Consider the following 56,072-nt stretch of genomic DNA (forward strand, 5'->3'; position numbering starts at 1 on the left):
ACACCACCCCCACCTCGGGGGTGTTGCGCGCGGTCGGGGGGGGGGGGGGGGGGGGGGCGCGGGCGCGGCGGGCGCCCCCCCCCCCCCCCACGCCCCCCCCCCCCCCCCCCCCGCGACTCGTAGTAGCGGAGTGTCCGCGTCGTCGTACCGGCCCGTGCGGCCAGCTCCCCGATTCGCATGGGACGACCGTATTCCTTGACGCCGACGTCAACGCAAGGTCAGTTGCCCCGGACGGCGGACCGCCGGCGCACCGCCCAGAGGATGCCGCCGCCCGCTGCCACGGCCGCGGCCGCCATGCCGGCGAGCGGCAGGGTGGAGTCCGAACCGGTCTCCGCGAGGTTGCCGCCGGTCTGCGGGGTGGCGCCGCCGGTCGTCGAGCCGCCGCCCGTGTCGGTGGTGCCGCCCGTGCTGCTCGTGGAGCCGGTGGAGCCCGAGCCTCCGGTGGACGAGGAGCCGCCCGTACCGCCGGTGGAACCCGAGGAGCCGGAGGAGCCGGAGGTGTCCGAACCCTTGCCCGTGTCGATCACGATCTGCGCGGTGTCGTTGGCCGCGTTGCGGTCGAAGGGACGCTCCTGGCCGCTGAAGGAGACCTCACCCGTGGTGCGGCCCACCGCCTTGTCGATGCGCAGGACGAAGGGGTAGCTCTCGCCGCCGTCCACGTCGACCCAGGACTGCGAGGTGCCGCAGCGGTAGTGCGTCTTGGTGACCGCGTCGCAGAATCCGTGCGCCTTGACGACGGACGTGCCCTTCGGGATGCGGATGTCGACGGTGGCCACGCTCTGGTCGCGGACGCCCTGCACCCGGGCGGGGCCGGCGTTGGTGAACTTCACCGTGGCGGTGACCTTGTCGCCGGCCTCGCCCTTCAGCTCGGCGCCGGTCAGGCCGAAGTCGGCGGTGTTCGCCGCGGTGACGTCGGCCGATGCGGCCGGCTCGGGGTGGTTCTTCCGGTCGGCGTCGGTGGCCGGGCCCTTCTCGACCAGGGTGAGCGGGTCGCCGGTGCCCGGCACCGGCTCGGTGGAGCCGCTGTCGCCCGCGTCCGGGTCGGGCTCGGTGACGCCGATCGTCACCCGCAGGTCGTCGTTGAGGGCGGAGTCGAGCGCCTGGAGGGAGACGGGCTTCGCCGTCCCGTAGACCACGCCCGGCTTCAGCGGCTGGTCGATCCTGCAGGCGGCGACCTGCGAGTCGGGCATCTCGTCGTGGGAGGGGATCGTGTAGTAGCCGCAGTTCTTGTACGTCTCGTCCGCCTTCAGGCCGGGCGACACGGCGTACGTCACATAGGAGACGGGCACCTCCTCCGTCCCCTTGTTGAGGAAGGTCAGGGGGGTGGAGAACGCGCTGCCCGCCTGAACCCCCTTGATCGGTGCGATCGTTCCGACGCCGAGATCCGGCTCCGGTTCGGCGGCGAGCGACGGCGCGGCGCCCAGCGCCACCAGTGCGGTGGCGGCCAGGGCGGCGGTCCCGCCGCGGAGGGTCCGGCGGCGGGAAGGGGTGATGCGCATGGAAGTCCTTCGGTCGTGGGGCGCGTGGGGGCGGACTGCGGTCCTTCACCTCTCAAGACCCGTGCGGAGCAAGGAGGGTTGCACCGGTCGGCCGGACCGTGACGCGGTGGTGACGCGGGCGGCGAAGCGGGCGACGACGCAAGAACACCCGTACCGGGGGATACGGGTGTTCCTGCGTGGGGGGTGCCGCAGTGGCTGTGGGGTGTGGTGCCGGTCAGACCTTGGCGGGCTGCTCGGGGGCGGTGTCCCGCTGGTCGGGGACCTCGGCGGAGCCGTCGGATTCGCCGGCCGGTGCGTGGTCGTCCACGAGGGTCTTCTCGTCGAACGGGACGCGGCCGGCCAGCACCTCGTTCACCCGGTCCTTGTCGATCTCCTTGGTCCAGTGCCCGACCAGGACCGTGGCGACCGCGTTGCCCGCGAAGTTGGTCAGCGCGCGGGCCTCGCTCATGAAGCGGTCGATGCCGACGATCAGGCCGACGCCGTCGACGAGGTCGGGGCGGTGCGACTGGAGCCCGCCGGCCAGGGTCGCCAGGCCCGCGCCGGTCACGCCCGCCGCGCCCTTCGAGGCGATGACCATGAAGACCAGCAGCGAGACCTGCTCGCCCGCGCTCAGCGGGTCGCCCATCGCGTTGGCGATGAACAGCGAGGACATCGTGAGGTAGATCGCGGTGCCGTCGAGGTTGAAGGAGTAGCCGGTCGGCACGGTGATGCCGACGACGGGCTTGCTGACGCCCAGGTGCTCCATCTTGGCGATCAGCCGCGGCAGGGCCGACTCGGAGGAGGAGGTGGACAGGATGAGCAGGAACTCGCGGCCCAGGTACTTCAGCAGCGAGAACAGGTTCACCCCGGCGACCAGGCGCAGGATCGCGCCGAGCACCACGAAGACGAACAGCGCGCAGGTGACGTAGAACCCGATCATGATGATCGCCAGCGACTTCAGGGCGTCGAGGCCGGTCTCGCCGACCACCGCGGCGATCGCGCCGAACGCGCCGACCGGGGCGGCCCACATGATCATGGCGAGGATGCGGAAGACGAGGCGCTGGATGTGGGTGATGCCGCGGATGATCGGCTCACCGGTCTTGCCCATCGCCTGGAGCGCGAAGCCCGCGAGGAGCGCGACGAGCAGGGTCTGGAGGACCTCGCCCGCGGTGAAGGCGGAGACGATCGTGGTCGGGATGATGCCGAGCAGGAAGTCCACGGTGGACTCGCTGGCGCCCGCCGCCTGTGCCTCGCCCGCGGCCCGCGCCTGCTCGGTGATGTGGAGGGTGGAGCCGGGCTCCAGGACATTGCCGACCAGCAGGCCGATGGCAAGGGCCACGGTCGACATGACCAGGAAGTAGCCGAGCGCCAGCCCGCCGACCGCACCGACCTTGGCGGCCTTGCGCACCGAGCCGACGCCCAGCACGATCGTGCAAAAGATGATCGGCGAGATCATCATCTTGATCAGGTTCACGAAGCCGGCCCCGATGGGCTTCAGCTCGACGGCCACCCCGGGGGCGACGAATCCGACGAGGATGCCGAGCGCGACGGCACCGATGACGGCGATGTACAGATAGTGGGTTCGGTCCCGCTGTTTGGCTGCCACTGCCACGGCTGGCTCCTCGGCTCGGTCACGGCGCCCCCGTCCCTGGGGGCTCCGGTGACTATCCACCTCCCTGTGACCCCGGTCACCCTTGCGTTCATATCGTTCACAGTCGCTTTCCGGCCATCCGGAAGACACCCGGCCGGGCCAGGCAGACTGTGGGGTATGCGCCTCCCCCGTACCCTCCCTCGCAGCCTGGCGGGCCAGCTCTTCGCCATGCAGGTCGTGCTCATCGCCGCCGTGGTGGCCGGGTGCGCCGTGTTCGCGTACGCCTCGGGCAGCGCGCAGGCGGAGGAGACGGCCGCCCGGCAGGTGCGGGTGGCGGCCCTCGCGGTGGCCGATTCCCCCTCCGTACGGGAGGCCATCCGTACGGAGGACCCGTCCGCCGTGCTCCAGCCGTACGCGGAGCGGGTGCGCGAGGACACCGGGATCGCCTTCGTCACGATCATGGACACCGAGCGGGTGCGCTGGACGCATCCGGACACGGCGCAGATCGGGGACACCTTCCTCGGGAACACCGCGAAGGCCCTGCGCGGGCAGACCTTCACCGAGACGTACACCGGCACGCTGGGCCCCTCGATACGGGTGGTGACCCCGATCCGCGACGACGGGCGGATCGTCGGCCTGGTCAGCGCGGGCATCACCGTGGACCGGGTCTCCTCGCAGGTACGGGAGCAGCTCGGCGCCCTCGCGCTCGCGGCGGGCGGGGCGCTGGCCCTCGGCGGGATCGGTACGTACGTGGTCAACGCCCGGCTGCGGCGGCACACCCACGGGATGAACGCGGCCGAGCTGAGCCGGCTGCACGACTACCACCAGGCCACGCTGCACGCGGTGCGCGAGGGGCTGCTGATGCTGGACGGGCGGCGGCGGATCGCGCTGATCAACGACGCCGGGCGGGAGCTGCTGGGTCTGGGGCCGGACGCGGAGGCGGTCGGCCGTACGGTCGACGAGCTGGCCCTGCCCGCGCCGCTGACCGGGGCGCTGCTGGCGTCGGAGGCCCGGGTGGACGAGCTGCACCTGACGGCGGACCGGGTCGTCGTGGTCAACACCCGTCCGGTGGTGGGCGGTGAGCGGCGGGGCACGGTGGTGACCCTGCGGGACCACACCGAGCTGCAGGCGCTGACCGGTGAGCTGGACTCCGAGCGCGGTTTCACCCAGGCGTTGCGCTCGCAGGCCCACGAGGCGGCGAACCGGCTGCACACGGTGGTGTCGCTGATCGAGCTGGGCCGGGTGGAGGAGGCGGTGGACTTCGCGACGGCGGAGCTGGAGCTGGCCCAGGTGCTGACCGACCGGGTGGTGGGGGCGGTGGAGGAGCCGGTGCTCGCGGCGCTGCTGCTCGGCAAGGCGGCGCAGGCGAACGAGCGGGGTGTGGAGCTGGTGCTCGCGGAGGACAGCCTGATCGACGACGGGGCGCTGCCGGACTCGCTGGCCCAGCGCGATCTGGTGACGATCCTGGGCAATCTGATCGACAACGCGGTGGAAGCGGCTTCGGAGGGCCCGGACGGCACGGAGGCCGGCGCCGGGGACGGCTCCGGTGCGGTCCCCGCGCCCCGTGCGGCCGGGGGCCCGGCGGGGCGGGCCCGGGTCACGGTGACCGCGCTCGCGGACGAGCGGGAGCTGTTGCTGCGGGTCGCGGACACCGGCGCGGGCATCGGCCCGGAGGCGGCGGACGAGGTGTTCCGGCGCGGCTGGTCGACGCACGGGGCGGGGCGCGGGCTCGGCCTGGCGCTGGTCCGGCAGGCGGCGTACCGCAACGGGGGCACGGTGGAGCTGGACGCGGGTCCGGGCGGCGGCGCGCGGTTCACCGTACGGCTGCCGCTCGGGGACCGTACGGCGGCAGGGGTCCGGGCGAAGGAGGTCACGGCATGATCAGAGTCCTGGTGGTGGAGGACGATCCGGTGGCGGCCGACGCCCACCAGATGTACGTGGAGCGGGTCGAGGGCTTCACGGTGACGGCGGTGGCGCACACCCGGGCGGCGGCGGTGCGGGCGCTGGAGCGGACGCCGGTCGATCTGCTGCTGCTCGACCTCTATCTGCCCGACGGGCACGGGCTCGGGCTGCTGCGTTCACTGCGGGCCTCCGGCCACGGGGCGGACGTGATCGCGGTGACCTCGGCCCGGGATCTCGCGGTGGTGCGGGAGGGAGTGTCGCTCGGCGTCGTGCAGTACGTGCTGAAGCCGTTCACGTATCCCACGCTGCGGGACCGGCTGGTGCGGTACGCGGAGTTCCGGGGGGCCGCCGGGGAGGCCAGCGGGCAGGAGGAGGTGGACCGGGCGCTGGGCGCGCTGCGGGTCGCGCATCCGGCCGCGCTGCCCAAGGGCCTCAGCGGTCCGACGCTGGAAGCGGTGACCCGGGTGCTGAAGGAGTCGCCGGAGGGCGTGACGGCGGCCGCCGCCGGGGAGCGTCTGGGCATCTCGCGGATCACGGCCCGGCGCTACCTGGAACATCTGGTGACCGTCGGCAGCGCCGCGAGGCGTCCACATTATGGGCAGGTCGGCCGACCCGAACTGCACTACAGCTGGCTGGCGGCGGGGCGCTGACGCCACCCCGCCGGGGTTCGGCACAAGCGCTTGCCGGTCGTTTTCGCAGCTCTGCCGGGCCTCTTTGTGCGGGGAAAAGAAAGCGCTGGTGGGGCGGGGTTCCCGTACCGCCCGCCCGGTTCGTAGCTGGAGGTTCCTACGAAGCGTGATCTTTGGGGAACGTACCGTAGCCAGGGCGGAAATGGACTTCTACGGTGGGCCCGTGCACCCCTCCCCGCCATTCAACGCCCCCGCCGCGCGCCGTCTCCGCGAGGCACTGGGGATGGCTCCCGGCCATGTCGCCTACGGGCTCGCCGCCCAGTACGGACTCCGGATCAGCGCAGAGACCGTCATCGCCTGGGAACGCGGAATCGCGACCCCCGAGGAACGCGAACTGACCGCCCTCGCCGGCGTCCTCTGGTGCGCCCCCGGGGAGCTGCTGGCGGCGGCCGCCACCTTGCGCGAGCACCGGATGACCCGGGACATGACCGTGGACGACCTGGCCCGGCAGCTGGGGATGACGGGCGCCGCGTACCTGCGGATGGAGGAGTCGGGGCGCTGGCGGGGCAACGAGAAGCAGTCGGCGGCGCTGTGCCGGGCGCTGGATCTGTCGGCGGCGCAGTTCCTCACCGCGACGGGCCGCGACGAGGAGCTGGCGGAGTTGCTGAGCAGCGCGGTCACCACGCGCTGGCAGGCGTACGTCCGGCCGGTGGCCAAGCTGGTCCCGCTGGACCGGGCGCTGATCCAGGACGTGCTGGAACAACTGCACACCGATTACCAGGCGTTGATGGTCTCCACACTGAGCTGGAGCAGCACGGGCCAGGAACGCTCCGGGTCGACGGGCGACGCGGGCCGGGCGTTCCTGTCCCGGGTGGTGGAGCAGTTCTGGCGGACCGCCGGGGTGTGAACCCTGTGACCCCGCACAGGCCGCACGGGCCACGCGTGCGGCTCGTGCGGCCCGTGCGGTGGTGTGTCAGAAGACCGACTCGGCCTCGTACATCCGCTCGGTGGGCACCCGCTTCAGCTGGGTGACGGCGTCGGCGAGCGGGACCATGGCGATGTCGTTGCCGCGCAGGGCGGTCATCCGGCCGAAGTCGCCGCGGTGCACGGCCTCCACGGCGTTCCAGCCGAAGCGGGTGGCGAGCACCCGGTCGTACGCGGTCGGCGTGCCGCCGCGCTGGACATGGCCGAGAATGACCGGCCGGGCCTCCTTGCCGAGCCGGGTCTCCAGCTCGACGGCGAGACGGTTGCCGATGCCCTGGAAGCGCTCGTGGCCGTACTGGTCGATCGCGCCCTTGGCGTACGGCATGGAGCCCTCGGCCGGGTGCGCGCCCTCGGCGACGCAGATGACGGCGAACTTCTTGCCGCGCGCGAACCGCTCCTCGACCATCTTGACCAGGTCGTCGACCTCGAAGGGGCGCTCGGGCAGGCAGATGCCGTGGGCGCCGCCGGCCATCCCGGACTCCAGGGCGATCCAGCCCGCGTGCCGGCCCATGACCTCGACGACCATCACCCGCTGGTGGGACTCGGCGGTGGTCTTGAGACGGTCTATGGCCTCGGTCGCGACGCCCACCGCCGTGTCGAACCCGAAGGTCCGGTCGGTGGCGGAGATGTCGTTGTCGATGGTCTTCGGGACGCCGACGACCGGCATGCCCGCGTCGGAGAGCATGCGGGCCGCGGTGAGCGTGCCCTCGCCGCCGATCGGGATGAGCGCGTCGATGCCGTAACGGCGGGCCAGCTCCTCGCAGTTCTCGGCGGCCTCGCGCAGCCGGTCGCGCTCCAGCCGGGCCGAGCCGAGGATGGTGCCGCCGCGGGCGAGGATGCCGCTGACCGCGTTGAGGTCGAGGGGGCGGAAGTGGCCGTCGAGCAGCCCCTTGAAGCCGTCCTCGAAGCCGATGACCTCGTCGCCGTGGCCGACGACGGCCCGGTGGACGACCGACCGGATCACTGCGTTCAGGCCGGGGCAGTCGCCGCCCGCGGTGAGAATTCCGATGCGCATCGAGGTGTGTCTCCTGCTCGTTAGTAACCGCGCTTTCCGGGGAGCCGACCGAGGGCCTTTCGTTTGGATCAGGCCGGGCTCGCGGGCCCCGGCACGCGCATCTGCGGCGTTGTCGTCAATCACCAACGCTCCGCGTTGACTCAATCCTCCGCCTTGCAGCTGCACGCACCGGACCCCGCTCCCTGATCCGGCCTGATCCAAACGAAAGGCCCGAGGCGGCTCCCGTGCCCTGAACCTCCACGATTCTCCCACGCCTCGCACGGACCCGGCGCTTTCGGCCGGGCCGGGGCCTCCGGCGGGCGACGTAGCGGCCCCCGCAGGTATCGTCAAGAGGCAATGCAGGCCAATGGCCGCACCCCTCGGAAGGCCGGGGACAGCGCGGGGAGATCCCCCACGTCCTGGACGGACCGCGGGTCGCGGCACCGCACAACGACGGGAGACCACGCGTGGCGCGCAGCGTGTACGTGACCGGGATCGACCGGGGGGACGGCCGTCAGGTCGTCGAGCTGGGAGTCATGGAGCTTCTGACGCGTCAGGTGGACCGGGTCGGGGTCTTCCGCCCGCTGGTCCATGACGGACCCGACCGGCTCTACGAGCTGCTGCGGGCCCGCTACCGGCTCTCGCAGAGCCCGGCCACCGTCTACGGCCTGGACTACCACGAGGCCTCCACCGTGCAGGCGGAGAAGGGTACCGACGAGCTGGTCTCCCGGCTCGTCGAGCGCTTCCACCAGGTGGCCCGGGAGTACGAGGTGGTCCTCGTCCTGGGCAGCGACTTCGCCGCCACCCAGCTCCCCGACGAGCTGGCGCTGAACGCCCGGCTCGCCAACGAGTTCGGGGCGTCGGTGATCGCGGTGGTCGGCGGCAAGGGCCAGACGGCGGAGTCCGTCCGCGCCGAGACCCGTAACGCCTACCGCGCCTACGCCGGTCTCGGCTGCGACGTGCTGGCCATGGTGGTGAACCGGGTCGCCGCCGAGGACCGCGCGACGATAGCGGAGCGGCTCGCGGCCCGGCTGCCCGTACCCGTCTCCGTGCTGCCGGACGATCCGGCGCTCTCGGCCCCCACGGTCGCCCAGATCACCGCGGCGCTGGACGGCACGGTGCTGCTCGGCGACGACTCGGGGCTCGCGCGCGACGCGCTGGACTTCGTGTTCGGCGGGGCGATGCTGCCGAATCTGCTCAACGCGCTGACGCCCGGCTGTCTGGTCGTCACCCCCGGGGACCGGTCGGACCTGGTGGTGGGTTCGCTGGCCGCGCACAGCGCGGGCACCCCGCCCATCGCGGGTGTGCTGCTGACCCTGGACGAGCGCCCCGGCGAGGAGATACTCACGCTGGCCGCCCGGCTCGCACCGGGGACCCCGGTCGTGTCGGTGGCCGGCGGATCCTTCCCCACCGCTGCCGAACTCTTCACCCTCGAAGGGAAGTTGAACGCGGCGACCCCGCGCAAGGCGGAGACCGCGCTCGGCCTGTTCGAGCGCCATGTCGACACCGGCGCCCTCCTGGAGCGGATCTCGGTGGCCCGCAGCGGACGCGTCACACCGATGATGTTCGAGCACGAGCTGCTGGAGCAGGCCCGCTCCGACCGCAAGCGCGTGGTGCTGCCGGAGGGCACCGAGGAGCGGGTGCTGCGCGCCGCCGACGTCCTGCTGCGCCGGGACGTCTGCGACCTCACGCTGCTCGGCGATGTGGACGTGATCCGCAAGAAGGCCGCCGATCTCGGCATCGACCTCGCGGACACCCAGCTGATCGACCCGCACACCTCGGAGCTGCGAGGGGCCTTCGCCGAGCGGTACGCCGAACTGCGCGCGCACCGCGGGGTGACGGTGGAGCTGGCCGTCGACGTGGTGGCGGACGTGAACTACTTCGGCACCCTGATGGTGCAGGAGGGGCTGGCCGACGGGATGGTGTCCGGGTCGGTGCACTCCACCGCCGCGACCATCCGCCCGGCCTTCGAGATCATCAAGACCAAGCCGGACGCCTCGATCGTCTCGTCGGTCTTCTTCATGTGCCTGGCCGACAAGGTCCTCGTGTACGGCGACTGCGCGGTCAACCCGGACCCGAACGCGGAGCAGCTCGCGGACATCGCGGTGCAGTCGGCGGTGACGGCGGCCCGCTTCGGCGTGGAGCCCCGGATCGCGATGCTGTCGTACTCCACGGGGACCTCCGGTTCCGGCGCGGACGTCGACAAGGTGCGCGAGGCCACCGAGCGGGTGCGGGCGGAGCGGCCGGAGCTGCGGGTGGAGGGGCCGATCCAGTACGACGCGGCGGTCGAGCCGTCCGTCGCGGCGACGAAGCTGCCGGGGTCGGAGGTGGCCGGGCAGGCCACCGTGCTGATCTTCCCGGACCTGAACACCGGCAACAACACCTACAAGGCCGTGCAGCGTTCGGCGGGCGCGGTGGCGGTCGGCCCGGTGCTCCAGGGTCTGCGCAAGCCGGTCAACGACCTGTCGCGCGGCGCGCTCGTCCAGGACATCGTCAACACCGTGGCGATCACGGCGATCCAGGCGCAGGGCGAGGAGCGCCCCGTATGAGCACCCCCACTCCCCCGGCCACTCCCTCCGGAAACGAAAGCACGGCAGCCCCTGTGGAACCGCACCGCGTCCTCGTCCTCAACTCCGGCTCCTCGTCGGTGAAGTACCAGCTCCTCGACATGCGTGACCGCTCCCGGCTCGCCTCGGGCCTGGTCGAGCGGATCGGCGAGGAGACCTCGCGCCTCGTGCACACGCCGCTGACCGGCGGTGGCGCGGAGCCCCGTGAACGTACGGGCCGGATCGCCGACCACACGGCGGCGCTGGAGGCGGCGGCCGAGGAGCTGGCGGCGGACGGCCTCGGCCTCGACTCCCCCGAGCTCGCCGCGATCGGGCACCGGGTGGTGCACGGCGGGCTGAGGTTCAGCGCGCCGACCGTGATCACCGACGAGGTGCTGAAGGAGATCGAGCGCCTCGTCCCGGTCGCCCCGCTGCACAACCCGGCGAACATCACCGGCATCGTCACGGCACAGGCGCTGCGGCCCGATCTGCCGCAGGTGGCGGTCTTCGACACGGCGTTCCACACGACGATGCCGGAGGCGGCCGCGCGGTACGCGATCGACGTGGAGACCGCCGACGCGCACCGGATCCGCCGCTACGGCTTCCACGGCACCTCGCACGCGTACGTCTCGCGGAAGACGGCCGAGCTGCTGGGGAAGACACCCGAGGAGGTGAACATCATCGTGCTGCACCTCGGCAACGGGGCGTCGGCCTCGGCGGTCGCGGGCGGGCGGTGCGTGGACACCTCGATGGGGCTGACGCCCTTGGAGGGGCTCGTGATGGGTACGCGCTCCGGGGACATCGATCCGGCGGTCACCTTCCATCTGAAGCGGGTGGCGGGCATGTCGGCCGACGACATCGACGTCCTGCTGAACAAGAAGAGCGGGCTGGTCGGCCTGTGCGGCGACAACGACATGCGGGTGATCCGCCGTCGGATCGACGAGGGCGACGAGCGGGCCGCGCTGGCCTTCGACATCTACATCCACCGGCTGAAGAAGTACATCGGCGCCTATACGGCGGTGCTCGGCCGGGTGGACGCGGTGGCGTTCACGGCGGGGGTCGGGGAGAACGCGGCTCCGGTGCGGGAAGCTGCCATCGCGGGCCTGGAGGAGCTGGGCATGGCGGTGGACGCCTCGCTCAACGCCGTACGGTCCGGAGAGCCGCGGCTGATCTCGCCGGAGTACGCCCGGGTGGCGGTCGCCGTGGTACCGACGGACGAGGAGCTGGAGATCGCCGACCAGACGTTCGCGCTCGTGGAACGGCCGTAGTCCACGGTTCGGACAGGTCGACAACTGAGCACCCCCGCGCCCCTTTGTATCTTCCACCAGACGGAATATTCCGCAGCGAAACAAACCGATAGGATCCGCCTCATGCGCCGTTCCAAAATCGTCTGCACCCTCGGTCCCGCCGTCGACTCCCATGAGCAGCTCGTCGCTCTGATCGAGGCCGGCATGAGCGTGGCCCGTTTCAACTTCAGTCACGGTACCCACGAGGAACACCAGGGCCGTTACGACCGTGTCCGCAAGGCGGCCGCCGAGACCGGCCGCGCGGTCGGCGTCCTCGCCGACCTCCAGGGCCCCAAGATCCGGCTCGCGAAGTTCGCCGAGGGCCCGGTCGAGCTGGTCCGCGGGGACGAGTTCACCATCACCTCCGAGGACGTCCCCGGCGACAAGTCGATCTGCGGCACGACCTACAAGGGTCTGCCCGGCGACGTCACCAAGGGCGACCCGATCCTGATCAACGACGGCAACGTCGAGCTGAAGGTCGTGGCGGTCGAGGGCCCCCGGGTGAAGACCATCGTCATCGAGGGCGGTGTCATCTCCGACCACAAGGGCATCAACCTGCCCGGCGCGGCGGTCAACGTCCCGGCCCTGTCCGGGAAGGACGTCGAGGACCTGCGCTTCGCGCTGCGGATGGGCTGCGACCTGGTCGCCCTCTCCTTCGTCCGGGACGCCGACGACGTCAAGGACGTCCACAAGGTGATGGACGAGGAGGGCCGCCGGGTCCCCGTCATCGCCAAGGTGGAGAAGCCGCAGGCCGTCGAGCACATGGAGGGCGTCGTCGCGGCGTTCGACGGTGTGATGGTGGCCCGTGGCGACCTGGCCGTGGAGTATCCGCTGGAGAAGGTCCCGATGGTGCAGAAGCGCCTGGTGGAGCTGTGCCGGCGCAACGCCAAGCCGGTGATCGTGGCGACCCAGATGATGGAGTCGATGATCACCAACTCCCGCCCGACCCGCGCCGAGGCGTCCGACGTCGCCAACGCGATCCTGGACGGTGCGGACGCGGTCATGCTGTCCGCCGAGTCCTCGGTGGGCGCGTACCCGATCGAGACGGTCAAGACGATGGCGAAGATCGTCGTCGCCGCGGAGGAGGAGCTGCTCTCCAAGGGCCTCCAGCCGCTGGTCCCCGGCAAGAAGCCCCGTACGCAGGGCGGTTCGGTGGCCCGCGCGGCCTGCGAGATCGCGGACTTCCTGAACGGCAAGGCGCTGGTCGCCTTCACCAAGTCGGGCGACACCGCCCGCCGTCTCTCCCGCTACCGCACGGCCCAGCCGATCCTGGCCTTCACCACGGACGAGGCCACCCGCAACCAGCTCGCCCTGAGCTGGGGCGTCGAGGCGTTCGTCGTCCCGCACGTGGACAACACCGACGCCATGGTCGACCTGGTCGACGCGGAGCTGCTGAAGCTGAACCGCTACAACGACGGCGACACGATGGTCATCACGGCCGGCTCGCCCCCCGGCATCCCCGGCACCACCAACATGGTCCGGGTGCACCACCTGGGCGGCGAGCAGGGCTAGTCCCGCACGCCGCACCGCATGACCGTGGGCCGTACTCCTGTTGAGGAGTACGGCCCACGGTGCTGTGCGGCTCCCGGACGGGTTCGGGGGGGCGGGCGGCTGTCAGCCGTTGCCGCCGTCGAGGTAGTTCTTCAGTCCCGGAACGGTGAGCGTGCCGCCGAACTGGCCGGCCTGGGTCACCTTCACCTTGGTGAAGAAGGCGAACGGGACGTTCAGCGGCGGCGGGGTCTCCGGGCTGAAGGTGATCGGGATGAGGCCGAAGAGGTTGCCCTTCAGCTCCTCCGTGTACATCGTCACCTCGCCGTTGCGGATCGTCGACGTGGATCCGGGCCGCGACTTCACATGACCGGTCGTGCCCGCCGGACCGACGGTCAGCTGGTGCAGGTCCTTGATGTCGATGGAGCTGGCGGTGAACTTCAGCACCTTCTTGATGCTGCCGTCCGCCTTCTTCACCTCGACGATGCCGTGGTAGTCCAGGCCCGTCAGCGTGAGCAGCGTCGACTCCAGGATCCACGGGTCGGACGGGAGCAGCGGCATGCCGGGCTCCAGTTCGGCCGCGGCGAGCGCGTCCGGGTCGGGCTCGGGGCACGGGAAGCGCGGCTTGGCGCCGTCCGGGATGTCCTCGTCCTTCTTGGGGTCGAGTCCCTTGACGTCCTCGTCGAGCTCCTCGACGCTCTTGCCGGCCTTCTCGGCCGCCTCGCGGATGGCGTCGGCCGTCTTGTCGGACGTCTCCTTCGCCTTGTCCGCCGCGCTCCCGGCCGGGTCCTTCGCCGGGTCCTTCGCCGAGTCCTTCGGGGGGGCGGACGGCTTGGGGGCCTCGGTCGTGGGGCTCGGGGACGGGCTCGCCGGCTTCTCGGCCTTGTCCTCGCCCTTGTCCTCGTCCTTGCCCTTGTCAGGCCCGTCGAAGAGGTCCTTCAGCGCGTCGCCGAGGCCCAGCGGGTCGAGCGGGTTCTTCGACTTCGTGGGCGTCGGGGTCGCGGAGGGCTCCTCGGCGGGCTTCTCCCCGGCGGACCGCGCCGACTTGTCCTCGGCGTCGGGCTTCGCACCGGCCGGGTCCTGGGCCGCGCCGGAGGCGGAACCGCTCGCCGAGGGCTTCGGGGTCGCGGCGTCGTCCTTGCCGCCGCCCTCGCCCTTGTCCTTCTCGTCCTTCGCCGTGGCCGACGGGGACGGGGTCGCCTCGGGCGACTCGGACTCGCTCGGCTCGTCGGACCGGGTGACGCACGGTCCCGGCGCGAACGGTATGTCGCCGTCGTCGGCCATGGCCAGCTTGGGCGTCAGCCCCATGCCCACGAAGACCGCCGTCGGCATCGCCGCGAGCGCCAGCGCCTTCTTGCCGCTGGGCAGGTGGAGCTTGGTCAGCAGCGACTTCCTGGGGGCCGCGTGACGGGGGCCCTTGCGCTCGCGGAGATCGTCGCCGGGGTAGGCGTTCATCTGCTGTCCGTCGTCACCCCGCACGATGCCTCCCGGCGTCGGCGTCGGCATCGGCTGCCGGGCCTGACCCGGCGCCCTGCTGCTGGGGCACGGCCGCGGCGTAGACCTCGTCCTCGGACGGCTCCTCGTCCGCGTGCTCGGCGACCGGGGCCTCCTCGGCGCCCTTCGGATCGCCCGGGGCCCAGGAAATGGACAGGGCTCCGCCGACGAGGGCGAGGAGGAATCCGACGACGAAGCCGCCGATGTTGGCGACGGGTATGGAGATCAGCGCGAGCAGGATGGCGGCGACACCGGCGAAGACCCGCACGATGCTGTGGTACCACATCGTCAGGCCGAGCGTGATCAGCAGGACCCCGATGATCAGGGATCCGGCGCCGGCCGTGGTGGACATCGCCAGCGTCATATTGCCGAGCGACATGGTGGCGTACGGGAAGTAGGCGATGGGAACGCCACCGGCCATGGTGAACAGTCCGGCCCAGAACGGACGGTTACCCCGCCAGGCGCGGAAGCGTCGCCGAAGGACGCGGATGTAGTGCTCGTTCTGCCCTGTGGACTCGGGGCTCATGGAAAACAGCTCCCTGGAACCGGTACTGCCGTGAGAAGGGGAGGGTGGGTGGCCGGAAAGCCCTGAGGGGACGTTCCGGCCACCCTGGCCGGAGTGCTAGAAGCACTCCTTGACGCCCGTGTGCAGCCTCAGCTTCAGGTCACTGAGCTTGAAGGTGCCGGCGGTGGTCGCCCACGCCGTCTGCTCCACGTTGGTCAGAATGGCCCGGTCGGCCCGCTGTGCGAAGCCCGCCTCGTTGGCCTGGGTACCAGGCTGGATGCCTATCCCGTTCGGCCTGTCCTTCTTCTTCAGCGAACCGGCCGCGACACCGATGTCGATGTTCTCGAAGTCGGCGTCGGCGTCCAGCTGTGCGACGTCCAGGTAGAGGTTGGTGGCCTTGACCGGCTTATCCGGGTTGGTACCCGCCCTCAGCTGAAGACTGACGCTCTTGCCGATGAAGGGGACCTTCGGCGTGACCACCGACTGGCACATGTTGGTGATCGTGGCGCTGCTGAAGCCCGACACCGCGACCGCGTGGTGCGCGTCCTTGCCTTCGAGGTCCTTACCGCTCGCGACACTGCCGTACTGGACGAAGTCGTGGCCGTCCAGCTTGTCGGTGCTGACCTTGAAGCTCTGCCCGGACACACTGAACGACGCCGCCAGCGCGCCCTGTGCGAGGCCGACGCCCACCGCCGCCGTGGCGACGACGCTCGGCACCATGACCAGAGCGAACCGCTTCCATCTCGTCCCACCGCGAACCTGGGAACTCATACTTGCTCCTTCTTCTCGGACGTACATCTCCGGCCGGGCATCGTGCCCGTCCTGGGATGGGAGAAGTGCTACGTCCTCGGGAAGGAGAGCGCCCGTATCGGAGACGTGTCCCGCATCCGATCCACCGGCGTTCACCCCCGAGCGACAACCACTGGCCGCGCTTTCCGCACGGCCGGCCGGACAGGCCCCGCCCGTGAGCGGGAACCCCCCTGTCCGCGGTCGGCGCCACTGCCGCCGACCACTCGGTGGGGACCCAACAGTCCCTCAGGCACCGGCTGGAGGCCGGGCTGGAGGTATTGGACCGAGCGTGGCCGATCGTGGTGCATTCACGCCCGCGACACAAGGGGGATCGTTACTGGCTAGTAACGGCCCGATAACCACAGCACGACAGGGCGGCATCACGCGGCGACGCAGGGTGGCACGAAAGGGACATCGGAATGGCGGGAAACTTCACGGAAACGGGACAGAATCACCAGCCCGCCTTACTGCGAGTAACAGCTCGCATCTTTGTCAAGATTTGGTAAAGCGAGGGCTTCTCGCTCCACTCTTTGGCGTCAGAACGGCAAAACGGCCGCGCCGCCCGGGAGGCAGTGCGGCCGTCTTGTCACATCGGAACAATCGGGCTCGTCCGGAGCGGACGGCGGGCCGGTGTCAGAACAGGACGCGGGCCAGCGAGGTGCGCGCGGCGGTGACCCTGGGGTCCTCCGGGCCGATCACCTCGAACAGCTCGAGCAGCCGCAGCCGGGCGGCGTCGCGGTCGTCGCCCGCGGTGCGGCGGACCGCCTCGACGAGCCGGCCGAAGGCGTCCTCGACATGGCCGCCGACCAGGTCCAGATCGGCGGCGGCGAGCTGGGCGTTCACATCGCCCGGGCTGTCCGCGGCTTCCTTGCGGACCGCCTGCGGGTCCAGGTTCTGCACCCGGCCGAGCAGCTCCGCCTGGGCCAGGCCGAGCTTGGCCTCCGGGTTGCCCGGGTCGTCCGCGAGGACGTTCTTGTACGCCTGGACCGCGCCGCCGAAGTCATTGGCGTCGAGTGCCGAAGCGGCGGCCTCCAGCATGGCGTCGTACGGGCCGGCCGGCACCTCGGCCGGGACCGCGTCCGCCGGGGCGGCGTCGGGGTCGACGACGATCCCGGTCAGCCCGAAGCGCTCCTCGCCGACCTGGATCAGCTGGTCCAGCGTCTCGCGGATCTGGGCCTCGGGGGCCGCGCCCTGGAAGAGCGGGAGGGCCTGCCCGGCGACGACGGCGAAAACGGCCGGAATGCCCTGGATGCCGAACTGCTGCATCAGCATCTGGTTGGCGTCGACATCGACCTTGGCCAGCAGGAAGCGGCCGTTGTACTCGACGGCCAGGCGCTCCAGCAGAGGGCCCAGCTGCTTGCACGGCTCGCACCACTCGGCCCAGAAGTCGATGACGACGGGGACCTCGGCGGAGCGCTGGAGGACATCGCGCTCGAAACCGGCTTCATCGACGTCGATCACCAGGGCGGTGGGCGCGACGGCGCCGGCGCCCCCGGTACGGGAGGCCTCCGCACGGGCCTGCTCGGCCTTGGCCTTGGCCTCACCGGCCGCCTTGACGGCGGCGAGGTCGACAACGCCGCTCATGGACATGTTCCTAGGCTGCATACGTACATCCTCCCCCCTGAGCGCACTGTTCCGAAAAGCGAGTGCGAGATCCGGACCGGTCCGAGGCCCCCACCGGCGTGCGGGGGCCGACGGAAACCGGGGCGGAACCGACCGGACCCCTGAAGGCCCGGCGAGGCCCGGAGGACCTCGGTGGAACGGTGACGGAACTGGTGGGCCCCTGAAAGACCCGGGTGGACCTTCCGGATCCCCATCCGGCCGGTCCGTGCGGCCCCGGGTCCCCACCCGGCGCCTGGGGCTCGGTGAAGAGCCCCGGTGGCTGTCGCTCGTTCGTTCCGTGGCGTACGGGGGCGGCTGACCGCCTTCCTTACGCTACGACCCGTAGCGTAACTGCCGATCGCCCCGCCGGGACAGGTGATCCCGGTGATCTGTCTCACGGGCACCGGGGCACAACGGTTCTCCCTACCGGCCGGTATGGTCGCCGCATCATGAGCGACAGCGACCCCAAAGCCACCCGAACAGGACGTCCGCGGAGCACCGCGGCCGACGCCGCGATCCTCGAAGCGACGCGGGCGTCCCTGGTCGATCTCGGCTGGTCGAAACTGACGATGGGCGATGTCGCGACCCGGGCCGGGGTCGCCAAGACGACCCTCTACCGGCGCTGGGCGGGCAAGAACGAGTTGGTCGTGGACGCGGTCGCCGTCCTCTTCGACGAGCTGGAACTGCCGGACCGGGGCAGTCTGGCCGCCGATGTGCAGGGCGTCGTGCTCCAGTTCGCCACCCTGCTGGAACGGCCGGAGGCCCGGACCGCGCTGATGGCGGTGGTAGCCGAGTCCACCCGCGACGACTCGCTGCGCCACCGGATCCGCTCGGCCATCGTGGACCGGCAGAAACGGCTGGTGCTGCTGGGCCGGGAACGCGCCCAGGCCCGCGGCGAGCTGCGGTACGAGGACGACGCCTCGACGGCCGCCCGCAACGCGGACCTGATCTTCGACGTGATCGCCGGAGCGGTGGTGCACCGCACGCTCGTGAGCGCGGAGCCGGTGGACGCCGCGTGGGCGAGCGGCTTCACCTCGCTGCTGCTGCTGGGGCTGGCCGGCGCCCAGGCGGCGTAGACGGTGTAGTCGGCGTGGACGGTGCAGTCGGCGCTGAAGGACCGCTCAGACCTGGTAGCGCCCCGGTGCGAAGAGGTGCAGGTGGTCCGCCACCCAGGCCGAGGTCCGCTCCAGGCCTTCCTCCAGGGTGACTTCGGGCTCCCAGCCCGCCCAGGTGCGGGCCCGGGTGTTGTCCGAGAGCAGCCGGTGCACCTCGCTGCCGGAGGGCCGCAGCCGCGCCGGGTCCACGACGATCTCGGCGTCCCGGCCGGAGGCGGTGATGAGCGCCTTCGCGAGGTCCCCGACCGAGATCTCCCGGCCGGTGCCGAGGTTGACGCTCTCCCCCAGGGCGCGGTCGCAGCCGGCCAGTGCCAGGAACCCGGCCGCGGTGTCGGTGACGTACGTGAAGTCGCGGGTCGGGGTCAGCGAGCCGAGCCGGATCTCCCGGGCCCCGGAGTGCAGTTGGGCCAGGATCGTGGGGATCACGGCACGGGCCGACTGGCGGGGCCCGTAGGTGTTGAACGGCCGCACCACCGTCACCGGCAGCTCGAAGGCGTGCCAGTGGGACAGCGCCATCATGTCCGCGCCGATCTTCGAGGCGGAGTACGGCGACTGCGGCTGGAGCGGGTGGTCCTCGCCGATCGGGGCGGTCAACGCGGACCCGTAGACCTCGCTGGTGGAGGTGTGCAGCAGCCGGCGGACGGAGTGGCGGCGGCAGGCCTCGGCGATGTTCTCGGTGCCGACGACGTTCGTACGGACGTACGCGCCCGGGGAGTCGTAGCTGTAGGGGATGCCGATGAGGGCGGCGAGGTGGAAGACCGTGTCGCAGCCCTCGACCGCGTCCATCACCCGGCCCGCGTCGCCGACGTCCCCGGCGATCATCTCGACGGGGCCGTGCGGGTCGTCGAGGTAGCGGGCGAGGTGGCCCTTGTCGGCGTACGGCTTGTAGTGGACGAACGCCCGGACGCGGGCGCCGCGTTCGACGAGCAGGTCGACGAGGGTGGAGCCGATGAAGCCCTCGGCCCCGGTGACGAGGACGGTGCGGCCGGTCCAGTCGACGGCGGTGGTGTCGATGGCGGTGGTGTCGGTCATGGGGTGAACTCCCTGGTGTCGGTGGGTTGTCCGGCGAGGCGGATGACCGTCTCGGCCAGCAGGTCGGCGGCGCGGGCGTGGTTGCCCGGGTCGGCGGCGCGCCCCATCACGGCGAGCCGGGCCGGGTCGGCCAGCAGCGGGTCGATCAGTTCGGCGAGGCGGTCGGCGGTGGTCTCGGCGTCGGGGACGAGGTGGGCGGCGCCGGCGTCGGAGAGGACCCGGGCGTTGTGGGTCTGGTGGTCGCCGGGGGCGTGCGGGTACGGCACGAGGACGGCGGGCACCCCGGTCGTGGCGAGTTCCGCGATCGTGGCCGAGCCCGCCCGGCAGACCACCAGGTCGGCGACCGCGTAGGCGAGGTCCATCCGGTCGAGGTAGGGCACCGCCTGGGCGACGGGCCCCACGCCCTCCTCGATGAGCTTCCGCCGGGTCTCCGCGAGCGCGGCCGGGCCCGTCTTGACCAGGAGGTGGACGTCCCCGCGCCCCCGCCAGCGGGCGGCGAGGCCCACGGCGGCGGCGGTGAGGCGGGCCGCGCCGAGGCTGCCGCCGTTGAAGAGGACGACCCGCGCCCCGTCGGGTATCCCGAAGGCGCGGCGGGCCTCCGCGCGCAGGGCGGGCCGGTCCAGGGCGGCCAGGGACGCGGCGATCGGCATGCCGACGGTCTGCGCCCGCTCGCCGCCCGACAGATGGGCGCGGCTGCCGTCGAAGGCGACGGTGAGGTTGCCGGTGAGCCGGGCGGCGAACTGGTTGGCCCGGCCGGGAACGGCGTTGGACTCGTGGATCACGCTGGGCAGTCCGGCCATGCGCGCGCCGACGATCGCCGGGGCGCTCGGGTAGCCGCCCATGCCGACGACGATCTGGGCCCGCTGCGTACGCAGGACCGAGCGGGCCTGGGCGCCGGAGCGGAGCAGCGCGGCCGGGAGCAGGAAACGCTTCGCGCCGAGCGCGGGGTCGAAGGGGATCATGTCGACGGTGTGCAGCCGGTAGCCGGCCGCCGGGATCAGGGTCGTCTCCAGTCCGCGTTCGGTGCCGATGAAGGAGATGACCGCGTCCGGGTCGGCGCGGCGCAGGGCCTCGGCGAGGGCGAGACCGGGGTAGATATGGCCGCCGGTGCCGCCCGCACCGATCACGACGGAGAGTGGTGTGCGCATGGCCGCCACTCTCGGGAAGCGGCTTAAGAGGGTTCTAAGAGTCCGGTTTGGCAGTCTTCAGGCTATGAACAGGATTCTGGTGGCCGAGGACGATCCGGATGTGCGGGCCGCCGTCGAGGACGGGCTGAGCGTCGAGGGGTACGAGGTCCGGGGCGTCGGCGACGGTCTGGCCGCGCTGTCGGCGGTGGCAGCCTGGGAGCCGGACGCGCTGGTCCTGGACGTGATGATGCCGGTGCTGGACGGGCTCGCGGTCTGCCGGAGGCTGCGGGCGATGGAGGACCGGACGCCGGTGCTGGTGCTGACCGCGCTGTCGTCGGTGAGCGAGCGGGTGGACGGTCTGGAGGCGGGGGCCGACGACTATCTGGTGAAGCCGTTCGCACTGGACGAACTGGTGGCACGCGTACGGGCGTTGCTGCGGCGGGCCGCACCGCCGACGCCGGGCGGGGATCTCGCCTTCGCGGATCTGACGCTGGATCCGGTGACGCGGACCGGGCGGCGCGGCGGCCGCCCGGTGGAGTTCTCCCGCACCGAGGCCGCCCTGCTGGAGCTGCTGCTGCGCCACCCCGGTCAGGTGCTGCCGCGCGAGGTGATCCTGGAGCGGGTCTGGGGCGAGGACTTCGGGCCCGACTCCAACTCGCTGGCGGTGTACGTGGGTTATCTGCGGCGGAAACTGGAGGCGGGCGGCGAGCCGAGGCTCGTCCACACCGTGCACGGGCTCGGCTACCGGCTGGACGTGGCGTGAGCGGGGTGCGGAGGCTGGGCGCCCGGTGGCGGCGCAGGCGGCCGCTGCGGACCCGGCTCGCGCTGGCGGCCTCGGCGGCGGTGGCGCTGGTCGCGGTCGGGGTGTGCGCGGCGGCGTTCTTCGTCATCCGCTACGAGCTGCTGCACCAACTGGACCTCTCCCTCACCCAGTCGGCGACCCGGGTGATCCAGGAGAACCGGGGCGAGGGCCCGCAGATCGTGGCCGGCGAGTGCCGCTTCCTCTCCGCGCCCGCCTGCGCCCAGATCGTGCCCGCCGACCCGGCGGCGGACCCGGAGGCCGCCTATCTGCTGCCCGTCGCCGCCCCCGTACGCGAGGTGGCGGCGGGGACGCGGGCCCCGTACTACAGCAACGTCACCCGCTTCGGGCAGCCGCTGCGGATGCTGACGACCCGGTTCGGGGACGGGCGGGCGCTCCAGGTGGCGTTGCGCGCGGACCCGGTGGAGAAGGGCGTGCGGCAGGCGGCCGTGCTGCTCGCGGCGGTCGGCGGGGCGGGCGTCCTGCTGGCGGGGCTGCTCGGGTACGCCGTCTCGCGCACGGGCCTGGCCCCGGTGGCCCGGCTGACCTCGACCGCCGAGCGGATCGCGGCGACCCGGGATCCACGCCACCGGATCGAGCTGCCGCCGGGTCCACCGGGGCGGCAGGACGAGGTGACGCGGCTGGCGGCCAGCTTCAACACGATGCTCGGGGAGCTGGAGCAGTCGGTGAGCTCGCAGCGCCGGCTGGTCGCGGACGCCTCGCACGAGCTGCGGACCCCGCTGACCGCGCTGCGCACCAACGCGGAGCTGCTGGCCCGCGGGGACCGGCTGACGCCCGCGCAGCGCGAGCGGGCGTCGGGGGCGCTGGGGCGCGGGATCCGGGAGGTGACCGGGCTGGTGAACGACCTGATCGAGCTGGCCCGGGACGAGGAGCCGCTGCCGCTGCTGGAGGAGGTGCGGATCGCGGAGGTGGCGGAGCGGACGGTGGCCATGGCCCGGACGCACTGGCCGGAGACCCGTTTTCTGCTGGAGGCGGGGGCGGGCGCGGCGGGGGCGGTCCGGCCCGGTGTTCCGGCGCGGCTGGCCCGGCTGCTGACGAACCTGCTGGACAACGCGGCCAAGTTCAGCCCGCCGGGCACTCCGGTGGAGGTGGCGCTGAACGCCTATGGGGACGGTCTCGACGTGACGGTCCGGGACCACGGGCCGGGGATCCCGGCCGAGGACCTCCCGTACGTCTTCGACCGCTTCTACCGCGCCGAGGCGGCGCGCGCCCTGCCCGGCTCGGGGCTCGGCCTGGCGATGGCCCGGCAGATCGCCCGCGCGCACGGTGCGGAGCTGACGGCGGGGGCGGCGCCGGGCGGCGGGGCGCTGTTCACGCTGACGTTCGGGGAGGGCCCGCCGAGCGGCGGGCCCTCCCGTTCACCTGCCCGGGATCAGAAGCCCGGCGGCTCCGTGTAGGTGCCCCACTCCTCGCGCAGCACCCCGCAGATCTCGCCGAGCGTGGCCTCGGCCCGTACCGCGTCCAGCATCGGCGCGATCATGTTGGAGCCGTCGCGGGCGGAGGCGAGCATCGCGTCCAGGGCGGCGGTCACCTTGGCGTCGTCGCGGGCGGCCTTGCGGTCGGCGAGCTGGCTGACCTGGTCGCGCTCGACCTCGTGGCTGACCCGGAGGATCTCCAGGTCGCCGGTGACCGAGCCGTGGTGGACGTTGACGCCGACGACCCGCTTGTCGCCCTTCTCCAGGGACCGCTGGTACTGGAACGCGGACTCGGCGATCTCGCCGGTGAACCAGCCGTCCTCGATGCCGCGCAGGATGCCGGAGGTGATCGGCCCGATGGGGTGCTTCCCGTCGGGGTGGGCCCGGGTGCCGCGCTCCCTGATCTGGTCGAAGATCTTCTCGGCCTCGGCCTCGATCCGGTCGGTGAGCTGCTCGACGTACCAGGAGCCGCCCAGCGGGTCGGCCACATTGGCGACGCCTGTCTCCTCCATCAGCACCTGCTGGGTGCGCAGGGCGATCTCGGCGGCCTGCTCGGAGGGGAGCGCGAGGGTCTCGTCGAGGGCGTTGGTGTGCAGCGAGTTCGTCCCGCCGAGGACGGCGGAGAGCGCCTCGACGGCCGTCCGTACGACGTTGTTGTACGGCTGCTGCGCGGTGAGCGAGACCCCGGCGGTCTGGGTGTGGAAGCGGAGCCACTGCGCCTTGTCGGTCTTGGCGCCGTACGTCTCCTTCATCCAGCGGGCCCAGATGCGGCGGGCGGCGCGGAACTTGGCGATCTCCTCGAAGAAGTCCAGGTGCGCGTCGAAGAAGAAGGAGAGCCCGGAGGCGAAGGCGTCGACGTCCAGGCCGCGCGAGAGGCCGAGCTCCACATAGCCGAAGCCGTCCGCGAGGGTGTACGCCAGCTCCTGCGCGGCCGTCGCCCCGGCCTCGCGGATGTGGTAGCCGGAGACGGAGAGCGGCTTGTAGGCGGGGATGTCGCGGGCGCAGTGCTCCATCAGGTCGCCGATGAGGCGCAGGTGGGGCTCGGGCTGGAAGAGCCACTCCTTCTGCGCGATGTACTCCTTGAAGATGTCGGTCTGGAGCGTGCCGTTGAGCACGCCCGGGTCGACGCCCTGGCGCTCGGCGGCGACCAGGTACATGCAGAAGACGGGCACGGCCGGGCCGCTGATCGTCATGGAGGTGGTGACGTCGCCGAGGGGGATGTCCCCGAAGAGGATCTCCATGTCGGCGGCGGAGTCGATGGCGACGCCGCAGTGGCCGACCTCGCCGAGCGCGCGCGGGTCGTCGGAGTCGCGGCCCATCAGCGTCGGCATGTCGAAGGCGACGCTGAGTCCGCCGCCGCCCGCCGCGAGGATCATCTTGTAGCGCTCGTTGGTCTGCTGGGCGTTGCCGAAGCCGGCGAACTGGCGGATCGTCCACGTGCGGCCCCGGTAGCCGGTGGGGTGCAGTCCACGGGTGAAGGGATACTCCCCGGGCCAGCCGATCCGCTCGAATCCCTCGTACGTGTCGCCGGGGCGTGGCCCGTACGCGGGCTCCACCGGGTCCCCGGAGAGCGTGGTGAAGTCCGCGTCACGCTTGCGGGCCTTGTCGTAACGGGCCTGCCAGCGGAGGCGGCCTTCCTCGATCGCGTCAGCGTCCATACCTCGAATTTACTAGGACGTCCTAGTAAATGTCGATGGCAAACCGCCCGGCGCTTTTCGCGCGGGGCGGTCGGGTCAGGCCTGGACGGGCGCCTGGGCGGGCTTGGTGACCAGCGCCTGGGCCTCGCGGCTGACCTTCGGCTCGACGAAGAACGAGGCGAAGGGGATGCAACCGGCGGCCAGCACCCACAGGAGCTTGCCGAAGGGCCACTTCGCCTTGGAGCCGAGATCGAACGCGAAGACGACGTAGACGATGAACAGCACGCCGTGGACCTGGGAGATCAGCATGGTGTCGCCGGTCTCGAAGCCGTACTTCGCAATGATCGCCGCGGTGAAGACGAGCAGCCAGACCGCGGTGACGTAAGCCATCACCCGGTAGCGGGTGAGCACGTTCTGTTTCATGGACACGAGCGTAACGGGACGACCGGGGCGATCTTCGCGCACCCCCCGGCGCGTGCTCACCCCTCGTCGAAGTCCTGGGCCGCCACCCGCAGCGGCCGCAGCATGGCGAAGATCTCGGCGCACTCCTCGGAGTCGTACACCCCGAGCCCGAAGTCGACCGCGACCAGGTCCCGGGTGGCCGCCTCGACGACCTCGCGACCCTTGTCGGTGATGGACGCGAGCGTTCCGCGGCCGTCGTTCGGGTTGGGCCGCTTGCCGACCAGACCGGACTTGACCAGCCGGTCCACGGTGTTGGTGACCGAGGTCGGATGCACCATCAGCCGCTCCCCGATCTTGGACATCGGCAGCTCACCGGCCTTGGAGAAGGTGAGCAGCACCAGCGCCTCGTACCGGGCGAAGGTCAGCCCGTACGGCTTGACGACGGCGTCGACCTCGGCGAGCAGGATCTGCTGGGCCCGCATGATCGAGGTGATCGCCCCCATCGAGGGCACGGGTCCCCAGCGCTGCTGCCAGAGCTCGTCGGCGCGGGCGATGGGATCGAAGGGAAGGCTCAGCGGCTTCGGCACGGCATCGACCCTACCGACTGGTCATATGCCGGTCAGCCCCGTCTCGTCCTTCGGTATCGGACATCCGTCCGGGGGCTGTCCTGCGGACCTCGGCCACGAGCAGGAGCGAGCAGACGGTGCCGATGATTCCGGATCCGGTGACCACCTGGTGGACCGGGAAGAACTCGGCCGCGAGCCCCGCCAGCGCCATCCCGAGGCCCTGGATGGTCATCAGCCCGGCGGTGAGCAGCGTCATGGCCCGGCCGCGCAGCTCCTGGGGCACGGCGTCGACGAACCACTGGTCGAGCCCGATGACGTACGCGGCGCCCGCACCGGCCAGGGCGAGGGCCGCCAGGGCGAGCGGCAGCCCGGGTTCGACCGCGTACACGAGGAGCGGGAGCAGCCCGACGGCGACGACCGGCAGCACGATCCGGGAGCGGTTACGGGGGCTGAGCGCGGACCCCACGAACAGCTCGGCCCCGATGTGCCCGACGGCCATCGCGCAGAGCAGCAGCCCGAGCGCGGCGGGCGAGGCCCCGATCGCGTCGGCGTACGGGGCGGCGAGCGCCTCCGGGGCCACCACGAACATCGAGGGCAGCCAGAACAGCAGCATCAGCGCCCGGATCCGGCGGTCGCCCAGCACCAGGCGGGCCCCGGCGAGCGACTCCTTGAGGAGGGTCCCGCCGCCGTCGCCGGTGGCGGCGCGGGCGGGGCGGTCGCGGGTGCCGAAGCGGAGCAGGGCGGCCGAGCAGAGGAAGGTCACCACGGTGACGGTGATCGCGCCGCGCGGGGACAGCACGGTGAGCAGCACCCCTCCGGCGCCGAACCCGATGAGCATCGCGCTCTGCGAGACGATCCGCAGCAGCGAACGGCCCAGCACATAGAGATCGCCCTCGCCGAGGATGTCGGTGAGCGCCGCCATCCGCGTCCCGGTGAAGACGGGCGCGATCGCGGCGACCAGACAGCGCAGGGCGAGGAGCCCGGCGACCGGGGTGGCGGGCACCAGCATCACGGCGACGCAGGCGGCGCAGAGCAGGTCGCAGACGACCAGGACGCGACGGGCCGGGTAGCGGTCGGCGACGCCCGCGAACAGCGTCCCGCCGATCATGTACGGGAGCAGGCCGAGCGCGAAGGTCAGGGCGCTGAGCAGCGGGGAGCCGGTGAGGTCGTAGACGAGCACCGTGAGCGCGAGCTCACTGACGACGACGCCGAGCAGCGAGAGCAGATGCGCGGCGAAGACGGCCCGGAACTCGGGCACGGCGAACACCGCGCGGTAGCCGCCCGGCAGGGTGGTGGAAGCAGCCTGGGACATGGGGAGAGCCTGGGGCCGGACGCGGCCGATCCGTAGACTTTCGGACCAGGACGAATGTTCCGGGTCCCCGAAGCGAGGACGGGGCGAGGACGAGGCGAGGAGAAGGCGTGCCCTTCCAGCTGCACTTCGACGGGAGCGATCTGCTGCGCTGCCGGTTCGCGCTCTCGCCGCTGGTCGAGACCCAGGAGGCCGTCCGCACCCTGGCCCGTCGCCACCGGCACGGCTACCACCTGCCCTGGCTCCGGCGCATCCGTGCGGCGGCCGACTCCCTCGACCTCGAACCGCTCTGGCTGCTGATGCCGGACGGCGGCCACAACCCGGACTTCATCTGCCCGCCGCCGATCGGCCCGTTCGCCACCTTCGAGGAGGAGATCGCGGGCGTCCGGGCGGTCGATCCCGAGGTGGCGCGGGCGGACATGGCCCTGGCGCTGGCGGAACGGCCCGGCGCCCGGGACTCCGCGACGGGCCGACGCCTCCTGGCCGATCCGGAACGGGCCGTGCACGAGCTCGCCGATCTGCTGGAGCGGGCCTGGCAGGCGCTGATCGAGCCGTACTGGCCCCGGCTGCGGGCCCTGCTGGAGGCGGACATCGCCTACCACTCCCGGCGGCTGGCGGACAGCGGTCTGGGCGGGCTCCTGGGCGAGGTGAGCACCCAGCTGAGCTGGAACGGTTCGACGCTGACCGTGAAGGGGACGCGGGGCGACCACGAGCAGGTGCTGGGCGGCCAGGGCCTGGTGCTGATACCGAGCGTCTTCGTCTGGCCCGAGGTGGTGGGCGGCCACCTGGAGCCGTGGCAGCCCGGGCTGATCTACCCGGCGCGCGGCATCGGCGGGCTGTGGAGCGAGGCCGGGGAGCGGACGCCGGAGACGCTCGCCCGGCTGCTGGGCCGGGTCCGGGCCGACGTGCTGTGCGCACTGGACGAACCGGCCGGCACGAGCGCCCTGGCGCACCGGCTGGGCCTGGCCGCCTCGTCCGTGTCGGCCCATCTGTCCGTGCTGCGCGGGGCGGGGCTGCTGACCTCACGGCGCTACGGGCACCAGGTGCTGTACGAGCGCACACCGCTGGGGATCGCGCTGACCGCCTCGGAGTGAGGGCGCGCCCGCGGGCATCCGGCGTACGAACGCGTCACGGACGGTGTCGCATCACCACTCCCCGTAACCGTTATGTCACGATTGCTCACGTTTCCCGTGTCCGTGAGCCACCGCCGTCCGAGGGGTCTGGATGTCCGGCCGCAGAATCGTCCCCCGCGCTCTCCCCCGTACCGTCCCCGTCCTGGCCGCCCTCACGCTGGCCACCGCCCTCACCGTGGGCTGTTCGACGCCGGAGCCACGCGTCACCCGGACCGCCGAGGAGACGGACGAACTCGTCCGGGGAGAACCCGCCCCGAGCGCGGCCTCCCCCTACTGGGTCGACCCGAACAGCGACGCGGCCCGCCAGGTGCGCACCTGGGAGAAGCAGGGGCGCGACGCGGAAGCGAAGATGCTCCGGCGGATCTCCGGCCGGCCGGTGGCCGACTGGCCCGCGTGGGACGACCCGGCCCCGGGGATCCGGGCCGCCGCGAAGTCCGCCGCCCGCACGAAGAAGACCATCCTGCTCGTGGCGTACAACATCCCGCACCGCGACTGCGGGCTCTACTCCGCGGGCGGCGCGAAGGACGCGGACGCCTACCGGTCCTGGATCGGGGAGTTCGCCGACGCCATCGGGGACGCGCCCGCGACCGTGATCCTGGAACCGGACGCCCTCCCCCACATCACGGACGGCTGCACCCCGCCCGAGCACCACGCCGAGCGCTACCAGCTCCTCTCCGAGGCGGTGGACACGCTCAAGGCCCGGCCGAACACCAAGGTCTACCTGGACGCGGGCAACCCGGACTGGATCGACGAGCCGTCCAAGATGGCGCAGCCGCTGCGGCAGGCCGGCATCGACCGGGCCGACGGCTTCTCGCTGAACGTCTCCAACTTCCAGTCGAACGCGAGCGTGAAGACGTACGCCGGCCGGCTCTCCGACGCGGTGGGCGGCGCGCACTTCGTGATCGACACCAGCCGCAACGGCAACGGCCCCCTGTCCGGGGGCCGTGAGGAGGCCTGGTGCAATCCGCCGGGCCGGGGACTCGGCACGCCCCCGACCACCGACACCGGCGACGACCGGCTCGACGCCTATCTGTGGATCAAGCGGCCGGGCGAATCCGACGGCACCTGCCGGGGCGGCCCGCAGGCCGGCGACTGGTGGCCGGAGTACGCGCTCGGCCTGGCCAGGCGCGCCGCCTCCTGAGACACCGGCACGCCTTCCCCGCCCTCAGGCGACCTTGACCCACTTCGCCTCGGAGGGGATGCCGTCGGTGTCCGTGACGAAGAGCATGTACCAGCCGGGCGGCACCAGCGTGGGGTCGTCCGGCACGGTCACGCTCAGCTTGCCGCCGGCCTTCTTCAGACCCAGCTCGATGGAGCGCTGCTCCACATCCGTGGTGTGGGTGACGGAGCTCGGCCGCATCAGCCGGGCGGTGGCGATCCGGTCCGCGTCGGCGCTCTCGTACGTGACCGTCGCACCGCGCTCGGTGTCCTCGGGGCCCTTCCCGATCACCGGGCGCTTGTCCTTGCCGCGGTGCAGCGCGGGCGGGGTGTAGACCTCCATGCGCTGCTCGAACTTGCCGAGCTTGGTGTTGTCCTTGTCGCCGTAGAGCGAGTCGGAGCCGAAGGTCGCCACCCGCCCGTCGGGCAGCAGCAGCGCCTCGGAGTGGTAGTTGCGCCCCACCGTCGGCTCGGCCGCCTCCTTGAAGCTGTTGGTCTTCGGGTCGTAGGACTGCGCCTTGAGGATGTTGCTGGCCCCGCGGCCCCGGTAGTCCTCGGATCCGCCGCTGGTGAACACGGTGTCGTCGGGCATGATCACGCTGTTCAGGTAGCGGGTGCCCTGCGGCAGATCGGGGCCCGGCTCGAAGGCGGGGCTGGCCTTCTTGAGGTCGATGACCGCCGTGCGGGCCGTGGACTTCTTGGACTCGCCGACGCCGCCGCCCCCGAGCACCATCACCTTCTGGTCCTGCACGGGCGGCAGCATCAGTGAGGCCGCCGTCTCCAGCTCGTCGGTGTCGGTCAGCCCGGGCACCTTGGTGAAGGTGTTCTTCTTGATGTCCCAGATCCCCGGCTCGCGCCCCTTGTCCGCCGGGCCGTAACCGGCGTTGGCGCCCGGGTAGAAGAGCTTGCCGCCCTTGGTCAGGAAGAGCGCCGGGTAGGTCGGGAAGTAGTGGAAGGGGCCCTTGCCCCACTTCTTGGTCTTCGGGTCGTAGATCTCGTTGTCGCCCGGGAGGATCGCGCCGACGTCGTCGAGACCGGAGACAGCGAGCACCTTGCCGTCCTCCAGGCCGACGAGCGTCGGATACCAGCGGGCCTCCTTCATCGGGTCGACCTTGATGTACTTCTCCGCCGTCGGGTCGAACTCGTAGGCGGCGCGGATCCCCTGGAAGTCCTGCTTGTCCATGGTGATCTTCTCGGCGAGGCCGTAGGAGTTGTCGGCCTCCTTGCCCTTGAGCCCGACGATCTCGTACTGGGCGGCGTCCGTCGCCACCGCGTCGGGGCCGTCGTCCACCGCCTCGACGAACACCCGCTGCTCGGCGGCGGTCACCTTCGTCTTCCACGGCTTCATCTGGCCGCTCTTGAAGTAGTCGACCTCGAACTCACGCTTGGCCTTGGGGACGGTGACGTCGAACTTGGCCCGGTACTCGACGCCGGAGGGCGAGCGGAAGACCGTGCCCTTCTTCAGCTTCAGCGGCTTGTCCGGGTTCTCGTTCTTGACCCGCATCCCGCCGCCGGCCCGCTGCACCTTGTCGTCCAGGACCTCGTAGCGGGCGGTGCCGCCGGCGATGAGGAGCCGGCCGTCGGGGAGCTGGGCGTGGCCGCCGCAGAAGAAGTCCTCCGGGGTGGGGATCTTCTGGAAGGTGTTCTCGGCCGGGTCCCACAGCACGGTGTCGAAGGTGCCCGCGTCGAAGTTCTTCTCGTCGTTGCCGGAGCCCGCGACGATCAGCACCTTCCCGGTGTGCAGGAGCGCCGCGTGGATCGCGTTCGTGCGGTACTCCTTCGGGATGTTCACCCGCTCCCAGGAGCCGTACTCCGCCTTGTACGCCGGCTGGTCGATCTTGTACGCGTGGTACCTGTCCTCGGCGAAGGACAGGGCCGCGGGAGCGTTCAGCCCGGCGAGCAGCACCACCGCGCCGCCGCCCAGGAGCGTCTTCCTCATCTTCTTCGACGGCCGGTAGCCCATGGATCAGTTCCCTCCTGCGGTGGTGGTGGCGGTGGTGCCCGCCGTCGCCGTGGTGGTCGCCGACGGGGCGGGGGCGGTGGTGGTGACGTACGCCGGTTCGGGCGGCGCGGGCGCCAGGACGGGGACGGCGCGTGCGGCCTCGGCACGCTTGTCCTGCCGGACGGTCCAGGCCCACACGACGACCGGCGAGAGGGATATCGCCAGGCCGAGCGTCGCCCAGGTCCGCATCGCGACATGGGTGTGGTCCAGGTAGACGGACGCGGCGAGCGAGGACAGCAGGACCACCGCCCAGGAGAGATGGATACGGAAGGTGAGCAGCCGGTCCGGGGAGGCCTGGCCGCCCTTGGGCGTGACGACGAACCGGCCGTCGGTGCGCAGCACGGCCGAGCCCAGCGACTTCAGGTAGATCGGGGCGGAGAGCGCGGACATGGCCATCCCGGCGAGCCCGCCGGAGCCCTCGGGCTCGTGCGGGGAGACGTTGTGCCGGCGGTTCCAGAGGTAGAGCCCGATCTGGAGGGCGGCGGCGTCGCTGTAGAGCATCAGCCAGATGGAGGCGGCGACCTGGGTGCCGGACGCCCCGAACCAGAGGAACAGCACACAGCTGCCCACGCCGAGCAGCCAGTTGACGGCGGTCATCGGGTAGTAGACGAGCATCAGCGTGTAGCTGAGGAGCCGGCCGGGGGGCACCCGGAACAGCGCCTTGCCGTACTGCTTGAACAGCGTCTCGTACGTTCCCCGGGACCAGCGCAGCTGCTGGGTGAAGAAGTCCGTCCAGGAGGCGGGCCCCTCGCCCACGGCGAGCACGTCGGGGGTGTAGACGGAACGCCAGTAGTGCCCGGTGCGCGGGTTGCGGCGGCGGTGGATCTCGAAGCCGGTGGCCATGTCCTCGGTGATCGAGTCGTACAGGCCGCCGACCTGCCGCAGCGCGGCGATGCGGACGACGTTGTTGGTGCCGACGAACATCGGGGCGCCGTAGAAGTTGCCCGCGCGCTGGATCAGGGCGTGGAAGAGGAACTGCTGGGACTCGGCGGCCTTGGTGACGGCCGAGTCGTAGTTCCCGTAGACCTGCGGCCCGACGACGAAGGCGACGTCCGGGTCGCGGAAGTAGCCCATCATCCGCTCCAGGAAGTTGGGCATCGGCACGTGGTCGGTGTCGACGGAGGCGAAGAAGTCGTAGTCGCCGCCGTGCAGGGCGATCCAGGCGTTGTAGTTGCCGTGCTTCGTCTTCGCCTTGTGGACGCCCTTGTCGCGGTTCCACTCGGGGACCCCGCGCCGGGTGAAGTGGTGGACGCCCAGTTCGGCGCAGAGCATCCGGGCCCCGGGGTCGTCGCCCTCGTCGAGCAGCCAGACGTCCAGCGGACCGGTGTGCTGCAGCCGCACGGCGCCCTTGAGGGTGGCGCGGACCATGGAGAGCGGTTCCTTGCCGGGGACGTACGTGGTCAGGAAGGCGACCCGGGTGCCGGGCTCGGCCGTCACCGGGACGGGGTCCCGCGCGACGAGCGTGGCGTGCGCGATGGAGACCACGTTGACCAGCATGAACAGCTCGATCAGGGCGATCGACACCAGCATCACGGTGTCGGCCACGACCAGCCAGCGCTCCCCGTTCTCCCGCTCGGTCCAGTGCGAGGGCCAGACCAGGTACAGCAGCAGGATGCCCGTGAGCACCGGGGCGAGCGTCATCAGCAGGACGGCTCTTATTCGGTGCTTCTCCGTCGAGAGCAGGCTCTTGTACCGCACCCGGTATCCCGTCGGATCCGGCTCCGTGAGCGGACCCGCGAGCCGGCTGTAGGTGTCGTAGTCGTAGCCCTCCGACCGCACCGTGCCTCCCACTGTCGAACGGGTTGATATCCCCACAGAAGGGGACAGCTAACGGTGTGTCGACTTGGCAGGTCCGAGTGAGCGGTTTTCAGTCCGGGACCGGAAGAGCCCCCGGCCGTGTGGCGCCGGGGGCTTTTCGGGTGAACGCGGGGGGACGCGGGGCGTCCCGCGCGGACGGTGCGTCAGGAGGCGAGGTGACGCTCCACGGTCTCGACCTTGGAGGTCAGACCGTCGGTGACACCGGGCCGGATGTCGGCCTTCAGCACCAGCGAGACGCGACCGGCGCGGGCCTCGACGGCGGCCACGGCGCGCTTGACGACGTCCATGACCTCGTCCCACTCGCCCTCGATGGAGGTGAACATGGCGTCGGTGCGGTTGGGGAGCCCGGACTCCCGCACGACGCGCACGGCGTCGGCGACGTACTCCCCGACGTCCTCACCGACACCGAGCGGGGAGACGGAGAACGCGACGATCATGCGCTGACCGTGCCCTCGCGGCGGGCGCGGGCGGCGATGACGCCGTCGGCCTCGTACTGCTTGAGGAGCTTGTCGCCGTAGAGCCCGCCGAAGGGGATCAGGGACAGGACGAAGAAGAGGGCGACCCGCTTGAGCGGCCACTTGGCCTTCATCCAGACGTCGAGCAGGAACACGGCGTAGATCACGAAGAGCACGCCGTGGATCATGCCGAGCGGCATCATCAGGAAGTCGATGTCCGAGACCCGGCTGAGGACCGAGCCGAAGAGGATCAGGGCGGGGAAGGACAGCGCCTCGGGAATCGAGATGAGGCGCAGCCGGTGCAGGGCGGAAGCGGTCTTGATGTCCACAGGGGCACCTTCGGTGGGAGGGTCGCGAGGGCTTGTGAACCCAGGCACAAGCCGCCCCCATTGTGGCATCGCGCCGGTCCGTCCCCGGCGGCGGGTTCCACCCCGGCCGGTGGCGGGCGTATCGCCGCATACCAGGGCCGGTCCGGGTACGCATCAGGGGAGCATCAGGGGCGTAACGGTTCGGGACGCTCTGGCCGTGGCGCCGGGCGGAGGGCTACCGTCGTCGCGTGGCGATGTTCCGACTCCAAGGCAGCAAGACGCTCGCCGTCGATCTGGCCGGCGATTCCGTCAAGGCGAAGAACGGGTCGATGGTCGCGTACGACGGCCGGATGACCTTCAAGAAGATGACCGGCGGCGGTGAGGGGATCCGCGGCATGGTGACCCGTCGGCTGACCGGCGAGCAGATGGCCGTGATGGAGGTGTCCGGGCAGGGCACCTGCTACTTCGCCGACCGGGCGAGCGAGATCAACCTGGTCGCGCTGCACGGCGACAAGCTGTACGTGGAGGCGAGCAATCTGCTGGCCACCGACGCCGGGCTGCGCACGGGCACAACGTTCACCGGGCTGCGCGGCGGGGCGAGCGGCAACGGCCTGTTCACCACCACGGTGGAGGGCACCGGGCAGGCGGCGATCATGTCGGACGGCACGGCGGTGCTGCTGCGGGTGTCGCCGCAGTATCCGCTGATGGTCGACCCCGGCGCGTACATCGCCCACCAGGGCCGGCTCCAGCAGAGCTTCCAGTCGGGCGTGAACTTCCGGACGCTAATGGGCGAGGGCTCCGGCGAGGCGTTCCAGATCCGCTTCGAGGGCGAAGGACTGGTCTACGTGCAGCCGAGCGAGCGCAACACCGTCGGGGGCGATGTCTGATGCCGTTCCGCGAGATCAACTCCAAGATGGTCGAGGCCACCCTGACCCCGGGCCAGAAGCTGTTCAGCCAGCGCGGCGCGATGCTGGCGTACCGGGGCGAGGTGTCCTTCACCCCGAACATCCAGGGCGGCCAGGGCGGTGTCGCGTCGATGATCGGCCGCCGGGTGGCGGGCGAGTCGACCCCGCTGATGACGGTCGAGGGCTCGGGCACGGTGATGTTCGGCCACGGCGGCCACCACATCCAGGTGATCAACCTGTCCGGCGACACCCTGTACGTGGAGGCCGACCGGCTGCTCGCGTTCGACGGGACGCTCCAGCAGGGCACGATGTTCATGGGCTCGCAGGGCGGGGTGATGGGCATGGTGCGCGGCCAGGTGACCGGCCAGGGCCTGTTCACCACCACCCTCAAGGGGCACGGCGCGGTCGCGGTGATGGCGCACGGCGGGGTGATCGAACTGCCGATCAGCCCGGGCCGGGACATCCATGTCGACCCGCAGGCGTACGTCGCCCACCACGGCGAGGTCCGCAACAAGCTGTCCACGGCGGTCGGCTGGCGGGACATGGTGGGGCGGGGCTCCGGCGAGGCGTTCCAGCTGGAGCTGAGCGGCAGTGGTGCGGTGTACGTCCAGGCATCCGAGGAGAAGCTGTGAGCACGCCCGTGGTCTTCGACCCGATGACGCTGCCGTCGGACGACAACGTCAACTCCTACACCTTCTGCGTGGAGCTCAAGGGGAGCCAGTGGTTCCTGCAGAAGGGCAAGATGATCGCCTACTACGGGCAGATCGATTTCGACGGCATCGGGCACGGCCGGTTCGAGCGGCTGGTGCGTTCCAGCTTCCATTCGCCGCTGCACGCGAGCGACTGGGTGGTGGCCGAGGGCAGCGGGAAGATGCTGCTGGCGGACCGGGCGTTCGATGTGAACTCCTTCGACCTGGACGACGGCAACCTCACCATCCGGTCCGGGAACCTGCTGGCGTACCAGCCGTCCCTGGCGCTGAAGCAGTCGATCGTGCCGGGGTTCGTGACGCTGATCGGCACGGGGAAGTTCGTGGCCGCGTCGAACGGTGCGGTGGTTTTCATGGAGCCGCCGCTGCGGGTGGATCCGCAGGCGCTGGTGGGCTGGGCCGACTGCCCCTCCCCGTGCCACCACTACGATCACGGCTATATGACGGGGGTGATGGGCGGGATCCGGTCGCTCACGGGGATCGGCGGGGCGTCGGGCGAGGAGCACCAGTTCGAGTTCGTCGGGGCGGGCACGGTGCTGCTCCAGTCGAGCGAGGCGCTGATGACGGAGCAGGCGACGGGCGCGGTGCCGAACGCGCCGGGAGTTCCGGGCGGCCAGGGCCGCCCCGGATCCGGCCACCGCACGTCCGGCCAGGTGGGGGACCTCCAGCGTCGCTTCGGGTTGTGAGCGGTAGTCTGCGGAGTGTGACGTCGAACGTCTGCGCCCAGCCGTCGGTGCTTGCCGACGGGCCTGTCGGCACTCCGGTGAGCCGGGGGTGCCGGTCGTCACACTCCCCGATTTCGTCCGGCTTTCAACTTCTTAGGTAGAATCCATATATGGAGACCGAGACGGCCACCCGCTGGCTGAGCGACACGGAGCAGTGCGCCTGGCGCACCCACCTGGACGTCAGCAGGCTGCTGATGCACCAACTGGAGAAGGACCTCCAGCCGTTCGGCCTGACCATGAACGACTACGAGATCCTGGTCAACCTCTCCGAGTCGGACGACCAGCGGATGCGGATGAGCGACCTCGCCGCCGCCACCCTCCAGTCCAAGAGCCGGCTCTCGCACCAGATCACCCGCATGGAGACCGCCGGACTGGTCCGCCGCACCCACTGCGAATCGGACCGGCGCGGACTGTTCGCGGTCCTCACCGAGCACGGCGCGGAGACCATGCGGAAGGTCGCCCCGCACCACGTCGCCTCGGTGCGGCAGCACTTCATGGACCTGCTGTCCCCCGAGGCGCTCACCGATCTGCACGCGGCGCTGACGCCGATCGCGGAACACCTGCGCGGCAAGCGCGGCAAGCTGTAGGAGCCCTCGTCCGGATCAGGCCGGGCGGGGCAGCCACAGCCGGAAGGCCGCACCGCCCTCGGCCGCCCGGTGCACCGTCAGCGTCCCGCCGTGGCGGGAGGCGACGTCCCGGGCGATGGCCAGGCCCAGGCCGGCGCCGCCGTCGTCCCGGCTGCGGGCGTCGTCGAGCCGGACGAACCGTTCGAAGATCCGCTCCCGCTCCTCCTCGGGAACACCGGCCCCGTCGTCCCGGACCTCCACCCGCACGCCGCGCCCGTCGGCCGCCACCGACACGGCGACGCTCCCCTCGGCGTGCCGCTGGGCGTTGTCCAGCAGGTTGCCGACCACCCGGGACAGCTGCCCGCGCGACCCGTTCACCTCGAACGCACCGCCCTCCGGGGCCTCCACCGCCACCGGGATCCGGTCCCCGGTGCGCTGCGACACCTCCTCCCGGACCAGCGCGCCCAGCTCCACCGTGGCACTCCCGGGCTTCTCCCCCGCGTCCAGCCGGGCCAGCAGCAGCAGGTCCGCCGCCAGCACCTGAAGCCGTACGGTGTCGGCGACCGCGCCCGGGAGGTCCAGCAGCTCCGGGTGGGCCTCGGCCACCTCCAGCTGAGTGCGGAGCGAGGCGATCGGGGAACGCAGCTCGTGCGAGGCGTCCGCGACGAACCGCCGCTGCCGCTCCACGGACGCCTCCAGGACGGTGAGCGTCTCGTTCGTCGTCCGGGCCAGCGCCGCGATCTCGTCCCGCGAACCGGGCTCCGGCACCCGGCGGGCCAGGTCCTCGGACGCGGTGATCGCCGCCATCTCACGGCGGATGCCCTCGACCGGCCGCAGCGCCCGCCGGGTCACCAGCCAGGTCACCCCGGCGACGACCACCAGGAGCACCGGCAGCCCGGTGAGCATGGCCCCGCGCACCGTGTTCACCGCCTCCTGCTCGGCGGCGAGCGGGGCGCCCGCGTACACGGTGAGGGTGACGCCGTCGGGGGTGGTCGCCTCGACGGCGGCGAAGCGGTAGTCGGCGGTGGTGCGGTCCACGGTGGCGGTGCCGTCGGAGAAGTCCGGGTCGTCGGAGGAGACTTCGCCCCGGCGGGGACGGCCGCTGTCGTCGTCCTCGTCGCTGTCGTCGTCATCGTCGTCGTCGCCGGGCGACGGGGTGGCCCCCGCCGAGGCCGAGGGCACCGGGGTGACCCCGCTCGCGCCGGTGCCGGTGACGGCCCGCAGGTCCTGGGAGACGAGGACGACCCGGTCCTCCTCGTCGGTCACCTGGACCGGGTGGTCCTCCTCGTCGTCCAGCTCCACGTCCTCGTACGGCGTGCCCGTGGCGAGCTGTCCGGCCGCCTCGCGGGCCGCGACCTCGGCCTGGAGGTCCGCCTGGTCGATCAGGTTGGCCCGCAGGACCAGGAGCACGGCAAGCCCGGCCCCGACGAGGGCGACGGCGACGACCAGCGTGGCCCCGATGGCGGCCCTGGCCCGTACGGACCTCATCCCGCCTCCAGCCGGTAGCCGGCGCCGCGCACCGTACGGATCGAGGCGGCGCCCAACTTGCGGCGCAGGGTGGAGATGTAGACCTCGACGATGTTCGGGTCGCCGTCGTAGGCGAAGTCCCAGACGTGCTCCAGGATCTCCGCCTTGCTGACCACCTGGCCCGCACGCAGGGCGAGTTGCTCCAGCACCGCGAACTCCTTGGCGGTGAGGGCGTATTCGTCCTCGCCCCGGTGGACCCGCCGGGCGGCGGTGTCGATGCGCAGGGTCCCGACGGTCAGCACGGGCGCGGCGCTGCCGGATCCGCGTCGGCGCAGCAGGGCACGGACCCGGGCGACGAGGACGACATAGCTGAACGGCTTGGTGAGGTAGTCGTCGGCGCCGGTGTCCAGGCCCTCGGCCTCGTCGTACTCGCCGTCCTTGGCGGTCAGCATGAGGATCGGCACCTCGTGTCCGGCGGCGCGCAGGTTCGAGCAGACGCGGTAGCCGTTCATGCCGGGCAGCATGATGTCGAGGATCACCAGGTCGTAGGTGCCCTCGCTCGCCCGGTGCAGCCCTTCGAGCCCGTCGTGCACGACATCCACGGCGAAGCCCTCGGCGGTGAGTCCCCTGGCCAGGGACACCGCGAGACGCTTCTCGTCCTCCACGATCAACAGGCGCATGCGCACAGCCTCGCAAACTCCACCTGAAGAAGGCTTCAGGTGGCTTCAGGTTGCGTTCAGCATCGCCCCGGCAGTGTGGAACCCGTCAACCAGCACAGAACAGCACAGCAGCTCTCGGGGAGGAACCCTCATGAAGCGCAACGTCACCATCGCGGCGATCACCGCGGCCGTTCTCATCGGCGGCACCACCGCCGCCACCGTCGCCTTCGCGGACAGCGGCGACGGCGACGGCGACCGTACGCCCACCAGGAGCGCGAGCTCCGTGAGCCTCGCCGACGACGACCGGGACGACCGCACGGACGACCGGGCCCCGGCCGCCGCGCAGACCACCCGGATCGCCCTCGACCAGGCCGTCGCCGCCGCCCTGAAGAGCGTCCCGGGCACGGTCACCGAGGCCGAGCTGGACGATGACGACGACGACCACGACGGCCGGACGGTCTGGGAGCTGGACGTGCGCGGCTCCGACAAGAAGTGGCACGACGTGACGGTGGACGCCACCACCGGCAAGGTGCTCAAGACCCGCGACGACGACAACGACGACCGCGACCGCCACGCGCCCCGCTCCGCGACCGTCACCCTGAACCAGGCGGCGGCCTCGGCCCTGAAGACCGCGCCCGGCACGATCACGTCGATCGACCTGGACGACGATGACGATGACGACGACAACGGCGGCCGGGGCGACGTCCTGCGGTGGGACGTCGACATCACGGGCAAGGACGGCAAGCAGCACGAGCTGCGCGTCGACGCGAAGACCGGCAAGGTCACTGTGGACCGCGACGACGACGGCGACGACGACCGGGATGGCCGCGCGGACGACCGGAACGATGACCGGGACGACCGGGACGGCGACCGCGATGACCGGGACGGCGACGACGACTGACACAGGCCCGTACCCGGCCCCGTACTGACGAAGGCCCCCGGAGCGGCACACACGCCGCCCGGGGGCCTTCAGCACACGCCGCTCAGGCGCTCTCCGTCAGCCCCGCCACCAGCTCGTCCGCCGCCGCGTACGGGTCCAGGCTGCCGGCCACGATGCGCTCCGCCAGGGCGTGCAGGCGGCGGTCGCCGCGGAGGTCGGCGATCTTCTCGCGGAGCGCGGTGACGGCGATCGCCTCGACCTCGTGGGCCGCGCGGGCGGTGCGACGCTCGGCGAGGACTCCGCGCTCCTCCATCCAGGCCCGGTGCTTCTCCAGTGCCTCGACGACCTCGTCCGTGCCCTGGCCCCGGGCGGCGACCGTCTTCACGATCGGGGGGCGCCAGTCGCCGGGGCCCCGGGACTCCCCCAGGCTCAGCATGTGGTTCAGCTCGCGGGCCGTGGCGTCCGCGCCGTCCCGGTCCGCCTTGTTGACCACATAGACGTCGCCGATCTCCAGGATCCCGGCCTTGGCCGCCTGGATGCCGTCGCCCATGCCCGGGGCGAGCAGCACGACGGAGGTGTCGGCCTGGGAGGCGATCTCCACCTCGGACTGGCCGACGCCGACCGTCTCGACGAGGACCACGTCGCAGCCGGCCGCGTCCAGCACCCGGATGGCCTGCGGCGCGGACCAGGCGAGGCCGCCGAGGTGGCCCCGGGTCGCCATGGAGCGGATGTAGACGCCCGGGTCGGAGACGTGGTCCGCCATCCGGATCCGGTCGCCGAGCAGCGCCCCGCCGGAGAACGGCGAGGAGGGGTCGACGGCGAGGACGCCGACCCGCTTGCCCGCCCGGCGGTAGGCGGAGACCAGGGCCGAGGTGGAGGTGGACTTGCCGACGCCCGGCGAGCCCGTCAGCCCGATGACGTAGGCGTGGCCGGCCAGCGGCGCCAGCGCGGCCATCACCTCCCGCAGCTGCGGGGACGCCCCCTCCACCAGCGAGATCAGCCGGGCCACCGCACGCGGCCTGCCTGCTCGCGCCTGTTCGACCAGCGTGGGGACGTCCACGTCCACGTTCACCGCTCCGTATCTCTTGCCTGGATCCGTATCCGTACGGGTGTTACTTGCCCGGGACGCGGATGATCAACGCGTCGCCCTGACCGCCGCCGCCGCACAGCGCCGCCGCGCCGGTGCCGCCGCCGCGCCGCTTCAGCTCCAGGGCCAGATGCAGGACGACCCGGGCGCCGGACATCCCGATGGGGTGGCCGAGCGCGATGGCGCCGCCGTTGACGTTGACCTTGTCCGAGGTGACGCCCAGGTCCTTCATGGACTGGACGGCTACGGCGGCGAACGCCTCGTTGATCTCGATCAGGTCGAGGTCCTCGACAGCCAGGCCGTCCTTCTTCAGGGCGTGCTTGATGGCGTTGGAAGGCTGCGACTGGAGCGAGTTGTCGGGGCCCGCGACGTTTCCGTGGGCGCCGATCTCGGCGATCCAGTCGAGGCCCAGCTCCTCGGCCCTGGCCTTGCTCATCACGACGACCGCGGCGGCGCCGTCGGAGATCTGCGAGGAGGTGCCGGCGGTGATCGTGCCGTCCTTGGCGAAGGCGGGGCGCAGCTTGCCGAGGGTCTCCACGGTCGTCTCGGCGCGGATGCCCTCGTCCTTGGCGAAGAGGACCGGGTCGCCCTTGCGCTGCGGGATCTCGACCGGGGTGATCTCCGCCTCGAACAGGCCGTTCTTCTGGGCGGCGGCGGCCCGCTGGTGGGACAGCGCGCCGATCTCGTCCTGGGCGGCACGGTCCAGCCCGAGACGGCCGTTGTGCTTCTCGGTGGACTCTCCCATCGGGATGTTCTCGTAGGCGTCGGTGAGACCGTCGTACGCCATCGAGTCCAGCATCTCGATCGCGCCGTACTTGTAGCCCTCGCGGGACTTCGGCAGCAGGTGCGGGGCGTTGGTCATGGACTCCTGGCCGCCCGCGACCACCACGTCGAACTCCCCGGCGCGGATGAGCTGGTCGGCCAGCGCGATGGCGTCCAGCCCGGAGAGACACACCTTGTTGACGGTGAGCGCGGGGACGTTCATCGGGATGCCGGCCTTGATCGCGGCCTGCCGGGCGGGAATCTGGCCCGCGCCGGCCGTGAGCACCTGGCCCATGATCACGTACTGGACCTGGTCGCCGCCGATGCCGGCCCGGTCCAGGGCGGCCTTGATCGCGACGCCGCCGAGGTCGGCGGCGGAGAAGCTCTTCAGCGAGCCGAGGAGACGGCCCATGGGCGTCCGGGCGCCCGCGACGATCACTGAGGTGGTGGTACCGGTCGTTGCTGGCATGGGCACGGCCCCTTGGGATCGGATGTGAACGAGGGTTTACCTGAATGTACTGAGCGGTACCGCGCCCGTCATCCGGCAGCCGGTGTGACGGCGCGCACGTTGCGTAACCGTGGCGGGAGCATTGGAGCGCGGCCATGCTGAATCCATGCTGACGCGCATCGACCACATCGGGATCGCCTGTTTCGACCTGGACAAGACGGTGGAGTTCTACCGTGCCACGTACGGATTCGAGGTGTTCCACAGCGAGATCAACGAGGAGCAGGGCGTCCGGGAGGCCATGCTCAAGATCAACGAGACCTCGGACGGCGGGGCTTCGTACCTCCAGCTGCTCGAGCCGACCCGGGAGGACTCGGCCGTGGGCAAGTGGCTGGCAAAGAATGGGGAGGGCGTGCACCACATCGCCTTCGGTACGGAGGACGTGGACGGGGACGCCGCGGACATCCGCGAGAAGGGCGTCCGTGTGCTGTACGACGAGCCCAGGACGGGGTCCATGGGGTCCCGGATCACGTTCCTGCACCCCAAGGACTGCCATGGCGTCCTCACCGAACTGGTCACGAGCAAGACGGAGCACTGACCACCGCATACCCGGCCCGGTAGAGTGGGCGGTTCCGGGCCGGGGCCGGGTCGGGGCCGTACCGCGTCCTCGTCGTTTGTCTGTCACCATTCCCCGGGGGACCGCTCGTCGGCGGGCCCCCGTGTGCAGAGTCGCGACCAGGGTTGGGGTCTCCCCTGCTCGAAGAGTGTGAGAGCTCGGGGAAGGATGGGACCGCGCAGTGCGGGGCTACGAACGCCAGGAGAGCCACCGGGCTGAAGACGACCATCTCTCGCGGTTCGAAGCCGAGATGGACCGGCTGAAGACCGACCGGGAGAAGGCCGTCCAGCACGCCGAGGACCTCGGTTACCAGGTCGAGGTCTTGCGCGCCAAGCTGCACGAGGCCCGGCGCAATCTCGCGACCCGTCCCGCCTACGACAGCGCTGACATCGGCTACCAGGCCGAGCAGATGCTGCGGAACGCGCAGGTCCAGGCCGAGCAGATGCGCAGCGACGCCGAGCGCGAGCTGCGCGAGGCCCGCGCCCAGACGCAGCGGATCCTTCAGGAGCACGCCGAGCACCAGGCGCGTCTGCAGGCCGAGTTGCACACCGAGGCCGTCCAGCGCAGGCAGCGGCTCGACCAGGAGCTGGCGGAACGCCGCCAGACCGTCGAGTCGCACGTCAACGAGAACGTCGCCTGGGCCGAACAGCTGCGCGCCCGCACCGAGTCGCAGGCCCGCCGGCTGCTGGAGGAGTCCCGCGCCGAGGCCGAGCAGGCACTGGCCGCCGCCCGCGACGAGGCCGCCCGGCTGGCCGAGGAGACCCGGCGGCGGACCGGCACGGAGACCGAGACCGCCAGGACCGAAGCCGAAGCGATCCTGCTGCGCGCCCGCAAGGACGCCGAGCGCCTCGTCGGGGCCGCCTCCGCCCAGGCGCAGGAGGCCACCAGCCACGCGGAGCAGCTGCGCTCCAGCACCACCGCGGAGACCGACCAGGCCCGCCAGCAGACCGCCGAGCTGAACCGCACCGCCGAGCAGCGTCTCGCGGAGGCCGAGACCCGGCTGCGCGAGTCCCGGCTGGAGGCCGAGAAGCTTCTCTCCGAGGCGAAGGAGGCCGCCGCCAAGCAGCTGGCCGCCGCCGAGTCGCAGAACGAACAGCGCACCCGTACGGCCAAGTCGGAGATCGCCCGGCTGGTCGGCGAGGCCACCAAGAGCACCGAGGCGCTGAAGGAGGAGGCCGAGCAGGCTCTCGTCGACGCCCGGGCCGAGGCGGAGCGGCTGGTCGCCGAGGCGGGCGAGAAGGCCCGTACGGTCGCCGCCGAGGACGCCGCCGCCCAGCTGGCGAAGGCGGCCCGCAGCGCCGAGGAGGTGCTCACCAAGGCCTCCGAGGACGCGAAGTCGACGACGAAGGCGGCGGGCGAGGAGGCCGAGCGGATCCGCCGTGAGGCGGAGGCCGAGGCGGACCGGCTGCGCGGCGAGGCCGCCGAGCAGGCCGACGAGCTCAAGGGCGCGGCCAAGGACGACACCAAGGAGTACCGGGCCAAGACGGTCGAGCTCCAGGAGGAGGCCCGCCGGCTGCGCGGCGAGGCCGAGCAGCTGCGCTCCGAGGCGGTCGCCGAGGGCGAGCGGATCCGGGGCGAGGCCCGCCGTGAGGCGGTCCAGCAGCTGGAGGAGGGCGCCCGCACCGCCGAGGAGCTGCTGACCAAGGCCCGCTCCGACGCGGACGAGCTGCGCACCAAGGCGAACGGCGAGAGCGAGCGGATCCGGACCGAGGCCGCCGAGCGGGCCGCGACCCTGCGCAAGCAGGCCGAGGAGACGCTGGAGCGCACCCGGACCGAGGCCGACAAGCTGCGGGCCGAGGCGGAGGAGCAGGCGGCGGCCGTCACGGAGGCGGCCGAGCGGGCCGCGGCCGAGCTGCGCGAGGAGACCGAGCGCGGCGTCGCCGCCCGGCAGACCGAGGCCGCCGACGAGCTGGCCCGGCTGCACACCGAGGCCGAGACCCGGCTGGCCGCCGCCGAGGAGGCGCTCGGCGAGGCCCGGACCGAGGCCGAGCGGATCCGTCGCGAGACGAGCGAGGAGTCGGAGCGGCAGCGCGCCGAGGCCGCCGAACGCGTCCGGGCGCTGACCGAGCAGGCCGGGGCGGAGGCCGAGCGGCTGCGCGACGAGGCCGCCGCCGACGCCGCCGAGTCCCGCGCCGAGGGCGAGAGCGTCGCCGTACGGCTGCGGAGCGAGGCGGCAGCGGAGGCGGAGCGGCTCAAGTCCGAGGCGCAGGAGAGCGCCGACCGGATGCGCGCGGAGGCCGCGGCCGCCGCCGAGCGGGTCGCCGCCGAGGCCGCCGAGGCGCTGGACGCCGCCCAGGAGGAGGCCACGCGCCGCCGCCGGGAGGCCGAGGAGATCCTCGGTGCGGCCAGGACCGAGGCGGAGCAGGAGCGCGAGCGGGCCCGTGAGCAGAGCGAGGAGCTGCTCGCCTCCGCCCGTAAGCGGGTCGAGGAGGCGCAGGCCGAGGCGCACCGGCTGGTCGAGGAGGCGGACGCCCGGGCGACCGAGCTGGTCGCGGCCGCCGAGCAGACCGCCCAGCAGGTACGGGACTCCGTCGCCGGGCTGCAGGAGCAGGCCGAGGAGGAGATCTCCGGGCTGCGCTCGACGGCGGAGCATGTCGCGGAGCGCACCCGTACCGAGGCGCAGGAGGAGGCGGACCGGGTCCGTGCCGACGCGCACGCGGAGCGGGAGCGGGCCTCCGAGGACGCGGTGCGGCTGCGCAAGGAGGCGAACGAGGAGGCGGACCGGCTCCGGCGGGAGGCCCACGAGGAGACCGAGGCCGCGAAGGCGCTGGCCGAGCGGACGGTCTCCGAGGCGATCGGCGAGTCGGAGCGGCTGCGCGCGGACACCTCCGAGTACAGCCAGCGGATGCGCACCGAGGCGTCCGACGCCCTGGCGTCGGCGGAGCAGGACGCGTCGAAGGCCCGGGCCGAGGCCCGGCAGGACGCCAACCGGATCCGTTCGGAGGCGGCGGCCCAGTCGGACCTGCTGATCGGCGAGTCGACCACCGAGAGCGAGCGCATCCGCAACGAGGCGGCCCAGGCCTCGGAGCAGCTCGTCGTCGAGGCCACCACGGAGGCCAACCGCCGCCGGGCCGACTCCACCGAGCGGGCCGACCGGATGCTGGCCGAGGCGACCGCCGAGTCCGAGCGGCTGCGCGCGGAGGCGGCCGAGCGGCTCGGCTCGGCGCAGGAGCACGCGGCCCGCACCCGCGAGGAGGCCGAGCGGCTGCGCGCGGACGCGGAGTCGGCGGCGGAGGAGCTGCGCTCGGAGGCCCGCCAGGAGGCGGACCGGGTGCTGGACGAGGCGCGCGAGGCGGCGGCGAAGCGCCGGGCGGACGCGGCCGAGCAGGCGGACCAGCTCATCAACAAGGCGCGGGAAGAGGCGCTGCGTACGGCCACCGAGGCCGAGGGGCAGTCCGACACGATGGTCGGCGCGGCCCGCACGGAGGCAGTGCGCATCACCTCGGAGGCGACCGTCGAGGGCAACACCCTGGTGGAGCGCGCCCGTGCCGACGCGGACGAGCTGCTGGTCGGCGCCCGGCGCGACGCGACCCAGATCCGGGAGCGGGCCGAGGAGCTGCGGGCCCGGCTGGAGAGCGAGATCGAGGAGCTGCACGAGCGGGCCCGCCGGGAGACGTCCGAGCAGATGAAGACCGCCGGAGAGCGCGTCGACAACCTGATGAAGGCGGCGACCGAGCAGCGCGACGAGGCCGAGGCGAAGGCCAAGGAGCTGATGGCGGAGGCCAATTCGGAGGCGAGCAAGGTCCGTATCGCCGCGGTGAAACGGGCCGAGTCGCTGCTGAAGGAGGCCGAGGCCAAGAAGGCCGGACTGATCCGCGAGGCGGAGAAGCTGCGCGCCGACGCCGAGGCCGAGGCGAAAGCGACGGTCGACGAGGGCAAGCGCGAGCTGGACGTCCTGGTGCGCAGGCGCGAGGACATCAATGCGGAGATCTCCCGTGTCCAGGACGTGCTCGAAGCGTTGGAGTCTTTCGAGACTCCGACCGGGGGCGGGAAACCCGCCGGCGGTTCCGCGGGGGGCGCCAAGGCTCCGGCGGCGGCGGGGACGCGATCGGGGGGCAAGTCGTCCGAGCGGTAGCCGATCCGCGGTGTGCCGTGCTTCGCCATGGACATTCAACCCTTCGAGTGGCAAGCACTCCGGGGGTCAGCCACTCAAAAGGGGTGTCATTCTCCAGATCAAACCGGCATCTGCACGCTGACACGCCGCTATGGCCCCTAGGATTCCCCCTATCACCTCACCGGTCTCATTCGACAGGAACCCCATGAGTGACCCTTCCTCCCCCTTCGGCTTCGAGCTCGTGCGCCGTGGCTACGACCGCGGTCAGGTGGACGACCGCATTACCAAGCTCGTCGCCGACCGTGATAGTGCTCTGGCCCGAATCACCTCTCTGGAAAAGCGCATCGAGGAGCTGCACCTCGAAACGCAGAACGCCCAGGCCCAGGTAAACGACGCGGAGCCGTCGTACGCCGGTCTCGGTGCCCGTGTCGAGAAGATTCTCCGCCTCGCCGAGGAGGAGGCCAAGGACCTGCGCGAGGAGGCCCGTCGCGCGGCCGAACAGCACCGTGAGCTCGCCGAGTCGGCGGCCCAGCAGGTGCGCAACGACGCCGAGTCGTTCGCCGCCGAGCGCAAGGCGAAGGCCGAGGACGAGGGCGTCCGCATCGTCGAGAAGGCCCAGGGCGAGGCGAACACGCTGCGCACCGACGCCCAGAAGGACGCCCAGCAGAAGCGCGAGGAGGCCGACGCCCTCTTCGAGGAGACCCGTGCCAAGGCCGCCCAGGCCGCGGCCGACTTCGAGACCAACCTCGCCAAGCGCCGCGAGCAGTCGGAGCGCGACCTCGCGTCCCGCCAGGCCAAGGCCGAGAAGCGTCTCGCCGAGATCGAGCACCGTGCCGAGCAGCTCCGCCTGGAGGCCGAGAAGCTCCGCACGGACGCCGAGCGCCGGGCCCGCCAGACGGTGGAGACCGCTCAGCGCCAGGCCGAGGACATCGTCGCCGACGCCAACGCCAAGGCCGACCGGATCCGCAGCGAATCGGAGCGCGAGCTGGCGGCGCTCACCAACCGCCGCGACTCGATCAACGCGCAGCTGACCAACGTCCGCGAGATGCTGGCGACGCTGACCGGCGCCGCCGTGGCCGCCGCCGGCACCCCGGTGGAGGACGAGCCCGCCACCCGCGGTGTCCCGGCCCAGCAGACCCGCTGACCCCCGGCACGCCCAGGAAGTACCCCCGTGTGCGCCCGGTTCCGCCTTTGTGGTGGCGCCGGGCGCTCGGGCGTTCTAGCGTGTGCGCATGATCGAGCTCGAGGGACTCACCAAACGTTTCGGCAGCAAGGTCGCCGTCGATCATCTGTCGTTTCAGGTCACGCCGGGCATCGTGACCGGCTTTCTCGGCCCGAACGGGGCGGGCAAGTCCACCACGATGCGGATGATGCTCGACCTCGACCACGCGACCAGCGGTACGGTGCGCATCGACGGCAAGCACTACCGCGAACTCCAGGAACCGCTGAAGTACATCGGGGCGCTCCTCGACGCCAAGGCGATGCACGGCGGCCGCAGCGCGTACAACAACCTGCTGTGCCTGGCGCAGAGCAACCGCATCCCGAGCAGCCGGGTCGACGAGGTGCTCGACATGGTCGGCCTGACCGCGGTGGCGAAGAAGAAGTCCAAGGGGTTCTCCCTCGGCATGGGCCAGCGGCTCGGCATCGCCTCCGCGCTGCTGGGCGATCCCGAGATCCTGATGTTCGACGAGCCGGTCAACGGACTGGACCCCGAGGGCATCCACTGGATCCGTAATCTGATGAAGGCGCTCGCGTCGGAGGGCCGGACGATCTTCGTCTCGTCCCATCTGATGAGCGAAATGGCCCTGACCGCCGACCATTTGATCGTGATCGGCCAGGGCAAGCTGCTCGCCGACACCTCGATGGCGGATTTCATTCACGAGAATTCCCGCAGTTACACGCGGCTGCGCTCCCCGCAGCAGGAACGGCTGCGCGACGTGCTGCACCAGGAGGGCTACACCCCCGTCGAGACGGCGGGCGGCGTCCTGGAGATCGACGGCGCCACCACCGAGGAGCTGGGTGAACTGGCGGCCCGGCACCAGCTGGTGCTGCACGAGCTGAGTTCCCAGCGGGCCTCCCTGGAGGAAGCGTTCATGCAGATGACCGCCGGTTCGGTGGAGTACCACGCCCATTCGGAACGGGATCCCGGCGCCGAACCACCCGCGGTGGGCGCGGACTGGGGCGAGGGCTGGCAGAAGCCGGGCAGCACCGAGAACGAGGGGGAGTGACGACGATGGCATCGGTACCCGCGGTTCTCACCTCGGAATGGACCAAGATCCGGTCGGTCTCCTCGACCACCTGGACCCTCATCTCCGCGTTCGCCGTCACGGTCGTGATGGGCGCGGCGCTGAGCGCTCTGCTGAACGCCACGTTCGACGACCTCTCGGAGGCCGAGCAGGCCACGTTCGACCCGACCTTCGTCAGCTTCTCCGGGACCATTCTCGGCCAACTCGCGATGGTCGTGTTCGGGGTGCTCGTGGTCGGCACGGAGTACAGCTCCGGCATGATCCGCACCTCACTGGCGGCGGTGCCCCAGCGCGCGACGTTCCTCCTCAGCAAGATCACGGTGGCCGGGGTGCTGGCCCTCGGCGTGGGGCTGCTCACCAGCTTCGTCTCGTTCTTCCTCGGCCAGGCCATGCTCGGCGACCGGGGCACCGACATCGGCGCGGAGAACGTGCTGCGCGCGGTCGTGGGCGGCGGGCTCTACATGGGGCTGATCGCGATCTTCTCCATGGGAGTGGCGGCGATGCTGCGCAGTTCCATGCTGTCGCTCGGCATCCTGATGCCGTTCTTCTTCCTGGTCTCGCAGATCCTCGCGGCGGTGCCGGGGGCCAAGAGCGTCGCCCGGTACTTCCCCGACCAGGCCGGGTCGAAGATCATGCAGGTCGTCCCGGACGCACTGAACACCGACCCCGCCCCGTACGGGCCCTGGGGCGGTCTCGGGATCATGGTGCTCTGGGTGCTGGCGGCGGTGCTCGGCGGCTTCCTGGTCCTGAAGAAGCGGGACGCGTAAGGGGTGACCCGGCGCGTGTCCTGATACGTGTGACGGCCCGGTCGCGGGCTGTGGCAACTTGGCCGGAACCGTCAGCTCCTGGTTATCCTCCTAACTCTTACGGGGGTGTGCGGCCGGGTGGCCCGAGCCCCGAACGACAGAGTGAGTCGATGGGGCTGGAGAATGATCGAGGCAGTCGGCCTGACCAAGCGCTACGGCGCGAAGACGGCCGTGGACGACCTTTCCTTCCAGGTGCGGCCGGGTGCCGTCACCGGCTTCCTCGGTCCCAACGGGTCCGGCAAGTCCACGACCATGCGCATGATCCTCGGCCTGGACCGCCCCACCGCGGGCCACGTCACGATCGCCGGCCACCCCTACCGCGACCTGCCGAACGCCCCGCGCCAGGTCGGCGCGCTGCTGGACGCCAAGGGCGTGCACGGCGGGCGCACCGCCCGTAATCACCTGCTGTCCCTGGCCCAGCTGGCCGGCATCCCGGCGGCCCGGGTGGACGAGGTACTGGGCGTCGTCGGCCTCCAGGACGTCGCCAAGCGGCGCTCCAGCGGCTTCTCGCTCGGGATGGGGCAGCGGCTCGGGATCGCGGCGGCGCTGCTCGGCGACCCGCAGGTGCTGCTGTTCGACGAGCCGGTCAACGGTCTCGACCCGGAGGGCATCCACTGGGTCCGCAATCTGATGAAGTCGCTGGCCGCCGAGGGGCGCACGGTCTTCGTCTCGTCCCACCTGATGAGCGAGATGGCCCTCACCGCCGACCATCTGATCGTGATCGGGCGCGGCCGGCTGCTCTCCGACATGAGCGTCACGGACTTCATCTCCGCCAATTCCGCCGACTTCGCCCGGGTCCGGGTGCCGGAGGACAGCCCCGAGGAGCGGGAGAAGCTGACGGCCTCGCTCATCGAGGCGGGCGGCCGGGTCATGTCGGAGCCGGGCGGGGCGCTGCGGGTCACCGGGCTGCCGCTGCCGAGGATCAGCGACCTGGCCCACGGGTGCGACGTACGGCTCTGGGAGCTCTCGCCGCACCAGGCCTCCCTGGAGGAGGCGTACATGCGCCTCACGCAGGGTCTGGTGGACTACCGCTCGACGGACGACGCCAAGGCGGGCCTCGTGGAGCCGCCGCCCCAGGACGCGTACGGGAGCCTCCTCGGCGCCGGGGAGCCGGTGTACCCGGAGTTGGTGGAGGTGCCGCAGGAGGGCTGGTACGCCCCGCCGCCGCCCGTTCCGGGCCAGGGCCCCGGGCCCGGCTCCGCACCCGCCGCCGAGCCCTCCTCCGCCGCCCCGGCCGAGGAGCAGACCAGCAAGGACCTCAGATGACGACGCCGGCCACCCCGCAGGCTCACGAGCAGGCGCCGGAAGCCGGCCCGCCGGTCTCCTACGAGTCGCCGATCCCCATCCGGGCCGCCACCCTCGGCGACGCGGTCGCCTCGGAGTGGACCAAGATCCGTTCCGTACGCGCCACGGTCTGGACGCTCGGCGTGATGGTCGCGCTGATGCTGACGATCGGGCTCGGCACCGCGCTGCTGCTCGCGGTGAACGACGCCGGCCTGGTGGGCGAGCCCGTCCTGGGCCTCGGCTTCTTCGGGGTGCTGCTGGGCTCGATCTGCGTGATCACGCTCGGCGTGCTGACCATCGGCTCCGAGTACAGCACCGGCATGATCCGTACGACGCTGACGGCCTGCCCGAGCCGGGGCCGGGTGCTCGCGGCGAAGGCGATCGTCTTCTTCGCGCTGACCTTCGTCATCACGACGGTGACCGCCGCGGTCGTGGCGGTGCTCCAGACCCTGATCCTGAACGGCTCCGTCGCCGCGTCGGGGGGCCAGTGGGCGCTCGCCACGGTCGGCGTCGGGTTCTACATCGCGGCCCTCGGCCTGCTGTCGCTCGGGGTCGGCGCGATCGTGCGGCACTCGGCGGGCGCGATCACCATCATGATCGGCGTGGTGCTGCTGCCGTTGGTCCTCGCGCTGTTCATGTTCGCCGACGACCTGCGGGGGCTCCAGTTCTTCCTGATCGAATACTCGATCCCCAACCAGCTCAGCGCGCTGTACGGCACGACGATGACCAATACCGGCCCGTCCGCCTGGGAGCCGCCGGTGCTGATGGCGTGCCTGGCCGCCGTGGCGCTGGGCGGGGCGCTCGCGATACTGAACCGGCGCGACGTCTGAGGGGCCCGGCGCCCTCAGTAGCGCGGGGCGTTACGGGACCGCTGCACCCGGGTGGTGCGGCGGTCCTTCGCGTTCCAGCACGCCTTGTGCCAGTGCCTGCGGTCGTCGATGCCGCCGAACTCGGGCCAGGCCACGAGGTGCGGGACCCCGGAGGGGATCTCCTGGTCGCAGCCGGGGCAGCGGTACCGCCTGCCCTGGGCGCTCGCGCCGCTGACCGGGCGCACCGACCACTCCTCGCCCTGCCAGCTCTCGGTGGCCCCTCCCCCGCCGTACCTGCCGGGCGCCGGGCCGGGGTGTTCGTCGGGACTCTCGCCGCCACGGGGGCGGTTACGGCGCGGGGACACAGGACACCTCACGGGGGCGGATCGGGCACGATGCGGCCAAGCCTAGAGCCTGGCACCGGGCGCAGCCGTCGGATGCCCCGGGCGGTCCGGTCCGGCAGTGGGGTGAGTTAGCGGAAAATCGCAACAACTTCCTCGTGGACCGTGCCTTTGGCACGTGTCAGACGTTGTTGCCGGTGGGGGAGAAACGCGTCGGCCGCAAGGAGGCAATAGGCGATGCGCATCGGAACGTTCGTTCTGGCAGCCCAGTTCCCGGGACAGGGGCCGGGCGAGGCACTGCACCGGGCCGTCCGGTCCACCGAGGCCGCGGAGGAGAGCGGCCTCGACTCGGTCTGGCTGGCCGAGCACCACTTCGTGCCGTACGGGGTCTGCCCGTCCGCGACCACCCTGGCCGCGCTGCTGCTCGGCCGCACCCGCAGAATCCGGGTCGGCACGGCGGTCAGCGTGCTGCCCAACCACCACCCGGTCGCGCTCGCCGAGCAGGCCGCGCTGCTGCATCTGACCAGCGGCGGACGCTTCTCGCTCGGGGTGGGCCGGGGCGGTCCCTGGGTGGACCTGGAGGTGTTCGGCGGCGGTCTCGACGCGTACGAGAACGGCTTCCCCGAGGCGCTCGGCCTGGTGCTCGACTGGCTGCGGGAGCCGCGGGTCGCGGGGCGCGGCGAGCGGTTCGGCTTCCGCGAGGTGGCGGTGGTGCCGCGCGCGGACGAGCTGTTGGAGGGTCCGGCCGGCGGGGGGCCGGGTGTGACGGGTCCGGGCACGACGGGTCCGGGCGCCGCCGAACCGGGCGCTTCGGGGCCCGAGGTCATCGTGGCGTGCACCTCGCCGAAGAGCGTGCGGCTCGCGGCGCGGCAGGCGCTCCCGATGCTGCTGGGCATGCACTGCGGGGACGAGGAGAAGGCGGAGATGGTCGCCCTGTGGCGTACGGCCGCCCGGGAGGCCGGCCATCCGCCCGAGGTGGTGGAGGGGGCCGCACATGTGTCCGCCGGGGTGGCCCAGATCGCGGACGGCGCCGGGGACGCCACGGAGATGCTGGTGAAGGCGATGCCCGGCTGGCTGCGCCAGGGACTCGACGCCCATGTCACGGTCGACGGCAGGCACCGCGTGATGCGGGACCCGGTCGCGTACACGGAACTGCTGTGCGGGCTGCATCCGGTGGGCCCGCCGCGGCTGGCCGCCGACCGGCTCGCCGCCACCGCCGAGCGGACCGGGATCACGCGCTTCGCCCTCCTCGTGGAGGGGACGGGCGATCTCGCCGCGACCGAGGAGAACGTCCGGCGGCTGGGCGCCGACGTGCTGCCGCTGCTCACCTGACCGGTGGTACGGGAGCTGCCGCCCCGGAGCCAGTTGCACCTCCCGCGGCCCGGGACGGCAGCAGAAGCGTTCAGCAGTCCCGTAGTTCGGGCGACTGGTTGAGCAACTGGCCCCTCACCGAGGTGAACTTGGCCAGTCGGTCGTCGACCGAGGCGTCCAGCGGGAACACCGCGACGCGGTGGCAGTTCTGGAATGCGAGACGCACTCCGAAGTGCCGCTGCAGCGCGCCGCGTATCGCATCACTCGCGAGCGCGCGCAGCAGCTGACCACGTGCCTGCTCATCCGGCGGCGGCGTCTGGTTGTCGGCGAACTGTCCGCCGTCGACCTTCAGCTGAGCCACCAGCGAGCTGATCATCTCCCATGCGAAGGGCAGGGAGGTCCGGACGCAGTCGACGAAGTCGGCTTCGTCGACCTCGCCTCGCTCGGCCTGTTCCAACAGCGCCGGTGAGACGTCGAGCGACATGGGTTCTCCTCTCGCGACCCCGGAGAGTGGCCGGGGCCTTACGGGCAGGGAAGGGGGGCGACGACGCAGCGTGCACGGGCGGCGACCTCCTGCTTCCACGTTAAGCGCGCAGTCGGGGCCGCACCAGGAGATTGGGAACACAACCGGCCATTAACGAAGGGGCGCAAAGAGGGGCAAGCCCGCTGCGCCGCGACGCGGCGTGCACCGAGTGACAGGAGACGACGGGTGAGGAAATCGCGTCGGGCCCCCGTCGTCGAGTAGCGTTGCCGACCATGCGTCTCGTCATCGCCCGTTGCTCCGTGGACTACGCGGGCCGGCTCACAGCCCACCTGCCCTCCGCCCCCCGATTGATCCTGGTGAAGGCGGACGGAAGCGTCTCCATCCACGCCGACGACCGGGCGTACAAACCGCTCAACTGGATGTCCCCGCCGTGCACCCTGAAGGAGGGCGCCGACGGTGAGGCCGGCGTCTGGACCGTGGTGAACAAGGCGGGCGAAAAACTGATCATCACCATGGAGGAAGTCCTCCACGACTCGTCGTACGAGCTGGGCGTGGACCCGGGGCTCATCAAGGACGGCGTGGAAGCGCACCTCCAGGAGCTGCTCGCGGACCGGATCGAGATCCTCGGCGAGGGCCACACCCTGATCCGCCGCGAATACCCCACCGCGATCGGGCCGGTGGACATCCTGTGCCGGGACGCGAACGGGCAGACGGTGGCCGTGGAGCTGAAGCGGCGCGGCGACATCGACGGCGTGGAGCAGCTGACGCGCTATCTGGAGCTGCTGAACCGCGACCCGCATCTCGCGCCGGTCCGGGGCGTCTTCGCCGCGCAGGAGATCAAGCCGCAGGCGCGGGTGCTGGCGACGGACCGCGGTATCGGCTGTGTGGTTCTGGACTACGACGCGATGCGGGGCATCGAGGACGACAAGCTGCGGCTGTTCTGACCGGCCGTCCACCACGGAACAACCGGAGCCGGGTGCCCCCGCGGGGGCACCCGGCTTCCGTGTGTCAGGCCGCCGCCTCGGTGGGGTCGCCGCTCTCCGCCGGGGCGGCGGCGCTCGCGCTCGCCGACTCGACGGGGCCGCTGGCGGAGGAGGAGCCCTGGGGCGGCTCCGGCGGCTCGTCGGTGGGCGTCTCGGTCGGCGGGGTCGTCGGCGTCTCGGTGGGCGGGGTCGTCGGCGGGGTGGTGGGCGGCGTCGTCGGCGGCTTGGTGGGCTTGGTCGGCTTACCGCTGGGCGAGGGCTCGCCGGAGGGGCCGTCGCTCTCGTCGTCCGTCGGCTCGTCCGTCCCCGGCGACGTACCGCCCGACGTGGAGGCGCTCGGGGACGGGGAGCCGGATGTGCTGGGGCTCGCCGACTCCGAGGTGTCCGGGGTCGTGGGCGTCTCGCCGCCGGTCGTCTCCCCGGCCGGGGAGGAGCCGTCGTCCGGCTCGTCCGCGGGCAGGCCGTCGTCGGTCGCGTCCTCGGTGGCCGTCTGCTCGGTGGTGACGTTGCGGCTGTCCGGCTCGTCGCCGTCGCCGGCGGTGACGCCGAGCGTGACGACGGTGCCGAGCACCGCGATCAGCAGCGCGCCCGCGCCCGCGGCGGCCAGGTTGCGCCGGGCGCCGCCCAGGACGGCTCGGCCGGGGCCCTTGCGCGCGGCGGGGCCGGGCGGCAGCGAGGAGACGACGGTGGGCTGCTCCTCGGCGGTGTGCCGGATGAACAGCGGCGCACCCGGGAGCCCGCCGGGCGGCGTGCCCGGGCCGTCCTGGCGTATGAGGGGCACCTCGTCGCCGGAGGGGGTGCGGCCCAGCGGCGGGAAGTCGCCGGAGCGGTCCGCGACCAGGGCGAGCGCACGGCGTCCGGCGACGGCTCCGGACTTGTCGGCGAGCGCGCCGCGCATCCCGATCGAGGTCTCCAGCTCGGTGCGGGCCCGGTCCGGGTTGCCGGTGCAGAGCGCGAGGACACCCAACTCGTGGTGGAAGTAGGCCTCCTCGGCGACCTCGCCGGCGATCCTGGCGGCCTCCTGGCCGATCCTGAGGGCCCGTTCCCAGGCTCCCCAGCCCTGGCCCGCGGCGAAGGCCGGGGAGGCGCTGCGGGCCAGCAGGACGGCCGCGCTGGCCGCTCCCACCTCGTCGCCCGGGACCAGCCGGGCCAGGGAGGCGACGATCGCGTCGGACTCGGTGACGGCCCGCCGGGGGGTGACCGAGGGGTGCGAGGTCCACCAGGCGTAGTGCTGGGCGGCGGTACGGGCGTGGGCGGCGGCGTCGTCCTCGTAACCGGCGGCCGCCAGCTGGGCGAGGACTCCGGCGGCGAGGCGGTAGCGGGGGCCGGCCGGGGAGAGCAGGCCGCAGC

The 56,072-nt window shown here is 71.8% G+C and carries 49 protein-coding genes and 1 pseudogene (1 of these 50 running past the window's edge); 25 read left to right on the forward strand and 25 right to left on the reverse strand.

Features of this window, described 5'->3' with window-relative positions:
- Positions 1-71: 71 nt before the first annotated feature.
- The 3 genes and pseudogenes from ACIQPT_RS25575 to ACIQPT_RS25585 all read right to left on the reverse strand — a co-directional run.
- A pseudogene (locus ACIQPT_RS25575) lies at positions 72-179 on the reverse strand (MerR family DNA-binding transcriptional regulator); the annotation flags it as partial.
- A gap of 39 nt (positions 180-218) precedes the next feature.
- Positions 219-1,499 (reverse strand): LAETG motif-containing sortase-dependent surface protein, encoded by a 1,281-nt coding sequence (locus tag ACIQPT_RS25580; protein WP_401158852.1) that lies wholly within the window; start codon positions 1,497-1,499, stop codon positions 219-221.
- A gap of 214 nt (positions 1,500-1,713) precedes the next feature.
- Entirely contained in the window at positions 1,714-3,090 is a 1,377-nt protein-coding gene (locus ACIQPT_RS25585; RefSeq protein ID WP_401158853.1) for a cation:dicarboxylate symporter family transporter, read from the reverse strand.
- 156 nt (positions 3,091-3,246) lie between these two features.
- Between ACIQPT_RS25585 and ACIQPT_RS25590 the strand changes: the two genes are divergently transcribed.
- The 3 genes from ACIQPT_RS25590 (at position 3,247) to ACIQPT_RS25600 (ending at position 6,507) form a co-directional block, all read left to right on the forward strand.
- Positions 3,247-4,950, forward strand: coding sequence for an ATP-binding protein (locus ACIQPT_RS25590; protein ID WP_401158855.1), 1,704 nt, complete (start codon positions 3,247-3,249; stop codon positions 4,948-4,950).
- Complete coding sequence (locus ACIQPT_RS25595) at positions 4,947-5,621, forward strand: response regulator (protein ID WP_030079200.1); 675 nt, start codon at positions 4,947-4,949, stop codon at positions 5,619-5,621. The genes ACIQPT_RS25590 and ACIQPT_RS25595 overlap by 4 nt, the downstream gene beginning before the upstream one ends.
- A gap of 181 nt (positions 5,622-5,802) precedes the next feature.
- Positions 5,803-6,507 (forward strand): helix-turn-helix domain-containing protein, encoded by a 705-nt coding sequence (locus tag ACIQPT_RS25600; RefSeq protein ID WP_401158857.1) that lies wholly within the window; start codon positions 5,803-5,805, stop codon positions 6,505-6,507.
- Positions 6,508-6,573: 66 nt separating this feature from the next.
- Here the strand turns inward: ACIQPT_RS25600 and ACIQPT_RS25605 are convergent, their stop codons facing one another.
- A complete protein-coding gene (locus ACIQPT_RS25605; RefSeq protein ID WP_401158859.1) occupies positions 6,574-7,599 on the reverse strand; it encodes an ATP-dependent 6-phosphofructokinase in 1,026 nt (341 codons plus the stop codon).
- A 446-nt stretch (positions 7,600-8,045) separates the two neighbouring features.
- On the opposite strand from ACIQPT_RS25605, the gene pta reads away from it, so the two are divergent.
- The 3 genes from pta to pyk all read left to right on the forward strand — a co-directional run bounded on the left by pta (position 8,046) and on the right by pyk (position 12,922).
- Positions 8,046-10,127, forward strand: coding sequence for a phosphate acetyltransferase (gene pta / locus ACIQPT_RS25610; protein WP_401158860.1), 2,082 nt, complete (start codon positions 8,046-8,048; stop codon positions 10,125-10,127).
- A 53-nt stretch (positions 10,128-10,180) separates the two neighbouring features.
- Complete coding sequence (locus tag ACIQPT_RS25615; protein WP_401158863.1) at positions 10,181-11,392, forward strand: acetate kinase; 1,212 nt, start codon at positions 10,181-10,183, stop codon at positions 11,390-11,392.
- A 102-nt stretch (positions 11,393-11,494) separates the two neighbouring features.
- A complete protein-coding gene (gene pyk / locus ACIQPT_RS25620) occupies positions 11,495-12,922 on the forward strand; it encodes a pyruvate kinase (RefSeq protein ID WP_401158865.1) in 1,428 nt (475 codons plus the stop codon).
- Positions 12,923-13,024: 102 nt separating this feature from the next.
- Here pyk and ACIQPT_RS25625 read toward each other — a convergent pair whose 3' ends face one another.
- The 4 genes from ACIQPT_RS25625 to ACIQPT_RS25640 all read right to left on the reverse strand — a co-directional run bounded on the left by ACIQPT_RS25625 (position 13,025) and on the right by ACIQPT_RS25640 (position 17,270).
- Complete coding sequence (locus ACIQPT_RS25625) at positions 13,025-14,377, reverse strand: hypothetical protein (protein ID WP_401158866.1); 1,353 nt, start codon at positions 14,375-14,377, stop codon at positions 13,025-13,027.
- On the reverse strand, positions 14,367-14,918 hold the full coding sequence (locus tag ACIQPT_RS25630) for a DUF6114 domain-containing protein (protein ID WP_401158867.1): 552 nt from the start codon (positions 14,916-14,918) through the stop codon (positions 14,367-14,369). The genes ACIQPT_RS25625 and ACIQPT_RS25630 overlap by 11 nt, the downstream gene beginning before the upstream one ends.
- 96 nt (positions 14,919-15,014) lie before the next feature.
- The gene (locus tag ACIQPT_RS25635; RefSeq protein WP_401158869.1) at positions 15,015-15,668 is read right to left on the reverse strand and encodes a DUF6230 family protein; all 654 of its coding nucleotides are present in this window, start codon (positions 15,666-15,668) and stop codon (positions 15,015-15,017) included.
- A 651-nt stretch (positions 15,669-16,319) separates the two neighbouring features.
- Positions 16,320-17,270, reverse strand: coding sequence for a tetratricopeptide repeat protein (locus ACIQPT_RS25640; protein WP_401158871.1), 951 nt, complete (start codon positions 17,268-17,270; stop codon positions 16,320-16,322).
- A 467-nt stretch (positions 17,271-17,737) separates the two neighbouring features.
- Between ACIQPT_RS25640 and ACIQPT_RS25645 the strand changes: the two genes are divergently transcribed.
- Positions 17,738-18,364: a TetR/AcrR family transcriptional regulator gene (locus ACIQPT_RS25645; RefSeq protein WP_401158873.1), complete on the forward strand. Its 627-nt coding sequence runs from the start codon at positions 17,738-17,740 to the stop codon at positions 18,362-18,364.
- Positions 18,365-18,409: 45 nt separating this feature from the next.
- Here ACIQPT_RS25645 and ACIQPT_RS25650 read toward each other — a convergent pair whose 3' ends face one another.
- Both ACIQPT_RS25650 and murG read right to left on the reverse strand, forming a co-directional pair.
- Positions 18,410-19,435: a GDP-mannose 4,6-dehydratase gene (locus tag ACIQPT_RS25650; RefSeq protein ID WP_401158875.1), complete on the reverse strand. Its 1,026-nt coding sequence runs from the start codon at positions 19,433-19,435 to the stop codon at positions 18,410-18,412.
- Positions 19,432-20,583 carry an undecaprenyldiphospho-muramoylpentapeptide beta-N-acetylglucosaminyltransferase gene (gene murG / locus ACIQPT_RS25655; RefSeq protein WP_401158877.1) on the reverse strand — a complete coding sequence of 384 codons (1,152 nt, stop codon included), beginning with the start codon at positions 20,581-20,583 and terminating at the stop codon, positions 19,432-19,434. Before murG ends, ACIQPT_RS25650 begins: the two co-directional genes overlap by 4 nt.
- Positions 20,584-20,647: 64 nt before the next feature.
- Between murG and ACIQPT_RS25660 the strand changes: the two genes are divergently transcribed.
- Both ACIQPT_RS25660 and ACIQPT_RS25665 read left to right on the forward strand, forming a co-directional pair.
- Positions 20,648-21,325: a response regulator transcription factor gene (locus ACIQPT_RS25660; RefSeq protein WP_401158879.1), complete on the forward strand. Its 678-nt coding sequence runs from the start codon at positions 20,648-20,650 to the stop codon at positions 21,323-21,325.
- Positions 21,322-22,779 (forward strand): sensor histidine kinase, encoded by a 1,458-nt coding sequence (locus tag ACIQPT_RS25665; protein ID WP_401158881.1) that lies wholly within the window; start codon positions 21,322-21,324, stop codon positions 22,777-22,779. Before ACIQPT_RS25660 ends, ACIQPT_RS25665 begins: the two co-directional genes overlap by 4 nt.
- On the opposite strand, the gene ACIQPT_RS25670 is transcribed toward ACIQPT_RS25665, so the two are convergent.
- The 4 genes from ACIQPT_RS25670 to ACIQPT_RS25685 form a co-directional block, all read right to left on the reverse strand.
- Complete coding sequence (locus ACIQPT_RS25670; protein WP_401158883.1) at positions 22,755-24,455, reverse strand: methylmalonyl-CoA mutase; 1,701 nt, start codon at positions 24,453-24,455, stop codon at positions 22,755-22,757. The two genes, ACIQPT_RS25665 and ACIQPT_RS25670, sit on opposite strands and share 25 nt — an antisense overlap.
- 75 nt (positions 24,456-24,530) lie before the next feature.
- Entirely contained in the window at positions 24,531-24,857 is a 327-nt protein-coding gene (locus tag ACIQPT_RS25675; RefSeq protein ID WP_401158885.1) for a DUF3817 domain-containing protein, read from the reverse strand.
- 56 nt (positions 24,858-24,913) lie between these two features.
- Positions 24,914-25,423 carry a MarR family winged helix-turn-helix transcriptional regulator gene (locus ACIQPT_RS25680; RefSeq protein WP_401158887.1) on the reverse strand — a complete coding sequence of 170 codons (510 nt, stop codon included), beginning with the start codon at positions 25,421-25,423 and terminating at the stop codon, positions 24,914-24,916.
- Positions 25,424-25,433: 10 nt separating this feature from the next.
- Entirely contained in the window at positions 25,434-26,714 is a 1,281-nt protein-coding gene (locus ACIQPT_RS25685; protein WP_401158889.1) for an MFS transporter, read from the reverse strand.
- A 107-nt stretch (positions 26,715-26,821) separates the two neighbouring features.
- On the opposite strand from ACIQPT_RS25685, the gene ACIQPT_RS25690 reads away from it, so the two are divergent.
- Both ACIQPT_RS25690 and ACIQPT_RS25695 read left to right on the forward strand, forming a co-directional pair.
- Complete coding sequence (locus tag ACIQPT_RS25690) at positions 26,822-27,805, forward strand: DUF5937 family protein (RefSeq protein WP_401158891.1); 984 nt, start codon at positions 26,822-26,824, stop codon at positions 27,803-27,805.
- A 130-nt stretch (positions 27,806-27,935) separates the two neighbouring features.
- A complete protein-coding gene (locus tag ACIQPT_RS25695) occupies positions 27,936-28,985 on the forward strand; it encodes a glycoside hydrolase family 6 protein (protein ID WP_401158893.1) in 1,050 nt (349 codons plus the stop codon).
- Positions 28,986-29,009: 24 nt separating this feature from the next.
- On the opposite strand, the gene ACIQPT_RS25700 is transcribed toward ACIQPT_RS25695, so the two are convergent.
- The 4 genes from ACIQPT_RS25700 to ACIQPT_RS25715 all read right to left on the reverse strand — a co-directional run bounded on the left by ACIQPT_RS25700 (position 29,010) and on the right by ACIQPT_RS25715 (position 33,606).
- Positions 29,010-30,965, reverse strand: a complete 1,956-nt coding sequence (locus ACIQPT_RS25700) for a galactose oxidase-like domain-containing protein (RefSeq protein WP_401158895.1) — start codon at positions 30,963-30,965, stop codon at positions 29,010-29,012.
- Positions 30,966-30,968: 3 nt separating this feature from the next.
- On the reverse strand, positions 30,969-32,783 hold the full coding sequence (locus ACIQPT_RS25705; RefSeq protein ID WP_401158897.1) for a glycosyltransferase family 2 protein: 1,815 nt from the start codon (positions 32,781-32,783) through the stop codon (positions 30,969-30,971).
- Between the two features lie 182 nt (positions 32,784-32,965).
- On the reverse strand, positions 32,966-33,259 hold the full coding sequence (locus ACIQPT_RS25710; RefSeq protein ID WP_030079249.1) for an MTH1187 family thiamine-binding protein: 294 nt from the start codon (positions 33,257-33,259) through the stop codon (positions 32,966-32,968).
- The gene (locus ACIQPT_RS25715; protein ID WP_007448011.1) at positions 33,256-33,606 is read right to left on the reverse strand and encodes a DUF3817 domain-containing protein; all 351 of its coding nucleotides are present in this window, start codon (positions 33,604-33,606) and stop codon (positions 33,256-33,258) included. Before ACIQPT_RS25715 ends, ACIQPT_RS25710 begins: the two co-directional genes overlap by 4 nt.
- Before the next feature lie 233 nt (positions 33,607-33,839).
- On the opposite strand from ACIQPT_RS25715, the gene ACIQPT_RS25720 reads away from it, so the two are divergent.
- The 4 genes from ACIQPT_RS25720 (at position 33,840) to ACIQPT_RS25735 (ending at position 36,509) form a co-directional block, all read left to right on the forward strand.
- Positions 33,840-34,472, forward strand: a complete 633-nt coding sequence (locus tag ACIQPT_RS25720) for an AIM24 family protein (protein WP_401159137.1) — start codon at positions 33,840-33,842, stop codon at positions 34,470-34,472.
- Entirely contained in the window at positions 34,472-35,122 is a 651-nt protein-coding gene (locus ACIQPT_RS25725) for an AIM24 family protein (RefSeq protein ID WP_401158900.1), read from the forward strand. Before ACIQPT_RS25720 ends, ACIQPT_RS25725 begins: the two co-directional genes overlap by 1 nt.
- A complete protein-coding gene (locus tag ACIQPT_RS25730) occupies positions 35,119-35,883 on the forward strand; it encodes an AIM24 family protein (protein WP_401158902.1) in 765 nt (254 codons plus the stop codon). Before ACIQPT_RS25725 ends, ACIQPT_RS25730 begins: the two co-directional genes overlap by 4 nt.
- A gap of 149 nt (positions 35,884-36,032) precedes the next feature.
- Positions 36,033-36,509 carry a MarR family winged helix-turn-helix transcriptional regulator gene (locus ACIQPT_RS25735; protein WP_401158904.1) on the forward strand — a complete coding sequence of 159 codons (477 nt, stop codon included), beginning with the start codon at positions 36,033-36,035 and terminating at the stop codon, positions 36,507-36,509.
- A gap of 15 nt (positions 36,510-36,524) precedes the next feature.
- On the opposite strand, the gene ACIQPT_RS25740 is transcribed toward ACIQPT_RS25735, so the two are convergent.
- Positions 36,525-37,976 carry an ATP-binding protein gene (locus tag ACIQPT_RS25740; RefSeq protein WP_401158906.1) on the reverse strand — a complete coding sequence of 484 codons (1,452 nt, stop codon included), beginning with the start codon at positions 37,974-37,976 and terminating at the stop codon, positions 36,525-36,527.
- On the reverse strand, positions 37,973-38,635 hold the full coding sequence (locus tag ACIQPT_RS25745) for a response regulator transcription factor (RefSeq protein ID WP_401158908.1): 663 nt from the start codon (positions 38,633-38,635) through the stop codon (positions 37,973-37,975). Before ACIQPT_RS25745 ends, ACIQPT_RS25740 begins: the two co-directional genes overlap by 4 nt.
- Positions 38,636-38,765: 130 nt before the next feature.
- On the opposite strand from ACIQPT_RS25745, the gene ACIQPT_RS25750 reads away from it, so the two are divergent.
- Entirely contained in the window at positions 38,766-39,515 is a 750-nt protein-coding gene (locus tag ACIQPT_RS25750; protein WP_401158910.1) for a PepSY domain-containing protein, read from the forward strand.
- An 82-nt stretch (positions 39,516-39,597) separates the two neighbouring features.
- Here ACIQPT_RS25750 and meaB read toward each other — a convergent pair whose 3' ends face one another.
- Positions 39,598-40,566, reverse strand: a complete 969-nt coding sequence (gene meaB / locus ACIQPT_RS25755) for a methylmalonyl Co-A mutase-associated GTPase MeaB (RefSeq protein ID WP_401158912.1) — start codon at positions 40,564-40,566, stop codon at positions 39,598-39,600.
- A gap of 40 nt (positions 40,567-40,606) precedes the next feature.
- Entirely contained in the window at positions 40,607-41,782 is a 1,176-nt protein-coding gene (locus tag ACIQPT_RS25760; RefSeq protein WP_401159139.1) for an acetyl-CoA C-acetyltransferase, read from the reverse strand.
- Between the two features lie 175 nt (positions 41,783-41,957).
- Between ACIQPT_RS25760 and mce the strand changes: the two genes are divergently transcribed.
- The 7 genes from mce (at position 41,958) to ACIQPT_RS25795 (ending at position 51,624) form a co-directional block, all read left to right on the forward strand.
- Positions 41,958-42,386, forward strand: a complete 429-nt coding sequence (gene mce / locus ACIQPT_RS25765) for a methylmalonyl-CoA epimerase (RefSeq protein WP_401158914.1) — start codon at positions 41,958-41,960, stop codon at positions 42,384-42,386.
- Between the two features lie 199 nt (positions 42,387-42,585).
- Positions 42,586-46,479 (forward strand): polarized growth protein Scy, encoded by a 3,894-nt coding sequence (gene scy / locus ACIQPT_RS25770; protein ID WP_401158916.1) that lies wholly within the window; start codon positions 42,586-42,588, stop codon positions 46,477-46,479.
- A 184-nt stretch (positions 46,480-46,663) separates the two neighbouring features.
- Positions 46,664-47,602, forward strand: coding sequence for a cellulose-binding protein (locus tag ACIQPT_RS25775; protein WP_401158919.1), 939 nt, complete (start codon positions 46,664-46,666; stop codon positions 47,600-47,602).
- An 88-nt stretch (positions 47,603-47,690) separates the two neighbouring features.
- Positions 47,691-48,686 (forward strand): ABC transporter ATP-binding protein, encoded by a 996-nt coding sequence (locus ACIQPT_RS25780; protein WP_401158921.1) that lies wholly within the window; start codon positions 47,691-47,693, stop codon positions 48,684-48,686.
- Positions 48,687-48,691: 5 nt separating this feature from the next.
- Positions 48,692-49,471: an ABC transporter permease subunit gene (locus tag ACIQPT_RS25785; RefSeq protein WP_401158923.1), complete on the forward strand. Its 780-nt coding sequence runs from the start codon at positions 48,692-48,694 to the stop codon at positions 49,469-49,471.
- 162 nt (positions 49,472-49,633) lie between these two features.
- Positions 49,634-50,776, forward strand: a complete 1,143-nt coding sequence (locus ACIQPT_RS25790; RefSeq protein WP_401158925.1) for an ABC transporter ATP-binding protein — start codon at positions 49,634-49,636, stop codon at positions 50,774-50,776.
- Positions 50,773-51,624, forward strand: a complete 852-nt coding sequence (locus ACIQPT_RS25795; protein ID WP_401158927.1) for an ABC transporter permease — start codon at positions 50,773-50,775, stop codon at positions 51,622-51,624. The genes ACIQPT_RS25790 and ACIQPT_RS25795 overlap by 4 nt, the downstream gene beginning before the upstream one ends.
- Positions 51,625-51,638: 14 nt before the next feature.
- On the opposite strand, the gene ACIQPT_RS25800 is transcribed toward ACIQPT_RS25795, so the two are convergent.
- Positions 51,639-51,968 (reverse strand): ATP/GTP-binding protein, encoded by a 330-nt coding sequence (locus ACIQPT_RS25800; protein ID WP_401158929.1) that lies wholly within the window; start codon positions 51,966-51,968, stop codon positions 51,639-51,641.
- Positions 51,969-52,181: 213 nt separating this feature from the next.
- Here ACIQPT_RS25800 and ACIQPT_RS25805 point away from each other — a divergent pair, with 213 nt between their 5' ends.
- Entirely contained in the window at positions 52,182-53,276 is a 1,095-nt protein-coding gene (locus tag ACIQPT_RS25805) for an LLM class flavin-dependent oxidoreductase (RefSeq protein WP_401158932.1), read from the forward strand.
- A gap of 70 nt (positions 53,277-53,346) precedes the next feature.
- Here the strand turns inward: ACIQPT_RS25805 and ACIQPT_RS25810 are convergent, their stop codons facing one another.
- Positions 53,347-53,739 carry an SCO5389 family protein gene (locus tag ACIQPT_RS25810; RefSeq protein WP_030580963.1) on the reverse strand — a complete coding sequence of 131 codons (393 nt, stop codon included), beginning with the start codon at positions 53,737-53,739 and terminating at the stop codon, positions 53,347-53,349.
- A 272-nt stretch (positions 53,740-54,011) separates the two neighbouring features.
- On the opposite strand from ACIQPT_RS25810, the gene nucS reads away from it, so the two are divergent.
- Positions 54,012-54,683, forward strand: a complete 672-nt coding sequence (gene nucS, locus ACIQPT_RS25815) for an endonuclease NucS (RefSeq protein WP_401158935.1) — start codon at positions 54,012-54,014, stop codon at positions 54,681-54,683.
- Between the two features lie 64 nt (positions 54,684-54,747).
- On the opposite strand, the gene ACIQPT_RS25820 is transcribed toward nucS, so the two are convergent.
- Positions 54,748-56,072, reverse strand: partial view of an ATP-binding protein gene (locus ACIQPT_RS25820; RefSeq protein WP_401158936.1) — the 3' portion only. 1,192 nt of this gene lie beyond the right edge of the window; 1,325 of the gene's 2,517 nt are visible here — the last part of the coding sequence; its start codon lies off the right edge, out of view — the gene reads right to left on this strand; its stop codon occupies positions 54,748-54,750.

The organism is Streptomyces sp. NPDC091289, assembly GCF_044757365.1.
Lineage (GTDB): Bacteria > Actinomycetota > Actinomycetes > Streptomycetales > Streptomycetaceae > Streptomyces.

What these genes read in the sequence shown, in the direction of transcription:
- pyk (WP_401158865.1), top strand. Translation starts at nt 11,495, where the DNA reads ATGCGCCGTTCCAAAATCGTCTGCACCCTCGGTCCCGCCGTCGACTCC.
- ACIQPT_RS25810 (WP_030580963.1), bottom strand. Translation starts at nt 53,739, where the DNA reads ATGTCGCTCGACGTCTCACCGGCGCTGTTGGAACAGGCCGAGCGAGGC.
- ACIQPT_RS25790 (WP_401158925.1), top strand. Translation starts at nt 49,634, where the DNA reads ATGATCGAGGCAGTCGGCCTGACCAAGCGCTACGGCGCGAAGACGGCC.
- ACIQPT_RS25725 (WP_401158900.1), top strand. Translation starts at nt 34,472, where the DNA reads ATGCCGTTCCGCGAGATCAACTCCAAGATGGTCGAGGCCACCCTGACC.
- ACIQPT_RS25780 (WP_401158921.1), top strand. Translation starts at nt 47,691, where the DNA reads ATGATCGAGCTCGAGGGACTCACCAAACGTTTCGGCAGCAAGGTCGCC.
- ACIQPT_RS25645 (WP_401158873.1), top strand. Translation starts at nt 17,738, where the DNA reads ATGAGCGACAGCGACCCCAAAGCCACCCGAACAGGACGTCCGCGGAGC.
- ACIQPT_RS25805 (WP_401158932.1), top strand. Translation starts at nt 52,182, where the DNA reads ATGCGCATCGGAACGTTCGTTCTGGCAGCCCAGTTCCCGGGACAGGGG.
- nucS (WP_401158935.1), top strand. Translation starts at nt 54,012, where the DNA reads ATGCGTCTCGTCATCGCCCGTTGCTCCGTGGACTACGCGGGCCGGCTC.
- ACIQPT_RS25675 (WP_401158885.1), bottom strand. Translation starts at nt 24,857, where the DNA reads ATGAAACAGAACGTGCTCACCCGCTACCGGGTGATGGCTTACGTCACC.
- ACIQPT_RS25660 (WP_401158879.1), top strand. Translation starts at nt 20,648, where the DNA reads ATGAACAGGATTCTGGTGGCCGAGGACGATCCGGATGTGCGGGCCGCC.
- ACIQPT_RS25590 (WP_401158855.1), top strand. Translation starts at nt 3,247, where the DNA reads ATGCGCCTCCCCCGTACCCTCCCTCGCAGCCTGGCGGGCCAGCTCTTC.
- ACIQPT_RS25595 (WP_030079200.1), top strand. Translation starts at nt 4,947, where the DNA reads ATGATCAGAGTCCTGGTGGTGGAGGACGATCCGGTGGCGGCCGACGCC.
- ACIQPT_RS25695 (WP_401158893.1), top strand. Translation starts at nt 27,936, where the DNA reads ATGTCCGGCCGCAGAATCGTCCCCCGCGCTCTCCCCCGTACCGTCCCC.
- ACIQPT_RS25580 (WP_401158852.1), bottom strand. Translation starts at nt 1,499, where the DNA reads ATGCGCATCACCCCTTCCCGCCGCCGGACCCTCCGCGGCGGGACCGCC.
- murG (WP_401158877.1), bottom strand. Translation starts at nt 20,583, where the DNA reads ATGCGCACACCACTCTCCGTCGTGATCGGTGCGGGCGGCACCGGCGGC.
- ACIQPT_RS25710 (WP_030079249.1), bottom strand. Translation starts at nt 33,259, where the DNA reads ATGATCGTCGCGTTCTCCGTCTCCCCGCTCGGTGTCGGTGAGGACGTC.
- ACIQPT_RS25795 (WP_401158927.1), top strand. Translation starts at nt 50,773, where the DNA reads ATGACGACGCCGGCCACCCCGCAGGCTCACGAGCAGGCGCCGGAAGCC.
- ACIQPT_RS25640 (WP_401158871.1), bottom strand. Translation starts at nt 17,270, where the DNA reads ATGAGCGGCGTTGTCGACCTCGCCGCCGTCAAGGCGGCCGGTGAGGCC.
- ACIQPT_RS25785 (WP_401158923.1), top strand. Translation starts at nt 48,692, where the DNA reads ATGGCATCGGTACCCGCGGTTCTCACCTCGGAATGGACCAAGATCCGG.
- ACIQPT_RS25775 (WP_401158919.1), top strand. Translation starts at nt 46,664, where the DNA reads ATGAGTGACCCTTCCTCCCCCTTCGGCTTCGAGCTCGTGCGCCGTGGC.
- ACIQPT_RS25630 (WP_401158867.1), bottom strand. Translation starts at nt 14,918, where the DNA reads ATGAGCCCCGAGTCCACAGGGCAGAACGAGCACTACATCCGCGTCCTT.
- ACIQPT_RS25685 (WP_401158889.1), bottom strand. Translation starts at nt 26,714, where the DNA reads ATGTCCCAGGCTGCTTCCACCACCCTGCCGGGCGGCTACCGCGCGGTG.
- ACIQPT_RS25745 (WP_401158908.1), bottom strand. Translation starts at nt 38,635, where the DNA reads ATGCGCCTGTTGATCGTGGAGGACGAGAAGCGTCTCGCGGTGTCCCTG.
- ACIQPT_RS25735 (WP_401158904.1), top strand. Translation starts at nt 36,033, where the DNA reads ATGGAGACCGAGACGGCCACCCGCTGGCTGAGCGACACGGAGCAGTGC.
- ACIQPT_RS25740 (WP_401158906.1), bottom strand. Translation starts at nt 37,976, where the DNA reads ATGAGGTCCGTACGGGCCAGGGCCGCCATCGGGGCCACGCTGGTCGTC.
- ACIQPT_RS25635 (WP_401158869.1), bottom strand. Translation starts at nt 15,668, where the DNA reads ATGAGTTCCCAGGTTCGCGGTGGGACGAGATGGAAGCGGTTCGCTCTG.
- ACIQPT_RS25750 (WP_401158910.1), top strand. Translation starts at nt 38,766, where the DNA reads ATGAAGCGCAACGTCACCATCGCGGCGATCACCGCGGCCGTTCTCATC.
- ACIQPT_RS25600 (WP_401158857.1), top strand. Translation starts at nt 5,803, where the DNA reads ATGGACTTCTACGGTGGGCCCGTGCACCCCTCCCCGCCATTCAACGCC.
- ACIQPT_RS25700 (WP_401158895.1), bottom strand. Translation starts at nt 30,965, where the DNA reads ATGGGCTACCGGCCGTCGAAGAAGATGAGGAAGACGCTCCTGGGCGGC.
- ACIQPT_RS25670 (WP_401158883.1), bottom strand. Translation starts at nt 24,455, where the DNA reads ATGGACGCTGACGCGATCGAGGAAGGCCGCCTCCGCTGGCAGGCCCGT.
- ACIQPT_RS25605 (WP_401158859.1), bottom strand. Translation starts at nt 7,599, where the DNA reads ATGCGCATCGGAATTCTCACCGCGGGCGGCGACTGCCCCGGCCTGAAC.
- ACIQPT_RS25650 (WP_401158875.1), bottom strand. Translation starts at nt 19,435, where the DNA reads ATGACCGACACCACCGCCATCGACACCACCGCCGTCGACTGGACCGGC.
- mce (WP_401158914.1), top strand. Translation starts at nt 41,958, where the DNA reads ATGCTGACGCGCATCGACCACATCGGGATCGCCTGTTTCGACCTGGAC.
- ACIQPT_RS25720 (WP_401159137.1), top strand. Translation starts at nt 33,840, where the DNA reads ATGTTCCGACTCCAAGGCAGCAAGACGCTCGCCGTCGATCTGGCCGGC.